The organism is Gottfriedia solisilvae (assembly GCF_002128405.1).
Classification (GTDB): Bacteria; Bacillota; Bacilli; order Bacillales; family Bacillaceae_G; genus Gottfriedia; species Gottfriedia solisilvae.
The window spans coordinates 403,700-461,150 of record NZ_NETJ01000002.1; the positions used below are offsets into that span (position 1 = coordinate 403,700).

Genomic DNA, 57,451 nt, shown 5'->3' on the forward strand with positions numbered 1-57,451 from the left:
ACTGCTAAAAAGAGTGAAGAGTTTGGAGTAGAAACTTCAGGAGTAACTTTAAACTTTAGTAAAGTGCAACAACGTAAAGATAATATAGTTGACCAACTTCATAAAGGTGTAGAACATTTAATGAAGCAAGGGAAAATTGATGTATATAATGGTTTAGGTCGTATTTTAGGACCTTCAATCTTTTCACCAATGCCAGGAACAATTTCTGTTGAAATGAATGATGGTAGTGAAAATGAAATGTTGATTCCTAAAAATGTGTTAATTGCAACTGGATCAAGACCAAGATCATTACCTGGTTTAACAATTGATGGTGAATTTGTAATGTCATCTGATGAAGCATTAAAAATGGAATCATTACCAAAGTCAATTATCATTGTTGGTGGCGGAGTTATTGGTATAGAGTGGGCATCTATGTTAGCTGATTTTGGTGTTGACGTAACGGTTATTGAATATAGCCCACGTGTTTTACCATTAGAAGACGATGAGATTTCAAAAGAAATGACAAGATTATTAAAGAAAAAAGGCATTAAACTTGTGACTGATGCTAAAGTATTAGCTGAATCATTAGTAATTGATAATGGTGTTACGATTTCTGCATTACACAAGGATAATGAAAAGTCATTTACTGCTGAAAAAATGTTAGTTTCAGTTGGTCGTCAAGCAAATGTTGAAGGGATCGGAATTGAGAATACTGACATCGTAATCGAAAACGGTTTTATTCAAACAAATGATTTCTATCAAACAAAAGAATCGCATATTTACGCTATTGGAGATGTAATCGGTGGATTACAACTTGCACATGTTGCTTCAAGAGAAGGAACGATTGCAGTTGAGCATATTGTCGGCAAAAATCCACACAAATTAGATCCAACAATGGTTAGTAAGTGTGTGTATAGTAATCCAGAAGTAGCTTCAGTCGGATTAACTGAACGTGAAGCAAAGGAACAAGGGTTTGCAGTTAAAACTGGTAAGTTCTCTTTCCGTGCAATCGGTAAAGCGCTTGTTTACGGTGAGCATGATGGATTTGTTAAATTAGTAGTTGATGAAAATACTAATGATCTATTGGGCGTTCATATGATTGGACCTCATGTGACAGACATGATTTCAGAAGCAGGTTTAGCAAGGGTATTAGATGCAACACCTTGGGAAATTTCTCATACAATTCACCCTCATCCTTCTTTATCAGAAGCGATTGGTGAAGCTGCACTTGCAGTTGAAGGCTTAGCAATACACTCATAATTTAACTTTCAAATGTGAAATGTAGGAAAAACTTCTGCATTTCACATTTTTAAACGATGAATAGGATTTATTGAATACATTTTTACAATCGCTTCCATTCGTGGGGCTAACAAAGCTAGGGGGATGTTTATGGAAAAGGTTACAGCTTCAAATCGTCATGATCAACTAGGTTTATCAAATGATGATGTGCTAAACATGTATGAAACAATGCTATTAGCGCGTCGTATTGATGAGCGTATGTGGTTATTAAATCGTGCTGGTAAAATTCCGTTTGTTATTTCTTGTCAAGGTCAAGAGGCAGCTCAAGTTGGAGCGGCTTATGCTTTAGATAATTCAAAGGACTATGTTCTTCCATATTACCGTGATATGGGTGTAGTTTTACAATTTGGTATGACTGCAAAAGAATTAATGTTATCAGGATTTGCAAAAGCAGAAGATCCAAACTCAGGTGGACGTCAAATGCCTGGACATTTTGGACAAAAGAAAAATCGTATTGTGACAGGTTCATCACCAGTTACTACTCAAGTTCCACATGCTGTTGGTGTTTCATTAGCTGCAAAAATGGAAGGTAAAGATATCGTATCTTGGGTTTCATTTGGTGAAGGTTCTTCTAACCAAGGTGATTTCCATGAAGGAGCTAACTTTGCTGGTGTACATAAGTTACCAGTCATTTTCATGTGTGAAAATAATAAATATGCAATTTCAGTACCAATCGAGAAACAATTAGCTTGTGAAAAGGTTTCTGATCGTGCAATTGGTTACGGTATGCCTGGATTTACTGTAGATGGAAACGATCCTTTAGAAGTATACCGCGTTACAAAAGAAGCAGCAGATCGCGCTCGTCGTGGTGAAGGACCTACATTAATTGAAGCAGTTTCTTATCGTTTAACTGCTCACTCAAGTGATGATGATGATCGAATTTATCGTTCTCGTGAAGAAGTAGAAGAGGCAAAAAGTAAGGATTGCTTATATACATTTGCTATTTATCTTCGTGAAGTTGGCGTACTAACTGAAGAAATCGAAAATGCGATGGATTCAAAAATTAGAGCTATTGTTGATGAAGCGACAGACTATGCAGAAAACGCTCCATATGCTGCAGCAGAGCACGCATTGAAGTATGTTTACGAAGAACAATAATAGGGGGTAGGACAATATGGCAGTAATTTCTTATATAGATGCAGTAACATTAGCGTTAAAAGAGGAAATGGAACGCGATCCAAAGGTATTTGTATTAGGGGAAGACGTTGGATTAAAAGGTGGAGTATTCAAAGCGACTCATGGTCTATATGATCAATTTGGTGAGGATCGTGTATTAGATACACCACTTGCAGAATCTGCAATCGCGGGTGTTGGTATTGGGGCGGCAATGTACGGCTTACGTCCAGTTGCAGAAATGCAATTTGCTGACTTCATTATGCCTGCAGTCAACCAAATTATTTCAGAAGCATCAAGAATCCGTTATCGTTCAAATAATGATTGGACTTGTCCAATCACAATTCGTGCACCATATGGTGGTGGAGTTCACGGTGCATTATATCATTCCCAATCAGTTGAAAAAGTATTTGCAGGTCAACCAGGTTTAAAAATCGTTATGCCTTCAACTCCTTATGATGTAAAAGGTTTATTGAAAGCTGCAATTCGCGATAATGATCCAGTTATCTTTTTTGAACATAAACGTGCATATCGCTTAATTAAAGGTGAAGTTCCTGAAACTGATTACGTTTTACCAATCGGTAAAGCTGATGTTAAACGTGAAGGTGATGATATCACAATCATTACTTACGGTTTATGTGTACATTTTGCACTTCAAGCAGCTGAAAAACTTGCACAAGATGGCATTTCAGTTCACGTTTTAGATTTAAGAACAATTTACCCATTAGATAAAGAATCAATTATCGAAGCTGCATCTAAAACAGGTAAAGTTTTATTAGTGACTGAAGATAATAAAGAAGGAAGCATCATGAGTGAAGTTGCAGCGATCATTGCTGAACATTGCTTATTTGACCTAGACGCGCCAATCGCACGACTTGCTGGTCCAGATGTTCCAGCTATGCCATATTCACCTACTATGGAAAAATTCTTTATGGTAAATCCAGATAAAGTTGAAAAAGCAGCAAGAGAGCTTGCAGCATTTTAACCACACTGCTTTGAAAAGGGGGACATGACCTATGATCGAAAATATTAAAATGCCTCAATTAGGTGAAAGTGTTACGGAAGGTACGATTAGTACTTGGTTAGTAAAAGTAGGAGATCGTGTAAATAAATACGATCCATTAGCTGAAGTAATGACTGATAAAGTAAATGCGGAAGTACCATCTTCATTTACTGGCGTAATCAAAGAGTTAATCGCAGGTGAAGGTGAAACCTTAGCTGTTGGTGAAATCATTTGTACAATCGAAGTTGAGGGGGCAACAAGTGAAGTTGCTGCTACAACAGTAGAAGAGGTAAAAACAGCTGAAGCACCGGCACCAGTAGTTGCACCAGTAGCACAAACTCCTGAAAAAGCACCAGTTAGAGAAATTGCTAAAACTGATGAGTCTGGAAAAGTTCGATTCTCTCCAGCTGTCCTTCGTTTAGCGCAAGAAAACGATTTAGATTTATCATTAATACCTGGAACAGGTACAAATGGGCGTGTAACACGTAAAGACGTTTTAAATGCAATTGCAAACGGAGTTCCAGCTGCGCCTGCTGCACCAGCTGTTTCAGTTGAAGTTGTTTCACAGCCGGCTGCACAACAAGCGACTGCTCCTTCAGTTGAAGTTGCAAAAACACCAGCTGCTCCTTCAGTTCCAGTTACTTCTGCAGTAGGAGATATCGAAATTCCTGTTACAGGCGTACGTAAAGCAATTGCTGCTAATATGCTTCGCAGTAAGCATGAGGCACCACATGCTTGGATGATGATTGAAGTTGATGTAACAAACTTAGTTAATTACCGTAATAGCTTGAAGGATTCATTTAAACAAAAAGAAGGCTTCCCATTAACTTTCTTTGCATTCTTCGTAAAAGCAGTTGCGCAAGCATTAAAAGAATATCCACAAATTAACTCAATGTGGGCTGGAGACAAAATCATTCAAAAGAAAGATATTAACTTATCGATCGCAGTAGCTACTGATGATGCATTATTTGTTCCAGTAATTAAAAATGCTGATGAGAAGACAATTAAAGGCATTGCTCGTGAAATTACTGAGCTTGCACAAAAAGTACGTACAGGTAAGTTGAAATCTGAAGAAATGCAAGGTGGAACGTTTACTGTAAATAATACTGGTTCATTTGGAAGTGTACAAAGTGCTGGTATTATTAACTATCCACAAGCAGCGATTCTTCAAATTGAAAGCATCGTAAAACGTCCTGCTGTTGTAAATGGCATGATTGGTGTACGTGATATGGTTAATTTATGCTTATCACTTGACCACAGAGTACTTGATGGATTTATTTGTGGTAAATTCTTAGGAAGAGTTAAAGAAATCCTAGAAAATACAACAAAAGAAAATACAAGCGTATATTAAGAGTAGACCTTACTTCTAATTAGAAGTAAGGTTTTTTTGTATGCAATGATTATTCTATATTTGATTCTAAATAATAGAATAATTTGTATAATTATATTATTCTGAATAAAAGGTTTTAAGAGGAGTGATACAAATGCTTGCTGAAAAAAATGGCTTTTATATATCTACTAATAAAGAATATTTAGACAAAGGTGTTATTCACCAATTTTTAGATCATGATTCATATTGGGCAAATGATATTCCATATGAATTTGTTGAAAGATTCATAGAGGGATCTTTTTGCTTTGGTATCTATGCTGGTGAGCCGAGTAGTACCAATTCACGCCAAGTCGGGTTTGCTCGAGTTATATCTGATGGCGTAACATTTGCCTATTTAGCGGATGTATTTGTATTACCAGATTATAGAAACTTAGGTTTATCAAAGTGGTTAATGGAAGAAATAATGAAGTATGAGAAGCTAACAACAGTGAGAGTATTTATGTTAGGGACAAAGGATGCGCATACTTTATACAATAAATATGGATTTGAAGTGATCGATAATAGTTCAAATCGTTTTATGGGGATCTTTAAAGACAATATGTATAGACAAATGAAGTTAAGTGAAAAAAATAATTCATAAAAGACACTAACTTATTTAGCAAAGTGTGATAAATAGAATAACATACATAATGGCAACTAATTAACGTTTAATTGGTTGCTATTTTTTATTGGCTTTCGATTCTTAAGATCTTTTTTATTCATCTCAATAGAGAGTAAATAGCGTGATGGGTTGATGGATTGTCCTTACAAGGGGTCAAATTTAAAAATGACTAATTAGTCTAAAAAACTTGATAAAACTTAACATTTGTAAGATAATTTTAAAATATGTGACATCTTAGGGATAGGGGGGAATAAGATGTTTAAAAATTTATCAGCGGTACATCCAGTTGCTTGGAATATCGTGATAGGAACATTATTTGTACGTTTTGCTAGTACAGTGAGTATGCCATTCTTGGCGATATACTTAACTTCAGAAAAGCATATTTCTCCAGCAATGGTTGGAATTATGTTAACGGTATCTGCATTTTTAGGCGTGTTTTTTAGCTTCATAGGAGGATCTCTTTCAGATAGAATAGGACGAAAGAAGATTCTACTTACCAGTATTTTTCTTTGGTCTCTGACCTTGATAGGATTTGGATTAGGAGATAGTTTTGGTTGGTTTTTTATCCTCAATTCAATTCTAAATATATGCTCATCTTTCTTTGAACCATCTTCAAGGGCCTTACTTTCAGATTTAACAGATGAAAAATCAAAGCTTCTAGTATTTAATTTAAGATATGCTGCTATTAATGTTGGTGTAGCAGTAGGACCTTTAGTTGGGTTATATCTTGGTAGTTCGCATAGCACATTACCATTTGTTTTATCAGGTATTGTTTATTTCTTCTATGGAATCACTTTATTTTACATGCTATCGAAATACAAGATTGGTGAAGATCAATCTTCTTCAAGTGGACAAAAGGTTTCTATGAAAGAATCTTTATCGATTTTACGTAAAGATGTTGTTTTTGCATTGACTATACTGACTATTTGTATTTACGGACTTGGATATTCACAAAGTTTCTCTACAATGTCTCAATACTTTGCAAATGCACCACAATTTCATGAAGGAATTAAGCTTTATGCTTACTTAACAACAATTAATGCTGTAACAGTCGTTTTATTACAGTTTCCAATTGTAAGTCGAATGAAAAATTTTCCACCAACTGTATCAATGATGATTGGGAATATCATCGTCAGTTTATCAGTCGCTGGATTTGGCATATTTACGAATTTTTACCTTTTAGCAATTGTCATGATTGTTTTTACAATCGGAGAAATATTTGCTTTTACCTTTACTGATGTATTTGTAGATCAACTTGCGCCAGAAGAATTAAAAGGAACTTACTTTGGTGCAATGGGCTTTTCGAAGTTTGGTTTCGTATTTGGTCCAGCATTAGGGGGAAGTTTATTATCCTATTTTGGATATGAAAAAGGTGGATATGCATTTATTTTAATTAGTATAATCGCATTTTTTAGCTTTCCTATGATGTTATTTGTGAATAGACTTTTTCAAAAAAGAAAAAAAGTCGAAATGCAAAGTGGTGCGAAATTAACAGTTAATTCTTAAAGCGATTTAAATAGAGTTTGTCTTAGTGTGAAAATAAATCGAGAAACTGATTGAAAACGTAAAAACGTTTCTCCTTCGTTGTTTGAAGCGTGATGATGAGTTACCTTAAACGGTAATGAACATCGTAAGTAGAAGATACAACGAAGAAGGCGAGCGTTTGTGACTAGTTTGAAACCGCTATTAATAGCGGTTTTTTTTATTTCAATTTTATCCTTTCTAGTCTGCTTTGGTGTGTACCTTCATACATATGGTAATAAACACTGTACTGGAGGGACTAAAGTGGACAAACTCCTATTAAATTCAAATTTATTTCAAGCTACTGCTTCTGACTGGATCAAGTCAATTCCAATGGACTTAGAATGTTATGTTAAGGAACTATATACTCAAATCACGATTAAGCCACTATATTATGAGAATCAACATAATATATTATCTATCATAAATGACACGAAAAAAGTTCAATTAATAGAAGAAAAAAATGATAATCAACATTTAGTATCTACGAAGGAATTTCATCAAAAAGGTGCAAGCTTGATTCAAGAAATTGGTTATACATTAGCACTATTATCAGATATTTTACATTCAAAAGAAAAGAATGAATTAGAAAAATTTATCAAGGAGTTACAATTAGAGGTTTATATTGATACAGATTTTTTCGGCTCTATTTCAAAATTACAAGTTTTCCGTTTGCTACTCCCAACTATCTTAAGAGAGTTTATTACTGAAGAGCATATGGAATTTGACATACCGATTAAAGCTGTGACTTCGACAAGAACGATTACGAAAGAAGAACCTCAATTAAATTTAATTAGAAAAACAGTAGAAGTGATTGCTGGTATGATTGGCGAGGCTAATTTCATAGAATTGATTCCGTATGAGAATACAGATGATGCTAAGAGATGGTCAGAAAATATTTTTCATTTATTGAACTATGAAAGTAAATTAAAAGAATTCGGTAATATTGTGAAGGGTTGCTATTATTTGGAGGAATTAACACATGAACTTTGTGTCGGTGCCTGGGATCTCTTTTTACAAGTCGAAAGCAATGGTGGCTATAAAGAATATATTGAAACTGGAGAACTAGATAAAGAGATTGCGGTCGAAAGGGAGAAATCGATTGAAAAAATGATGCTAGGTGATGTGAAACTTGTAGGTTTAAATTCGTACCGAAGACATGAACCGAATAAATATAATGAAAAAGATCAAGACGAATTGGATCATGAACCAGAAATCTATCATTTTAGTAATTGGATTGAAAAATGCCATCAACTAGCAAATGCAAGCTGGGATTGTTTGATTCTTGAAGGAGCAAGTGAACAGGAAGAAGACCTTATGAAAAATATTCTTTTTACGTTACACTCCATCGGATTAAAAAATAAAATTGATGCTGATGTATTATTTATCGCTGGTGATGAAAAGAAAGTGAATTTTTTTCAATTAATGAATCCAAAGAAGAAATTAGTAAGAGTAGTTGAAGAAGTTAGTGATGAGGATCAATATTCTATGTCTGAAATAACCCATTTACCAAATTTAATTAATGAATTAATGAAGATCGAGGTGCAAAAATGAGAAAGACCTTTAATAAGAAACCTTTTTCCATGGCGACACCTAATCTACATCTAGAAATGAATATTCCAAAATCCTATCCTGGTCAAGTTCCATTTGTAAGAGGACCTTATCCATTAATGTATGTTACACAACCTTGGACAATTAGACAATATGCAGGATTTTCAACAGCAAAAGAAAGTAATGCTTTTTATAAACAAAATTTAGCAAAAGGTCAAAAAGGTTTGTCAGTTGCTTTCGATTTACCAACTCATAGAGGATATGATTCTGATCACGATCGAGTTGTTGGTGATGTTGGTAAAGCAGGAGTGGCTATTGACTCAGTAGAGGATATGAAAATACTGTTTGACGGAATTCCATTACAAGATATTTCTGTATCAATGACAATGAATGGCGCAGTACTCCCAATTTTAGCGTTTTATATTGTTGCAGCAAATGAGCAAGGGGTAGATACAGCTAAACTAACTGGTACGATTCAAAATGACATACTCAAAGAATATATGGTAAGAAACACATATATATATGCTCCAAAAATGTCAATGCGAATAATCGGTGATATATTTTCGTATTGCTCAAAAAACATGCCAAAATTTAACCCAATTAGCATTTCTGGTTATCATATGCAAGAAGCAGGAGCGTCAACTGAAATAGAGCTGGCTTATACAATCTTAAACGGTATAGAGTATGTAAAAACTGGATTAGAAGCAGGTTTAACTGTTGATGAGTTTGCTCCACGATTATCATTTTTTTGGGGAATTGGAATGGATTTTGTAACAGAAATTGCTAAATTAAGAGCGGGGCGACTTCTTTGGGCACAAATGATGCTCCAATTTAATCCGAAAAATAAAAAGAGTTATATGCTTAGAGCACATTGCCAAACTTCTGGATGGAGTTTAACAAAACAAGATCCGATGAACAATATTGCAAGAACAACAATTGAAGCACTCGCTGCGGTATTCGGACAAACACAATCATTACATACAAATGCCTTTGATGAAGCAATTGCTCTTCCAACTCCGAATTCGGCTTCAATCGCAAGAAATACACAATTAATTTTACAACATGAATGTGGTCTGACTAATGTCGTTGACCCATTTGGCGGTTCAAATAAAATAGAAGAGTTAACATATGAATTAGTTCAAAAAGCATGGGTATATATGAAAGAGATAGAAGAATTGGGCGGTATGGTACAAGCGATCGAAAAAGGGATTCCGAAAATGAGAATAGAAGAAGCTGCGATCGCAAAACAAGCGAAAATAGATAGTGGAGAAGATGTCATTATCGGTGTGAACCGATTTAGTATAGATGAGGAAGAAATTGAAGATGTACTGTCGGTTAATGCCAATGAAGTAAGAGAACAGCAACTAGATCAATTAAAACAATTGAAAGAAAGCAGGAATACTAAAGAGGTTCAATACTGGCTAGAAACATTAGAAAACTGTGTAAAAACGGGAGAAGGAAATTTACTTGAAATCGCTATACAATGTGCAAAGGTACGTGCGACGCTAGGTGAAATATCTACTTCGATTGAAAAATATGCGCCAAGACATATTGCGAAGGTTGAGACTGTGACAGGGGTGTACTCGTCTGTGCATAAAAACGAAGATGAAGTAAAGCGTATTCAAAATTTAGTAAGGGACTTTACAGAAAAAGAAGGGCGCCGACCAAGGATATTTATGGCAAAGATTGGTCAGGATGGTCACGATCGTGGGATTAAAGTAGTAGCTTCTGCGTATGCCGATTTTGGATTTGATGTGGATGTTGGTCCACTTTTCCAAACGCCTGCAGAGGTGGCAAAAGCAGCCGTTTTATTTGACGTTCATTGTGTTGCGATGAGCTCTCTTGCTGGAGGGCATAAAGAATTATTGCCACTTTTAAGAGATGAATTAAAAAAATTAGGAAGAGATGATATGACGATTTTTGTAGGTGGAGTTGTTCCAGAAAAGGATTATGATTTCTTATTAAATAATGGCGCAAGTGCGATTTTTGGGCCAGGAACAGTATTAACCGAAGCTGCAGAAAAGATTCTACTCTGTTTATCTAAAGAGGATTAATCAAATGAATGGAAGGCGATTATCTATTCAAGAAACGATTAATCGGATTCTTTCTGGCGATCTGTCAACTCTTGCAAGAACGATTACTTTAGTTGAAAGTCAAAAGTCTGAAGATAAAATGTTTGTAAATGAATTGATTGGTAAAATTTTACCGTATACAGGAAATAGTTTTCGAATCGGTTTTACTGGAATACCTGGAGCCGGTAAAAGTTCATTTATAGAATATTTCGGTAAAGATTTATGTGAGTCTGGTAAAAAAGTTGCCGTTTTAGCAATTGATCCAAGTAGTCCAGTTACCGGTGGGAGCATACTTGGAGACTCGACTCGAATGACGGAATTATTACATCATCCACTTGCATTTATAAGACCTTCTGCATCGAACGGGACAATTGGTGGGGTACATGCTAATACGTATGAAACAATACTATTATGTGAAGCTGCTGGGTTTGATTATACATTAATTGAAACAGTAGGAATCGGTCAAAGCGAAGGAAATATTAGAGAGCACGTTGATTGTATGGTCTTATTAACATTGGCTAGAGGTGGCGATGATTTACAAGGCATTAAAAGAGGCATACTAGAACTTGTCGACTTTGTTATTATTAATAAATGTGATGGGGAGTTAATCGAACTTTCGAAGTATACAGCCTCATTAATGAAACAGACGATGAAACTTGTCTCTTCACCAACGCCTAACTGGAAACAGGTAGTTATGCCCACTTCGACGGAATCCGGTCTAGGCATGAGCGAATTTTTACAAAAGACCAATTTGTTTTTAGAATTGATGAATATAAATAGTTATCATTTTGATCTAAGAGGTCAACAAAATAGAAAATGGTTTCATCGTTCTGTAAAAGATCGAGTCATTCGATCATTTTTTAATAATGAAAATGTTAAAACAAAACTAATGGAATGTGAAGAAGAATTTATGAATAAAGGAATTGATATGCAAGATGCCGTTGTAAAGATCATTCATTCCTTTAACGAATAAATATTCGAGTTCAAAAGCTTGAATAAAGAGACGATCAATTGGTAAGATGAAGAAAAGGTATATAAGGGGTAGATAAATATGAATATGAATTTTAATTTTTTTATGAATGATGTTGTTCATACAGCGCGTCAAGAAATTTCAGCAGCTGGGTATACAGAATTAAAAACACCAGAAGAAGTAGATGAAGCTCTTGCTAAAAAGGGAACAACTTTGGTTATGGTAAACTCAGTTTGTGGTTGTGCTGGAGGGATTGCACGTCCTGCTGCTTCTCATGCTGTTCATTATGACGCAAGACCTGATCAACTTGTTACGGTATTTGCAGGGCAAGATAAAGAAGCAACAGCAAAAGCTCGTGAATATTTCACAGGTAAAGCGCCATCATCACCTTCATTTGCTTTATTAAAAGACGGTGAACTAGTTGCAATGGTAGAACGTCATGAAATTGAAGGACATGATCCAATGCAAGTTATTCAAAAACTTCAAAACTATTTTGATCAATACTGCGAACAAATCTAAAAAAAAAAAGTACAAAATGCTCAGCATTTTGTACTTTTTTATGTATTTTAGATTTTTTAATTGAAAAAATTGAAGATAATATAAAATATAAGAAAAAAAGAAATGATTCCAATTGAACATGTAACGATTAGAAGCATAAGTGCATCAATATGAACTGATTCATCATGTTCTGCTCGAAATGCAAAGGAGCCTATTCTGTGTTTGCGTAATTTTCGATATTGATTTAAATCAATTACATTTGATTGGTCCACTTATACCCCTCCAATTTCATTTATATAATAAATTTTAAAATATTCTAAATAATTAGTAAAGTTAATTTAGCTGACAAATTAATAGCAAATTATGCCATAATAAGTGGAAAAGAACCAAACTAATCATTGAAAGGCTCGTGTCAATTTTGAAATATACATTATGTTTTATACAGCGTAAATCGGAATTATTAATGTTAAATAGATTCAAAGCCCCAACAATGGGAATCTGGAATGGGGTTGGAGGGAAAATTGAAATAAATGAAACAATAGAAGAATCGGTACAAAGGGAGATATTAGAAGAAACTGGATTATTCATAGAATTAGATCAAATTACACATAAAGGATTAGTCACATGGCAGGAAAAAGATCATGTTTTTGGTGGGATGTATATTTTCAAAGCTGATGTTGCTGAAGATCTGTATTACAATACACCAATCAAAACAGATGAAGGTATATTAGACTGGAAGAGGATAGATTGGGTAACAGACAAGCAAAATGAAGGTGTTGGAGAGTGTATACCATATTTTCTTCCTATACTATTAAATGACGATAAAAAGTATCATCATGCTTTTTATTATGAAGGATCTAGAGTAGTAGATGTCGTTGTTAAAGAACAAATTAGTATGATGAAATAATTTATGAGTTGAATATTATACACATTTTGAAGTGGGTGCCATTTAAAAAATGGCGCTTTTTTTGTGTATATGAATGAAAACGCTTTATTTATAGGGTTTTTCTTGAATAATATTGATTCTCACTGGGAATTTGCAGTATTTGTCGAAAAAAAGTTATCAAATAAAATTAAGTGAGTTATATCGCGGTTATTCACTAGTTTTGTATAAATATATAAAAATAGTGAATGTGCAAATAAAATATTTTTATATAATTTCGTTGGTACATAAGTGTTTGTGAAGATATTTTGTCGAAAAATATAAAATTGTGTTTGCATAATTATTAGTATGTGTTAAAATTCATTTTATAAAATAATTATTCATCGAAAAAAACTAGTTGTTTAATCTAAATTTAATCATGATAATAAAGATTAGTAGTTAGAATTTTTCAAAAATTAAGGGGGAAACAGTAATGAAAAAATTAATCGGAGTCTTATCTGCAACAGTATTATCAATCGGAATGTTATCGGCATGTAATAGTAAATCTGATGACAAAACATTAATTTTAGGAACAAGTGCTGACTACAAGCCATATGAGTTTATCGATACAAAGAATGACGATATTATTGGTTTTGATATTGATTTAGCAAAAGAGTTAGGTAAAAAAACTGGATATGAAATTAAAGTGAAAGATATTGATTTTGGCTCACTTATTACTGCAATGAATGCTGATAAAGTAGACTTTATTATGGCTGGAATGAAAGAAACACCAAAACGTGCGAAAAAAGCAGATTTTACAGATTCATATTTTATTGACCAAAACCAAGTTGTAGTAAATAAAGATTCTAATATTAAGACTCTAGCAGATTTAAAAGGAAAAACAGTTGGTGTACAAGCTGCATCAATCCAAGAGACTAAAGCTATTGAAGTTTCAAAAACTGCTGGATTTAAAGTAGAAAATCGAAACAGAATTCCAGAAATGGTAGAAGAATTAAAAGCTGGTCGATTTGATGCAGTGATTATTGAACAAACAGTTGCAAAAGGTTATTTAGATAAACTTGATACGATGGAAGGCTTACTAATTGAAGATTTCTTTGAGCAATCTGGTTCAGCAGTTGCATTTCCAAAGGATTCTAAGTTAACAGCTAAATTTGATAAAGCATTAGCAGAATTAAAAGAAGATGGAACAGTAGATAAATTAATTAAAAAATGGTTTGGGGATCTTAAATAAACGTCTTAAGAAGGATTCGTTTAGATCAGGGGGAATGATTTGATGGAGAAAGATTGGAGTCACTTACTTGAAAAAATGCCTTTACGCTTAGCGCCTAGTATGGCGAAAGATCACCCAAATTTACCAGTTGTTAAAGAAGAAGGTTGTTACTACTACGGTGTTGATGGGAAGCAATATTTAGATTTTACTTCTGGTATTGCAACTACAAATGTTGGACACCGTCACCCAAAAGTAGTACAGGCTATAAAAGATGGAGCAGATTCATTAGCGCATGGACCATCAGGCGTTATAATCTATGAATCTATTTTAAAATTAGCTGATCAATTAGCAGAAATACTACCAGGAGACTTAGATACATTCTTCTTTGGTAATAGTGGTACAGAAGCAATTGAAGGAGCTATAAAATTAGCCAAACACGCGACAAAGCGCCCGTATGTCGTTTCATTTATTGGTTGTTTTCACGGTCGTTCAATGGGGGCATTAAGTGTCACGACTTCAAAAAGTAAATATCGTAAATTTCTAAATCCTTCTGGTTCATACCAGATTCCATATGCAAATGTTTCAGAATGTCCTGAAGGAATGGATGAAGAAATATTTGTTGTAGATCGTTTAGAAAAAGATTTTAAAAGACTATTTAATCATCAAGTAACACCAGAAGAAGTTGCAGCAGTAATTGTAGAACCTGTATTAGGAGAAGGCGGATATGTGGTTCCTCCTAAAGCATGGTTGAAAAAGATCCGTGAAATCTGTGATCAACACGATATTTTATTAATATTCGATGAAGTACAGACTGGATTTGGTCGTACAGGTAATTGGTTTGCAGCTCATACATTTGATGTAACACCTGATATTATGGCAATTGCTAAAGGGATTGCAAACGGGATCCCGTTAAGTGCGACTGTGGCATCTAATGAATTAATGAAACAGTGGCCACTAGGTAGTCATGGGACAACTTTTGGTGGAAATCCAATTGCATGCTCGGCTGCACTTGCTGTACTAGAAATTATTAAAGAAGAAAAATTATTAGAAAATACAAAAGAGGTTGGGGCTTATGCTGTTGAGAAATTGCATGAGTTAAAGAAAAAGCACCCAGTAATTGGAGATATTCGTTCAATCGGTTTAATGATCGGGATTGAAATCATCAATCCATCAACAAAAGAACCGAATGGGGATGGCTTATTTAAAATTCTTGATATCGCTTTAGAAAAAGGAGTTTTATTCTATTTCTGCGGAAATAACAGCGAAGTGATTAGAATGATCCCACCTTTAACAGTAACAAAAGGTCAAATTGATGATGGGCTAAACATCCTAGATGAAGCACTAACTGAATATGAGCAATCAATTGGCTATGAATTATTTGAAACAAAAGGCATTGGTTTCTAAACCAGTGCTTTTTATCTAAATTTACAAAAACGAACAGTAATAAAAGTCGAAAAAATAAAGGAGTACTAATATATGAACTTAGATTTCTCGCAAATCGTTCCTTCGATCCCGTATATCTTAGCTGGATTAAAATTAACCATACTAGTTGTTGTATGTTCAATTTTATTAGGTTTAGTTTTAGCAATTCTTCTTGCATTAATGAAAATTAGTCGTTCTAAATGGTTAGTATTAATTGCAGATTTTTATACATCAATCTTCCGTGGTACGCCAATGGTTTTACAATTAATGATTATATATTTTGGTCTTCCACAAATAATTGGTTTTGAAATAGAACAATTTCCAGCAGCAGTTTTAGCCTTTGGGTTGAATTCGGGTGCATATGTCTCGGAAGTAATCCGTGCTGGGATCCAAGCAGTTGATAAAGGTCAACAAGAAGCAGCTTCTGCTCTTGGAATTCCGTATCGCAAAATGATGTCAAAAATCATTTTACCGCAGGCATTTAAAAATATTTTACCAGCACTAATGAATGAATTTATAACGTTAACGAAAGAATCAGCAATGGTAACCGTAATTGGTGCGTCCGATTTAATGCGTAGAGCTTATTTAGTTGGTGGAGAATCGTATTCTTACATGGAACCATTAATCTTCGTAGCAGGGGTATACTATGTTTTAATTATGCTATTAACACTCCTAGGTAAAGCAGTTGAAAGGAGATTACGTACAAATGATTAAAATTAATGATTTATATAAAAGCTTTGGCAATGTGAATGTATTAAAAGGTATTACGACTACAATTGAAGAGGGGTCAGTTGTGGCTGTAATTGGACCCTCGGGTTCGGGTAAATCTACATTTTTAAGATGTATGAATTTATTAGAATCACCTACATCTGGTCAAATTTGGATGGATAATGTGGAAATTACAAACCCTAAAAGTAATATAATGAAAATTAGAGAAGATGTAGGAATGGTATTTCAACATTTCCACCTTTTCCCTCATATGACGGTTTTAGAAAATATTACGTATGCACCGATAAATGTTAAAGGCATCAGCAAAAGTAAAGCTGAAGAAATTGCGAAAGAATTACTTTTAAAAGTTGGTCTAAGTGAAAAGGCTGGGGTTTATCCACCGAAATTATCTGGTGGGCAAAAACAACGTGTTGCAATTGCTAGAGCACTTGCAATGGAACCGAAAGTAATGCTATTTGATGAACCAACATCAGCATTAGACCCTGAAATGGTTAAAGAAGTTCTAGAAGTAATGAAATCATTAGCTCATACTGGTATGACTATGGTGATCGTAACGCATGAGATGGGATTTGCGAAAGAAGTGGCAGACCGTATTCTTTTCTTAGATGAAGGAAAATTAGTGGAAGATGCTACACCAATTGAACTATTTACAAAACCAAAAACAGATCGAGCTAAGCTGTTTTTAGAAAAAATATTATAAGTTTAAGATAAAACTTAAAAAAACTTATGAAAAGGTAACTAATTAACTTATTAATTGGTTGCCTTTTTTTAATGAATTTATTATTTTTCAAACTTAAATAACTGTATAATAACATTTGGAATAATAGACTTTTAATAGAATGCGATTTATTTAAGAATTTATTAAAAACGGAATAGAAGAAACAAATATGAGTGAAAAAAGGAGTAAAAAGAATGACTGAAAATGTAAAACAGAGAAGAATCATTTTAGATTTAGCAGTTACATTAGATGGTTTTATTGAAGGGGAAAATGGTGAAATTGATTGGTGCATTATGGACCCAGAAATGGGTTTCACTGATTTTTTGAATGAAATAGATACGATTTTATATGGGAGAAAAAGCTATGATTTATGGGGACAATATACGCCACAACCGAAAGACTCAGATACTGAAAAAGAAATGTGGAAATTGGTTCATAGTAAGGAAAAGTATGTGTTTTCCAGATCAAAAAAAGAGGATCATCAAGCAAAATATATCACTGAAAATATTCTTGAAGAAATAATTAAATTGAAGAGTAAACCTGGTAAAGACATTTGGTTATATGGTGGCGCAAGTCTCATTACAACTTTTATTAATTTAGGGCTAGTAGATGAATTTAGATTATCTGTTCACCCTGTTATTTTGGGAGAAGGAAAACCGATGTTTATTGATATAAACAAAAGAGTGAATTTAAAAATGGTGAATACACGAACATTCTCTTCTGGTGTAGTGCAGCTAATCTATCATTTGGATCGAAATGAATAAATTAATCTATTCCAATGAAAACGTCAAAATAACTATGAATAGAAATTACTTAAGAAAGGGGAACCTAATTGGTTTTCCCTTTTATTTTTGGTTGCTTATATATCCGTTTTGAAATCATTCATGATAACAACTCGAAAGAATTCGAGTAATTTTTTTAGTTAAAATATACACTCTTAGAAGTATTTTCTTTCAATTACTCTATCTAAAAGAGAAATTTCATATTTTTTGTCATACGAAAACATTTTATTAATCTCTAACAAATGAAATACAATAAAAATAAGTTTCTGAATATTCTTTCGTTTTGTTAGGCTTTTCTAACTTTCTTCTTATTCTTTTTTGGACTTGTTTCTCTACTCATATTCAAGAAACAAAAAATTGAAGGGAGATATGTGAATGGAAATTGAAAAAAATAATGTAAAATCTGAAAGCGTTTACTCTGAAGTGGCGAAATCCCCAGAATTTAAAGAACTATTAAAAGCGAAAAGAAAATTTATTTTACCTATGTCAATTTTCTTTTTATGCTTTTACATCGCTTTACCGTTAATGACGTCTTATTCTAAAGTTCTAAATACGAAAGCGATTGGTGATATTACTTGGGCTTGGATTTTTGCTTTTGCGCAATTCATTATGACATGGGGATTGTGTATGATCTATCATAAAAAGGCAAAATCATTCGATGAAATGTCTGAAGGCATTGTAAAGAAGTTAAATAAGGGAGGAGAGTAATTTTGAATACGTATGCCTTTACGCTATTTTTAATCATTGTATTAGGGACACTCGTCATTACATATTACGCTTCTAAAAAAACGAAGGATGCAAAGGACTTTTACACTGCAGGTGGTGGTTTGACAGGCTGGCAAAATGGACTTGCAATTGCAGGTGACTATATGTCTGCTGCTTCATTTTTAGGTATAGCTGGTGCAATTGCTTTAACTGGATTTGATGGATTCTTCTATAGTATCGGCTTTTTAGTTGCTTATCTTGTCGTACTCTATTTGGTAGCAGAACCATTAAGGAATCTTGGTAAATACACTTTAGCGGATATGATTGCTGCAAGATTCGATCAAAGAAAAGTACGAGGTGTAGCAGCTTTAAATACAATGACAATTTCTATTTTCTATATGATTGCACAGCTAGTAGGTGCAGGCGCACTGATTAAATTATTATTAGGAATTGAGTATACAACTGCAGTATTAATTGTAGGTGTACTTATGACTGTGTATGTAATTTTTGGTGGTATGACAGCTACAAGTTGGGTGCAAATTGTAAAAGCTGTTCTCCTAATGCTTGGAACTTTAGTGATTTCAATTATCGTATTTGCAAAATTTGACTACAGTATTACAGAAATGTTTAGTCAAATGAAAACAGCAACTCCTCTTAAGGAAACTTTCTTAAATCCTGGTGTGAAATATACAAATGGCTTAGATACACTTTCGTTAAATTTAGCTCTTGTACTTGGTACTGCGGGCTTACCTCATATTCTTGTTAGATTCTTTACCGTACGAGATGCAAAAACAGCACGTAAATCGGTTGTATATGCTACGTGGTTGATTGGTGCTTTCTATATTATGACGATTTTCCTTGGTTTCGGAGCTGCAGCATTTGTAGGGAACGCAGAAATAATTAAAGCAAATCCAGCTGGAAACATGGCAGCACCATTATTAGCAGAAGTATTAGGCGGTAATTTCTTATTTGCCTTCGTTTCAGCAGTTGCATTCGCTACGATTTTAGCAGTAGTAGCAGGCTTAGTCTTAACAGCGGCATCTGCTTTTGCCCATGATTTCTATAATGAAATTCTAAGAAGAGGGAAGGCAACTGAAAAAGAACAAGTTTCAATGGCAAGATATGCATCTATTGGTGTTGCTATATTGTCAATCATTCTAGCGATTTTTGCACAATCATTAAACGTTGCGTTTTTAGTTTCATTAGCATTTGCAGTTGCTGCAAGTGCAAATCTACCAGTTATTTTATTTACAATTTATTGGAAACGGTTCAATACTACAGGAGCAATTGTGGGAATGTTAACAGGCTTGATTTCTGCGATTATTTTAGTAGCGATTAGCCCAAATATTTGGAGTCCTATTGAAGGAAAAGCTATTTTTGTTGGTGAACCTTTAATTAGTTTAACGAATCCAGGAATCATCTCTATTCCTTTAGGCTTTATTGCGGCATTTTTAGGTACAATCCTTTCTAGCAAAAAAGAAAGCGAAGCAAAGTTCGATGAGATTCTAGTTAAATCAAATACTGGTCACGGTGTTGAAGGTGTTTCATCTCATTAAACGATTAACAATTGATTCAGTCGTTAAAAAATTTAGTAGGAATATAAAAAGCTGAAGGAGTGGTTCCTTCAGCTTTTTATTTTATGTATTATTCCTCATTTTGTCTTAATTTTAATGGTTTTGTAGAAATAATACTTGCGATATTTTTACTAATCAGTTTGTTGTTTTTTCGATTTTCAATTCTAGCTTTTGCAATCTCAGCTAATTCTCTTTCTTCTTCAGTTTCTAAAATGATTGATGGAACTGGTACAGTTTTGTCATCTTTCATGCCTACAAATGTTAGGAATGAAGTAGCAGCAACTCGACGATCTCCAGTTAGAAGATTCTCTGCAATGGCTTTTACAAAGATAACCATTGATGATCTACCTGTTAAAACAATAAATGATTCATAAGATATACAATCTTGTTCAGTTACTGGATGTAAAAAGTCAACGTGATCGATTGACGCTGTTACACATTTTGTTCTTGCATGTCTAGAAGCAGTAATAGAAGCTGTCATATCCATATCAGCAAGAATTTTCCCCCCGAATAATGTACGGTGATTATTTAAATCAGTTGGGAATACGCGAATAATTAAAGTAGCACGAGATTCGTGGCAATATTTTGAACTCATAAGCTCACACCTTTTTTTAGATTATTTCTATTTTCACCAAACTAAAAAGCTGATAAGCATGGTTTTATAAAATAGAGTCATTGATAGAAATAGTTAATTCATAATAAAAGAGAATTAAAAACTGAAGAAAGTAAAATCATAGAACTAGGTGATTTTATGTATAGAATAGGTTCTCGAGTAGTGAAAACTGCATTAGGTAGCTCAGTGGCTATCTTTGTTGCTCAAACGCTTGGTTTAAGTTTCTACGCTTCAGCGGGCATATTAACAATACTTTGTATTCAACCAACTAAGAGACGATCTTTAGAAACAGTATTAAGACGATTCTTAGCATGCTTGTTAATTATAATGTTTTGTTTCATCATATTCCACTTAATAGGTTATAATCCCTTTGCCATTGGATTACTATTATTATTTTTTATCCCTACTTTGGTTTATTTAAAAATTCAAGAAGGGGTCATTTCCAGTGCTGTCATTATGCTCCATTTATATGGTTTAGAAAAAATGACATTATCAATCGTAGTCAATGAAATAAGCATTATTTTAGTTGGGATGGGTATTGCACTGTTATGTAATTTATATATGCCAAGTTTGGAGGACGAAATAAAAATATATAAAGAACAAATTGATTCGAAGTTTTGTTTTATATTCGAAAAGATTTCTATTTTTTTAAAAGATCCTTCCAGAAGCAGTCATTTAGTAGAATATGAAGAAACATGTGCTTTGCTAGAAAAAGCAAAAAAAGTGGCTAAACTCGAAATTGAAAACCATTATATACGAACGACAAACGATGAAGACTATGATTATTTTTTAATGAGAGAAAGACAGTTAGTCATTTTAAAAAGAATCATTAATACATTGTCAGTCATTCAAGTAAGTAACGAACAATCAGATATTTTAGCAAGTTTCTTCAAAGATTTATGCTATTCCTTAAATCCTAGAGTTACTGGTGTAATTTGTATTCATCAATTAGAAGAAATTTATAAAATGTTTCGATCAATGCCACTACCTCATACACCAGATGATTTGGAAACGAGGGCTGCCATATTGATGATCATTCATGAAATGGAAAGTTTTTTGGTTATGAAAGCTAAGTTTAAGGAAAAATACGCTAAAAGTGTTTAAGAGGGAGGGGTACTAATTGCTTAAGTTTGTTATTTCACTATTTCTTGTCATTAGTCCCGTTTGGCCACTTGGGCAAAACCCGAAGCTAGGCGATCCATTTATCATTATTAATAAAAAAGTAAATCAATTAGCTTTCATTGATGACGGGAAAATTCAAAAAGTATATAAAGTTGCAACAGGAAAAACAGCCGACTTGACACCTGAAGGCATGTTTAATGCTATATATAAAGCTAAGTTTCCTTATTGGAAGAAAAAAAATATTCCAGGAGGCGATCCCAAGAATCCATTGGGCTCGAGATGGATTGGGTTTGATGCATTAAACACTGACGGATCAATTTATGGAATACATGGTAATAATGATCCATCTTCTATTGGTAAATACATATCAAATGGTTGTGTAAGAATGCATACAAACGATGTAAATGAGCTTTATGACAAGACCCCATATGGAACTAAAGTATTTATTACAACTACCACTAAAACATTTGTTCAAATAGCGAAAGAAAAAGGAGCAATTAAATAAAGAAAAGGTTGCGTAAAACTAGAAAAATCCAGTTTCACGCAACCTTTTTTACTTGTTTATAGAAATGAAGAGATTCCTGCTAATAAAGTAGTCGCAAGCATTGAAATTAACATGATTATAACGACGATTTTTTGTGTTCTTTTTCTCATATGTTTATTACCACCTTACTAATTAAATAAACTTTCACTTTAAATTATTAAAAATTATACAAGTCTTGTCCCATTTTAGCATATGAATGATAGAAAAGCATTTGTTTTGAGGGAGAGGACAAGCAATGTTCACAAATATTGATCATATGGCAATTTGTGTAAAAGACTTAAATAATAGCATTTATAAATATGAAACTGAATTACAGCTAAATTGTTCTTATCGAGAAATTGTTGAAGAACAAGGTGTTGAAGTTGCATTCTTTGAAACGGAAAATGTAAATATTGAATTAATTCAGCCACTTTCTCCAAATAGCCCAGTTTATAAATATATTGAAAAAAAAGGCGAAGGATTGCACCATATTGCTTTTAGAGTTGAGAATATCGACGAAGCCATTACAGATTTAAAAAAACGTCAATTTCATTTGCTACAGGATACACCTCGAAAAGGTAGCCATGGTTCGAAAATATTTTTTATTCATCCGAAACAATTTGGAATGTTAATTGAAATTGTAGAAAAAGGAGAACTTTGAGATGAGTAAATATGATGCAATTTATGAATTGTATGAAAAAAAGTCTGAAGTTGAGCTTGGTGGAGGATATGAGCGGATTGAAAAACAACATGAACGAGGAAAATACACCGCTAGAGAACGGATCGAGCTGTTACTTGATGAGGATAGCTTTGTTGAGTTATATGGGTTTGTACAGCATCGTTGTACCGATTTTGGAATGGACGAACAAGGTGGTGCGTGTGATGGTGTCGTAACTGGATATGGGAAAATTAAAGGAAGAACAGTTTTTGTATTTTCACAGGATTTTACAGTGTTTGGTGGAGCACTAGGTGAAATGCATGCTAAAAAAATAAGTCAATTGATGGATATGGCAGTACAATGCAAGGCACCAATTATTGGATTAAATGATTCTGGTGGTGCACGGATACAAGAAGGGGTATTATCCTTAGATGGTTATGGTCACGTATTTTATCGCAATACGATTTATTCTGGAGTCGTCCCACAAATTTCCGTAATTATGGGACCATGTGCTGGAGGAGCAGTATATTCACCAGCAATTACTGATTTTGTCATCATGGTCAATGAAAGTAGTCAAATGTTTATAACAGGACCAAAGGTAATAGAGAGTGTGACTGGAGAAAAAATTTCTGCAGAAGATTTAGGTGGCGCAAAAGTTCACAATGAAATAAGTGGAAATGCACATTTTCAAGCGAAAACCGAAGAGGAAGCACTTCGTGTAGTTAGAAGTTTATTAGATTATTTACCTTCACATTGGGAAGAAAAAACACCTAGTTATTCAAAAAATGACAAAGATTTAGAAGATTTATTAGACTGTATTCCAGATGACAGTAGTCGCCCCTATGACGTGAAAAATATTGTTTCAATGATTGTAGATGATGATTCTTTCTTAGAAGTACAAAAAGATTTTGCTAAAAATTTAGTGATCGGATTTGCTAGGGTAGACGGAGAAGTTGTCGGGTTAGTTTGTAATCAACCGAAAGTAATGGCTGGGGGATTAGATATCCATTCAGCTGATAAGGGAGCGAGATTCATTCGTTTTTGTGATAGTTTTAATATTCCTCTTATTACATTTGTTGATGTTACTGGATTTTTTCCCGGTGTAAAACAAGAGCATGGAGGTATAATAAGACATGGTGCGAAGCTGTTATATGCATATTCTGAAGCGACGGTCCCAAAAATTACAGTTATAACTAGAAAAGCTTTTGGTGGTGCATATGTAGCTTTAAATAGTAAGTCAATTGGAGCGGATTTAGTTTTTGCTTGGCCAAATGCTGAAATTGCAGTGATGGGTGCTGCTGGAGCTGTTAATATACTTTATGGCAAGGAAATCAGTCAGAGTGAAAAACCTGAAGTACTACGAGCTGAATGGATGGACCAATACAAAGAAAAATTCTCTAATCCATATGTAGCAGCAAAATATGGTTTAGTAGACGATGTGATTGATCCTCGTGATACTCGTAAAAAGTTGATTCAGTCATTAGAAGTATTAAAAACGAAAAATGAAAAGCGCCCAGCCAAAAAACATGGTAATATACCCTTATAGACATTTTTCTACATACTTTTATTGGAGGCGTATCATATATGATTAATGAACAACGTATAGTTGACGAGTTTTTAGAATTAGTACAAGTTGACTCTGAAACTAAGTTTGAAGCTGAAATTGCAAAGGTTTTAAAACAAAAATTAGAAGCACTTGGAATGAATGTATTTGAAGATGACACAATGGGTGTGACTGGTCATGGTGCTGGTAACATTGTTGCAACTATTCCTGCTACTAAAGAAGGAGTAGATGGTATTTTCTTCTCATGTCATATGGATACAGTAACACCAGGTAAAGGCATCAAACCTTCAATCGTTGATGGTAAAGTAGTAACTGATGGCACAACAATTCTTGGTGCTGATGATAAAGCTGGAATCGCTGCATTTTTAGAAGCGGTTAAAGTAATCAAGGAACAAAATATCGAACATGGTGAAATTCAATTTATCATTTCAGTTGGTGAAGAATCAGGATTACATGGTGCAAAAGCTATGGATCCAAAATTAATCACAACTAAATTTGGCTATGCTTTAGATAGCGATGAAGAAGTAGGAAATATCATCGTTGCTGCTCCAACTCAAGCGAAAGTAATCGCTACGATTTACGGAAAAACTGCTCATGCTGGTGTAGCTCCTGAAAAAGGTGTTTCTGCAATTACAATCGCTTCAAAAGCTATTGCTAGAATGCCATTAGGTCGTATTGACGAAGAAACAACTGCTAATATTGGTCGTTTCGAGGGCGGAAGTGCAACAAACATCGTTTGTGATCAAGTGAATATTCTTGCAGAAGCTCGTTCATTAATTGGCGAGAAAATGGAAGCGCAAGTTGCTAAAATGAAGGCTGCATTTGAAGAAGCAGCATCTGAAATGGGTGGACGTGCGGAAGTTGAAGTTCAAATTATGTATCCAGGATTCAAATTTGGTGAAGGTGATCATGTTGTAGAAGTAGCAAAACGTGCTGCTGAAGCAATCGGTCGTACTCCAGCATTACAACAAAGTGGCGGTGGTTCTGATGCCAATGTATTTGCAGGACACGGCTTCCCAATTGTAAACTTAGCAATTGGTTATGAAGAAATCCACACAACAAATGAAAAAATGCCAATCAAAGAATTAGTTAAATCTGCTGAAATGGTTGTAGCAATTGTTAAAGAAGTAGCTAAATAATAATAAAAAAGACGAAACGTTTGTTTCGTCTTTTTTTATTGATTAAAAGATACAACTTTATATAAATCGTTTGTATATTCGAGAATGGTGATACTTGAGTTTTTAATTTCAACTTGAATATCTACATCTTCGGAAAATTTTTTAACAATATTTCTAATAATATTTCCATGTGTGACAAGTAGAATATTTTCAACTTGATTCAAGCTTTCAGAAACGACTTCATTTAAACCTTTTTCTAATCGTTCCCATAGTTCGTGATAATCTTCTGCATGATGATATGGATCAGACTTTTTGATGAAATTCGTTATTTCTTCAAGTGAATGATTACGAAACATTTCTTTAAAGCTGCCATAACCTTGGTCACTTGCTACCTTACCCAATGCAACCTCCGAAAATTCTCCCTCAAAACTACCGAAAAATGTTTCCCGGAATGCTTTTCTTTTTTGAACGACAGGAATATTGAATTGATTTTGTTTAAGTAGTATTTCAGCAGTTTCAACTGTACGACCAGAATCACTTGTATATACACGATCGAAATGGATAGTAGAAAGCTTTTTGCCAGCTTCAATGGCCACTAACTTACCTTCTTCCGTTAAAGGACTATCAGCCCAACCTTGCATTCTTTTGTATCGATTTAAATATGTTTCCCCATGTCTAATACAGTATAAATTTATTTTCTTTTCGATCGGAAACACCTCATTTATAAATGTTTAGTTTTATACATATTTTATAATTCTCAGTATTTTAAAACAAATCATTTGAAAAATGATTAAGAAAAATTCGAATCAAATAATGAATAAGCTTGCGTGGGACTACTTATGAATTTCAAAAGCGAAAAAGGAAACTATAAGATACCTACTTTAAAAAATAATTAGTAACAACAATACATATTTTAAATATTATACTAATAAAACGTTATGAATGTTTATTTAAAATCTGTTTTATGTTGATATAATTGTATTTTTGTTAAGAATTTTTTATAAAATGAATTTATTAACTACATTTTTGTTATTGTGATATAATGTCGTTATCTTACAAAACATGAATCCTTTTTCACTTATAAGTTAAAATAAAGTGAATGATGGGGGGGAGAGTAATGAAGCCTAATCTTACTCCTATTAAAAAGCAAAAAAATAGAAAATACTATTTTACAATCCAAAAGAAATTTTGGTTTAGTCACACGATGTCCTTCATGTGGTTAATACTTTCTATATATTTATCTTTACCATGGTTATATGATTTATCTGATATTGTGACGATGCCTGGTGCAATTTTTATTATCACTGGAATCGCTTATATCCCTGGATATATGAGTGCATTTTTAATCGTTAGTTTGATTTTAGATAGGCAACCTAATTTTAAGAATGAGTTTCCAACTGAATCAGTTACGTTACTAATTGCGGCTTATAATGAAGAGAAAGGCATTTATCAAACTTTAAAGTATGTTACAGACCAAGATTATACTGGTGAGATACAAGTGATTGTGATTAATAATAACTCCTCAGATAAAACGACTGAAGAAGTATTAAGAGCCAAAAAGGAATTAAAAGCTAACATCTCAATTTTACATGAACCAAATCCAGGAAAATTTAATGCTTTAAATACAGGTTTACAATATGTGCAAACGCCATATGTTATTACATTAGATGCTGACACTTTAATTCACCCATCGGCAGTTCGTTATTTAGTTTCAAGAATTAAAAGTAGTCCTGAAGATGTTTGTGCTGTAGCCGGATCAATGCTTGTACGAAATAGTCGTGAAACAATTTGGACGAAAATTCAGGAATGGGATTATTTTTTAGGAATTGCTTCAATCAAAAGATTGCAAGGGTTATATCAAGGAACATTAGTTGCACAGGGGGCATTTAGTTTATACAAAACCCCATGTGTACAAGAAGTCGGCGGTTGGCCAGATGCAATTGGTGAAGATATTGTTTTAACTTGGAGACTGTTACAAAAGGAATGGAAAGTATACTTTGAGCCTTTAGCAGTAGCATTTACAGATGCACCTACAACCCTTGCTCATTTCGCAAAACAACGCTCAAGATGGGCAAGAGGAATGGTTGAAGGATTAAAAGAAATAAAACCTTGGCAGCAACCACAAGTTTATACAAGATACCTTACTGGGATTAACTTACTAATGCTATATTTAGATTTAGTATATACATTATGTTGGCTACCAGGCTTAGTTTTAGCTTTTTTCGGTATACACTGGATTGTCGGACCAATGACCTTATTGGTTTTACCTCTTACATTTGTTAGCTATTCAATACTTTATTTATATCAAAAGCATTATGTTTTTAGACATTTAAATTTAAGAATAAGAATTAACAAGTTAGGTTTTATATTGTTTATTCTTTTTTATCAAATGATTATGTCTCCTGTTTCATTATATGGATATTTACAAGAATTCTTCAAATTAAGACGAGTTTGGAAGTAAAAGCATTTAACATAGTTAAATGCTTTTTTTAATTCATAAAAAAATAAAACCACTGTCAAAAGACAGTGGTTAGATGATGAGCTTAATTTGATTCTTTTTTAGAGTTATCTAATTTCATTTTTAATTGAATTTCTTGATCAGCGATAATATCGTCATCTTCCGCATTATCACGAACTACTTTTTGAGTTAGAATTGCACCAACAGCCACTAATAACATAACCGCGATATAATATCCTTTTTCATTAAGTTCCATGTCTGCATTATATAATCCGATACAAAATAAAAGTACACCTGCTACTAAAGTAAAGTAAGATAAAACTGTAAATGCTACTGTGTTGCGTCTTCGGTGTTTCTGCAAAATTAATCACTCTCCGTATAAATATAAATGCCTTTTCTTTGGACAGCTAACGTAAAAAAACGATAATTTCTAAAAATCAAAATAATATGGAAACTGTCCTTCTATTATTATATAAGATTTTGATATTAAATAGTAATAAAATTGTAATCTATTAACTTTTATTTTAATGTTTTTTTAATTTTAATGATTGTTTTAAAATAAAAATGGAAAAAGAAGGAATTTTATATTGAGAATTTAAATAATTAATAATAGACTGTTTTTTTTATCAAGTCTTAAAAATCAGATTTTATAAATTTTGGAGTGCATAATGGAAGATATTTTAATGTTTTTAAAAATCGTGATGTTTTTATTCCTTCTCATTTTTTTCATTTTCCTGTTTATTAATGTTGTTAGTTATTTTAAATCATTAAAAAAAATTCTATCAAATATTGAGGGAAAGCTTGATATGATCGCAAAAAAACAGAAAGATTCATGAGTGTTTTATTTAAAAAATAGCTCAATTAACGTTTAGTATGGATCGTGCAGACTATAGAGAAATTCAAAAGTAAAAGTAAGCAGAAAATACAGAGGAGAAATGTCCAAAATGAGTCATTCAAAATCTAGTATAGGTGGAATTGTCTTTGTTGGTTGTATGTTCTTAGGTGGGGGAATAGGATCTTTATTAGGAGAACCTCATTCTGGTTGGTTAATTGGTATGGGTGCAGGTTTTCTAGGTATGGCTTTGACAAGAGTTTGGATGAAATAAAGTAGCAACAAAGAAAAACCACTGTTCATTATTGAAAGTGGTTTGTTTTTTTTACACAAATTTTTATGATAAAAAACGATCTCGAATCTCTTTAGTAGGAATCATACATGTTTCACTTTTTCCAAAAAATCTATAACGATTAGATGCAAAAAGTTGATAAAAATAGTTGCGAATAGGTGCTGGAATTATGATAAAGATATAAAAAAATTTTGGCCAACCGTTTAACTTCTTTGAGATATGAAGTGCTGCGGTAGATTCCGTTTTGATGATACCATTTTGCAATAGAATGACTGAATCTATATCTTTCAGTGCGGGATTCGTTTCGATTAGTTCTTTTCCAATTGATGACTGGAGTGAAGCAAATTGAAATATGCCTTGTTTATCATGTTTAATGATAAATTGGACCGCGCTATTGCAGAAATTACATACTCCATCAAATAATATAATCGGTTTTTCTTCCACCTTAATGCTCCTATTATTTATTCTTGGTTTACCATGTGATAAGCAACATTTCTTAAATGTTGTAATAGTGGCTCTTTGATTTCTTCATCTAAATCTACATCGTCCATCGCTTTTGACATACAATCTAGCCAATCGTGTGCAAGTTCAATAGTGATTGGAAATGGTAAGTGTCTTGCTCTCATTCTAGGGTGACCACGTTCCATACTATAATATTGCGGTCCTCCTAAAAATTGTGTTAAAAATAGTTTTTGCTTACGTGCTGTTTCTTCCCAATCTCCCGGGAAAATTGGCGCAAGACGCTCGTGCTTTGATACATAAGAGTAAAAGGTATCAACAAGCTCCTCTAGTTTTTCTTTGCCTATATATTCGTACATCGTTTGATTTTGATTACTCAATGATTGATCCTCCAATAAAAACGTAATGTTTATATATTATATTTTAACGTTTTTTATTGTGTAAGAGAAGTAAAATAGATTATCTGGTGGATCTGTAAAATGAAAAGAAGAGTGTTGAATTCCACTTCAGGATGCTCGCTTTTCATGGGGTGGGCGCTCGGCCTCCTCGTCGCGTTCCCTCCTGTGGGGTCACAGCTGTCCCGCATCTCCCATAGGAGTCGAGCATCCTTCCGTTCCATTTAAATTAAGAACATAATTGCTTCTTAAATAAAAATATAATCTTATCTAAAGTCTTCCATTTAACCTCTTAAAAAAACACACTTGTATGCATTGGTTTACATTCATCACCCAAAACATAATTGTTTCTAAGGTCTTCAATTCAACTTCTTGAAATAAACACAATACTATCTAAATCCTCTAATACAGAACAATGTTGAATTCCATTTTAGAATGCTTGCTTTCCCATGCACAAATACATACTATTCTAGGAATTACAATTAATACTTTTTTGTTGTTTTATTGAATTCACTATATTTAATCTCTTTTCCTTAATGTGGTAGGATAATGAGTAGATATATTGTATTGGAGGTGTAGCAATGAATTCATGGGCCCCTAAGAGTGGAAAGGTTATTTTACATGTTGATATGAACTCTTTTTTTGCTTCAGTGGAAATTGCAAATGATCAATCATTAAAAGGTAAACCGGTTGTAGTAGCAGGTAATGAGAAGGAACGAAGAGGGATTATTGTAACGGCAAGTTATGAGGCGCGCGCTTTTGGGATTAGAGCTACAATGCCTTTATGGGAAGCTAGAAAAAAATGCCCTGAGATGATTGTTAAAACTCCAAATCATGAATTATATCGAAAAGTTTCAAGACAAATATTTGAAAAACTTGGTTCAATTAGTCCAAAAGTAGAAGTAGCTTCTATTGATGAAGGGTATATCGATATTACAGATTGTGAGGAGCTTGGACATCCGATTCAAATTGCTGAATCAATTCAAAAGATGCTACTACAAGAGTTAGATTTACCATGTAGTATCGGAATTGCTCCAAATAAATTTCTTGCGAAAACAGCATCTGATATGAAAAAACCACTTGGCATTACAGTTCTTCGTAAAAGAGATGTTCCTTTCATTTTATGGCCAAAAAATGTAGGAGAAATGAATGGCGTTGGACTAAAAACAGAAGAAAAATTACATTCGATTGGAATTTTTACTATTGAAGATTTAGCGAAATCTAATGAAGAGAAAATACATGAGTTACTTGGAATCAATGGAATTTCTTTAAGAAATAAAGCAAATGGAATTGATGATCGAGAGGTTGATCCAAGTCGTATGCTTTCTTATAAAACAATTGGACACTCAACAACATTTTCAACTGATATTATAGAAGAACCTACGATAGCTGAAAAATTCGAAAGCCTTTCAAATAGAGTTGGTGATAAATTAAAGAAAAAGGGATTAATTGCTGATACTTTAACAATCACTCTTCGATTTAGAGACCGTAAAACAATTAATAGAAGTAAAAAATTAATTTCACCTATTCAAGAGGGATCTGAAATCTTTAAGGAAGCTATGGATCTTTGGAAAAAACATTGGAATGGCGAACCATTACGATTAATAGGAGTAACTTTGTCGCAGTTAAACCCAGTAGATGAAGTCTCAAAACAATTAGACCTTTTCTCCTTTGAAAAAGATGCAAAACAAGAACCATTATTTGAAACACTACACAAATTACAGAGTAAATTTGGAGAACAAGTAATTGGACTTGGAAGACAAAAAAAGAAGAAAATTGATCGGAATAATATACTGGATATACTAAAGTCAACTGAATAGTTAAAGTTAGGATCTTTTTAAAAGATCCTTTTTTTTATGAGTAGGGTTTTGACCAAAATTGTCGAATGTATTAAAAGAATTCATTTGTTTGTTTATACATAATAATTCACACATTTTTAGTAGTATGGAGGAAAACGCATGTTATCAAAAATGAAAATTATGAATCAAATATACCCATCAAATCGTAATGTTGTTTACGCAAAGAATGGAATGGTAGCGACTTCCCAACCGTTAGCAGCACAGGCTGGTTTAGACATATTAAAAATGGGTGGAAATGCTGTAGATGCTGCAATTGCTACAGCTGCTTGCTTAACGGTAGTAGAGCCAACTTCAAATGGAATTGGTGGAGACAATTTCGCATTAGTTTGGATGAAGGACCGATTGTATGGTTTAGATTCAAGCGGACCTGCACCAAAGGATATTTCAATTGAAAAGTTAAAAGAATTAGGATACGATAAAATGCCTAAATTTGGTTGGATCCCAGTTACTGTACCTGGTGCTCCTGCAGGTTGGGCTGAACTTTCAAAACGCTTTGGTAATTTACCACTAAAAGAAGTTTTAAAGCCTGCAATAAACTACGCAAGAAATGGCTTCCCAGTTTCACCAACATTAGGAAAGTTTTGGAAAAGAGCTTTTGAAATATATAAAAAACAATGTACTTCTTTAGAATTTGAAACATGGTTTGAAACATTTGCACCTAATGGACTTGCTCCTGAAGTAGGAGAGATGTGGTCATCATTAGATCATGCAAATACATTAGAAAGTATTGGAAATACAAACGGTGCTTCGTTTTATAGTGGAGAACTTGCTGATAAAATTGTTGCTTCAAGTAAAGAGTATGGCGGATTTTTATCGAAGGAAGATTTAATGGCATTTAAACCTAAATGGGTAGAACCAATTAGTGTTCAATACAGGGGTTATGACGTGTGGGAAATTCCTCCTAGTGGTCAAGGAATCGTTGCACTAATGGCATTAAATATATTAAAAAATGAACAGTTTACCGAGAAAGAATCTATATCTACTTATCATAAACAATTAGAATCGATGAAATTAGCTTTCTCATGTGGAAAAGAATATATCACCGATCCAAATTTTATGAAGGTGACAATAGATGAGTTATTAAGTGAACAATATGGAAAAGCACGATATTCAGAAATAAATGAAACAGCAAGTCTGCCAATACCAGGGAAGCCTTCAAGTGGAGGTACGGTGTATTTAGCAACTGCTGATGGTGAGGGGAATATGGTTTCATTTATCCAAAGCAATTATATGGGATTTGGTTCTGGTATTGTTGTGCCTGGAACTGGTATCGCGCTTCAAAATAGGGGCCATGACTTTAGTTTAAATGAACTAGATGCAAATGCACTTCAAGGTGGAAAAAAGACATATCATACGATTATTCCTGGATTCTTAACAAAGAATAATAATGCGATAGGACCATTTGGTGTAATGGGTGGGTACATGCAACCGCAAGGCCATGTACAAGTAATCATGAATAGTATTGATTTTCATTTAAATCCTCAAGAGGCTCTAGATGCACCAAGATGGCAATGGATAGAGGGGAAACAGATAGAGGTTGAACCAAATTTCCCAACTGAAATTGTTAAACAGTTAATAGAAAAAGGACATGACATTAGAATTGCAAAAGATACAGGCAGTTTTGGACGTGGTCAAATCATTTGGAGAAACAACGAAACTGGTGTGTTAATGGGTGGTACTGAATCTAGAACGGATGGAAGTATTGCTAGTTGGTAAAAGGAAGTGGACTAGATTAGATGAAACAAAAAGATATATTCGTTGCTTTTTTTCGCAGTAGTATTCTTGGTTATGGCGGTGGACCTTCAACAATACCACTTATATATAAAGAAGTTGTTGAAACGTTTAAATGGATGAAGGATGAAGAGTTTTCAGATGTATTGGCGATTGGAAATATGCTTCCGGGACCAATTAATACGAAATTAGCGGGCTATATTGGTTATCGAATCGGAGGTATGATCGGAATGATTAACGCAGTTCTTGCTACCATTTTACCTACGATTATATTAATGATTTTGTTACTTACAACCTTAACGTCTTTTAAAGATATTAAATGGGTAAATGGGATGAAGGAATCAATCGTACCTGTTGTTGGGGTTATGCTTGGCGTATTAACATGGCAATTTTACAAGAGTTCAAAGAGTGGATTAAAAACACCAACGATTATGATTCATTTAATAGTTGGATTGATTCTTATCCAATTTTTACATATACATCCCGGTATCATAATAGCTTGTTTATTATTATTTGCTGTTTTTCAACCAGTTAAAACAACCTCCTCAAATAGTAAAACGGATAAGGGGGAGGCAACGTGATCATATATTGGAAGCTTTTTCTTTCTTTTCTAATTACTAATTTACTAGGATATGGTGGTGGGCCAGCTACGATTCCGTTAATCAAAAATGATGTTGTTAATCGACATCATTGGCTTACTTCACAAGATTTTCAAGAAGCATTTGCAATGGGGAATTCATTGCCAGGACCAATTGCAACCAAAATGGCTGGGTATATTGGCTATAAAGTTGGTGGACTAATTGGATCTTTTGTGGCTGTATTCGCAACTGTCATTCCTTCACTTTTTTTAATGATTTTAATGATGAGCATTCTTTATAAAAATCGTCATTCAATTCGAGTGAAACGAATGACTTCATACGTTAAACCTACAATCGTCGTTTTACTTGGACTACTCACTTATGAGTCATTTTCAGAATCAATACTGTCGATTGGAATTTTACAAGTAATCTTTATAGCGTTATGTACCTTTTTGTTAATGGAAAAATTAAAAATACACCCAGCCATAATTGTATTTGGGGCATTAGCATATGGTGCGATAAATTTATAGACCAAGATCTTTGATTTTGGTTTTTTTATTTTGATAAAAATGAATGTTTAAAAGAAAAGGTTCTCGATGAGAATGAATGTTTATAATAAGTTAATTACTTTTAGAAATTGAAAGTTTGATCCGTTTTTTAGTTTACATAACAATTTTATTGAATTAAAAAGGAAGTTGGATCAAAAGCAAAAGAGCAGTTAGTAAAAGCAGATTACCGAAGCTAATTTGTATAAAAAAACCAATTAATTCTAAGAATTAATTGGTTTCATCATCACCTTTATAATCTTTATCCCACCATAGTGGATCTGTGTTATCCATATCACCATTGTAATTAATTAATATTTCTTCGCCAGCTTTTATATCTTTATAAGCATAAAATTCAAAAGTATGATTATCAAAATTGATTTCATAATCTGCATTTGCATCATAGGAATGGTTAAATAACATTCCGTAACCTAATAAAATACAAGAATGATTCATTCCATATTCGAATGCATAATCTGCAAGTAAAGTTTTCTCAATATGTTCATGCTGGTCATTAGGGTAAGCTATTACTGGGGCTTCATGTAATAATTCTCCTTTAGAAATATCACGAGTAGCAAAGACGCCACGATTAAATTCTCCATCGCTTAGTGTGGAAGTTTTGATTTCTATCATTATTAACACCTATTCATCTCTCTTTGAAGTATTTATCATTAGTTTGCCATTAATTGTATGAGAATGCAATTTTATTATCTAATTTTTGATTGTAGTGAATGGAAATTTTTCTTTTAATATTAAGGCTCTGTTAAAAAAGATTTCCATTCCAGGTACTTCGCTTTCCATGGGGCGTGACGACTTGAGCCTCGGGTCCACACGATGTTGATCATGCATGCGTTACGACAGGACGTCGTGGCTTTAGCATGCCTACTTTGCTTGAACATACATAAAATTCTATGAATAAATTTTTGCATTTTATCAAAGTCTATATTGTGTTTAAAGAATTTATGATGGAGGTATGGGATGAAGAAATTAATAATTTTGATTGTAACTGCATTATTAATGATTTCAATAAAAATTCCTTCTCAAAACGAAGTGAAAGCAGAAATTGTTAGTGAGGGTGAAGAAGCAAGCACGATTGCAAGCAACCAATTGAAAAGACAGGTTCCTATGTTATCGGAATTATTTCAAGTGTCAACAAATCAATTATTAGTTACATTTGACCGACCTGCTGATTTGAATGCTGGTACGAAAGCTTCGAATTATTGGATCCAAAGTAGTGATATGAAACCAACTGGGATTGCTTCAATTGGTAAAAATGATACTGTTTATCCTAAAAATTCATTAACAGAGGATAAAGTAAAAATTACGAAAGTACAAGGAAATAATAATTCATTCCTATTAACTTTCAAAGAAAATATCCCTTCTAAAAAAACATTTAAGTTAATAATTTGTTATGTCACTGCCCCTGGTGGCGGTCAATATAATGGAGACAATGGTATGCAAGTATTTGTAGGTAAATAAAAATCCCCTAAATGGGGATTTTTTATTTTGAAACTGGATATACATTGTAATATTCCTCTAGCGTTATGTTTCGTTTTTTCATTTGCGTGGCTAATGGAACGCCAACATAACGTATATGCCAAGGTTCGTATTTATAACCTGTTATTGATTCTTTTCATTTTGGATAACGAATGATAAATCCATAATTCGTGCTTTTCGATTGTAGCCACTTTGCTTCTTTTGTATTTGCAAAACAACTTTGGGCAGCACATTTTCCGGTACTACTACTAACATCTATCGCTAAACCAGTTTGATGTTCACTTGAACCTGGTAATGCACTATATTTTCTTGCATTCTCATAACCATCCTCTTTTACATATCGATTAAAAACAGCTTTTTGTGTTACATAGGAACGATAGGCAGAAACACCACTTAAATAAATTTTATCTTTTTTTGCTCCGGTAAATAGTTTGTTCAAGGCCAGAGCAGCCTCTTTTCTCATTTTACGTTTTTCAATTTTCTCTTTAAAAATAAATGAAACAGTTGGATAAACCAAATCTTTAGGTACATAATTTTTAGGTAAAAAGTATTTTTTATTTACTAGTACATTAACGGCCGATGGTTGAGCAACAGTTTTAACAGCATTCCTATTTTTCGATACATTCATTTTCTCTATATTATGTAAGTCCTTTTGGGAAGACTGAGGGTTTTCATGAGTTTTTTGGTTTTGGCTTTTTTTCTGAAGTTGAGAGTGTGAATTAGGTTTTTCTTTTGTACATGCACTTACAAATAAAAGTGAAAATACAACGATAAATGTGAAGAAATATCTCATGAATGTAAGTTCCTCCTGATGTTACTTTTTCTTTTATTCTTTTCATTATTTTGACTTCAATCTTTAATAGCATGCAAAAATATGATTAAAAACTGAAAAAATGTTTAGAAAATCAATTGACTTTAACGTTGCGTAAAGGTGTAAAGTAAAGTTGTCAGGAGGTAGAAGCACTTGGAATATACTGTTCAAAAGCTTGGAAAATTAGCAGGGATTAGCACTAGAACTCTAAGATATTATGATGAAATTGGAATTCTTAAGCCGGCAAGAATCAATTCATCAGGATATCGAATATATGGTCAAACAGAAGTTGAGCGACTCCAGCAAATATTGTTTTATAGAGAGCTAGGAATTAGTTTAGAAAATATAAAAGAAATAGTTAGTTCACCTTCATTTGATGGTGCCAAAGCGCTTATTGAACATCGTGAACGACTTCTTGACAAGAGAAAACAATTAGATGCTTTAATCGAAAATGTAGAAAAATCGATTGCGTCCAACGAAGGGAGAATAACGATGTCAGATCAAGAAAAATTTGAAGGCTTTAAACAAAATTTAATAGATGAAAATGAAAAAAAATACGGTAAAGAAGTTCGTGAAAAATACGGAGACGAAGCTGTTAATAAATCGAATGAAAAATTATTAAATATGACAAAAGAGCAACATGAAGAAGTAACGAGACTTGCAAAAGAGATAGAAGTAACATTAGCAGAAGCGTTTAAAACAGGCGATCCAGCAGGGGATTTAGCTCAAAAAGCAGCGGATTTGCATAAAAAATGGTTATCTTTTTACTGGAATCAATACAGTAAAGAAGCACATGCAGGCCTTGCGCAAATGTATGTAGATGATGAACGATTTACAGCATACTACGATAAAGAACAGCCTGGAACAGCAGAATTTTTAAGAGATGCAGTTCATATTTACACAGGAACAAAAAAATAAAAGAAAATTAAAAAAGGTGTGACGTACATTTGTACGTCACATCCTTTTTAATTTTGTGGAGCGAAAAGTTTAGAGTGAAGTAAAATTTTGGTATAATTTGGATAAGATCAAACCGTATATAGATATTTTTAAGAATAAATATGTTGGAGGTGTTAAATTAGAGAACACAAAGTGTTAAGAAGAAAGTAAGAAAAATGTTAATACCGGAAACAGTTTGTATTAGTGTTTTTGTTATTTATTTAATTTGATTTTATTTTTTACTATATTTTACAAATATAATGGAAATAATATTGAAATATTTTAAATAGAAGCATTTTTAGGTAAAATAAAAGTATGTAAATAAATTTTTTATTAAGGAAGTACTCCAATGGATGAACATTTTATTCCGAGAAAAGAAAGACATAGAAAACAATTTTTTAAAAGACATTCTTATCAAGATCAAGAGAACATTCATTCTATCAATTATGTAAAAGCATTTATTTTGTACTTTTTGTTATTTTCGATGTTTGAATTAGTACATATATATTTAGATCAACATTTGTTACATCAGTCTTTAAAATCATTAACCAATAAAGAAATTTACAGGTGTATACTAGCAGGACTAATTTATATAGGCAGTTATTTATGTGTTGTAGATACATACTTCAGATTTGGTTTTCCATCAATTGCACTAAGAATTATTATTCCTGTATTAGCCTTTGTTTTGTCATTTATAAGCATGTTAACGATGCTTATTCCTCATTTATAAATTAATGCTAATGACATAAATTCTTCATAAAGCACTATTTCTGTAAAAGGAAGTAGTGTTTTTTTGTTGAACTAAAGAATATATAAAAGTTGCTTTTTAAAATATGAGGAGGGTCAGGTAATGTTGACATTAAACCTAATAAACGAAAAAGATTTCGATGAATATTTTAAGCAAGCAATCATTGGTTATGCGAAGGAGAAAGTTGCTTCAAGTAATTGGACTAAAGAAGAAGCGTTGGAGCGCGCTGAAAAAGAATTTACTTATTTATTACCAAATGGTGAAAAAACGGAAAATCATTATATTTATTCGATTCTTAAAGGTAATCAGAAGGTCGGAGTAATCTGGTTAGGGCAAGCGTCTCCTCAAAGAAAAACTGAAGGATATATTTATGATTTTGTTATTTTTGATGAGTTTCAAGGTAAAGGATATGGGAAAGAGGCAATGCGAGAAATAGATCAAAAAGCAAAAGAAATAGGGATGAATCGAATGGAATTACATGTTTTTGGTCATAACAAAATTGCTCGTTTGCTCTATGAGAAAATTGGATATGAAATTACAAATATTATTATGGCAAAATCAATTTAAAGGAAACGTTTCATAAAGTTCATAAAATGAGGAGAAAAATGGAAAATCAAATAAATATACAATATCGTTTTCTATCATTACAAGAATTGGATTTACAATTTTTAAAGACTTTTAATCGTTATCAAGTTACGAATAAAGTTTGGTATAGAGATGGCCAACAATACAATATAAAAGAAGATTATTTTGTGGAGGAATGGAATGAAGAAAAAAAGATACAAGTGATCCAAACTCTACAAAATTGTTTAAAAGTAGGAGGGGCAGTTATCGGTGCTTATCATCAAGATGATGTAGTAGGTTTCGCTAATATTGAAAATCAATTTTTCGGAAGTAATAGCCAATACCTAGAATTACCGTATATCCATGTTTCCAATGAATTTAGACAATACGGGATCGGTAAGAAACTGTTTCATTTATGCAAAGAAAAAGCGAAACAGATGGGTGCAAAAAAGCTATATATAGCAGCACACCCATCTATCGAAACTCAATATTTTTATCAATCAGTTGGTTGTACTTACGCTGATGAGATACATCAAAAAATTTATGAGAAAGAACCTTTAGATATTCAGCTAGAAATTTCTTTATAAAAAAATCAATTTATTTCTAGTAGACGCTTATGGATCCAAACAGCTGCTTGAGTACCTTCACCCATGGCAATGGTGACTTGTTGGGAATGTGCTACAAGATCACCAGCTGACCATACATTTGAGACATTCGTTTCCTTTGTTCGAGGATTTACAATGACATGTTTATTGTTTAACAATTCTACACCGAGTTGTTTTGCAAGTTCGTTATGTATTTTATTCCCACCGAAGCCAATAAAAGCGCGGTCTGCTAATAGAATATCACCATTTTTTAGAGTAATTCCTTTAAAATTTGAATCTTGGTCTTTCACGATTTCTATAATTTTTTCTTTTTGATAAATAATCCCTTTATGTCGAAGTTGATTTAAAACATCTGTTTCTAATTCTTCGCCATCATGGTTAATATAAGTAATTTTATTCGTCCAATAGTGTATTTCTAACGCCATGTTAGCACCAGCAATACCTGCTCCTAATACTAATACAGACTTATCTGAGATTTCATATCCGTCACAATCTGGACATACATAAATTGATGTGCCAAGACAATCAAAAATATGTTTAATATCAGGAATTCGATCTAGTAGACCCGTTGCTAATAAAATAGTCTTCGCATCAAAGGTGAGTCCTTTTTCTGTCACAATTTCAAAGGTTGTATCATTTTTTTGCACTGTAATCACTTTATCTTCTAAAAATGAAATACCATATTCAGTCGCTTGCTTTTTTCCTAGTTCTCTTAATTGTAATCCACTAATCCCACTTGGCCATCCTAAAATATTACGGTACCTTTTACAGTATGTGGAGCGTCCGTAGTTCGAGTCAATCACAAGTGTTTTGCGTTTATATCGTCCTAGTTGTATAGAAGCTTGTAGTCCTGCAAAACCGCCTCCAATGATGATGCATTCATAAATTTCCTTCATTTTTATATTTCTCCTAAATACGTCTTATACTGTTCAATTTTTCCATTACGAACAATTCTAATCAGAAAAAGGATAAATTCTTGCTCTTTTGTTCGATTTATATTTTCTGAATATTTAAAGTGTGTTACGATTCTTCTATTACATTCAAGTTAGTTAATCGTTAGAGGGGAGTTTATATGAGTTCTGACAAAATTGCATTATCATATTCAAGATCAAGAGGGATATTTCTTGTCTTAACTGCAGCGATTTTATGGGGAGTATCTGGAACGGTTGCCCAATTCTTATTTCAAAGAAGCGGATTTAGTCCTGAATGGTTAGTCGTTATTCGTTTACTGATTTCAGGAATAATTTTATTAATGCTTGCTAGATTGAAAGAAAAAAAGAACATAGTAGATATTTGGAAAAATAAAAAAGATATGTTGAGTTTACTATTGTTTAGTATATTAGGAATGCTAGCTGTACAATATACATACTTTGCGGCAATTAATAGCTCAAATGCAGCTACTGCTACGATATTGCAATATTTAGCTCCGGTTATGATTACATGCTATATCGCCATTCGCTTTAAAAAAATCCCTACATATAAAGAGTTACTTGCTGTCGCTTTAGCACTTGTAGGTACATTTCTTTTAGTAACTCATGGGAATATAAATGAACTATCCATTACTGGTTGGGCATTATTTTGGGGACTAGGCTCTGCATTTGCATTAGCTTTTTATACTTTACAACCTCAAAACCTACTTAAAAAATGGGGATCGACGTTGGTTGTAGGTTGGGGAATGTTAATAGGAGGCATTAGTTTTAGCTTTATAAATCCTCCTTGGGAATTTCAGGGACATTGGTCAATTAGTTCATATTTTGCAGTCATTTTCATTGTAATATTTGGTACATTAATTGCATTTTATTGTTATTTAGAAAGCTTAAAATATATTACCGCTTCTGAAACTAGTTTACTAGCAAGTGTTGAACCTTTATCAGCAGCTGTACTATCTGTTATTTGGCTGAAGGTAGAATTTGGCGTAGTTGATTGGATCGGATCCTTGTGCATTATATTTACGATTGTGATTTTATCAATTGCAAAAAATAAAGACGAATCTTTGTCATAGTTTGTGAAAATTAGCCAACAAAATCTTGTTGGCTATTCACTTGTACGGTTTCGTTCAAGAAAAAGGAAGAAGCGATTTTTAATAGAATAGAAAGAATAAACGAGAGACCTGTCAAATGAAAGCACAAAAAGACAGGATGACATTTAAATAAATTGATAGGATGTAGTTAAGGGAGTGAGTCACATGGCTTGGGTTGAATCATTACAAAAGGCAATTGATTTTATAGAGGAACATTTACTTGAGGATTTATCGATCGAAGACATATCAAGACAAGCGAATTCGTCTGTTTTTCATTTCCAACGGACATTTTCAATTTTGACCGATACGAATGTTGCAGAGTATATAAGACGAAGAAGAATGACATTAGCGGCAAAAGAACTAACAACTACTGATCATAAAATCATAGATATTGCCTTAAGGTATGGTTATGACTCTCCTGAAGCTTTTACAAAAGCATTTCGCAAACAGCATGGTGTGACACCAAGTGAAGCAAGAAAGTTTATCGGCAATTTAAAATCATATAACCGCCTAGTTATACAGGTGAGTTTGAAGGGAGCAGAACCAGTGCAATTTAATATTGTGGAAAAAGGGCGTTTTCAAATTATTGGTGTAAAAAAAGAATTTTCATGTTTAAATGACCAGCAACAACAAGAAATTCCAAAATTGTGGGATGAAGTGAACGCTAACGGTACAAGTGATCAATTATATGAGTTAAACAATGGTCAGATTAAAGGTGTATTAGGTGTTTGTACAATGAATCAAGATCAAAAAGAAAAAAATCTACTTGATTATTGGGTAGCTACTGAATATGAGGGGATCGTACCTGAGGGTTTCCAACATCATGAGATATCTGCTTCAAAATGGGCTGTCTTTGCGGTAAACGGAGCTATGCCTCATGCGATGCAGAAGGCTTGGAAACAAATTTTTTCAGAGTGGTTTCCAGGAAGTGGCTATGAACACGCAGGAATTCCAGAATTTGAAATGTATCCAGGAGGTAATCCGTTTAGTGATGATTACTATTCAGAAATCTGGATTCCAGTTAAGTAAATAAATTGAAAATAGTGCAACCAATTTGGCTGCACTATTTGTTATTTATAATTGTTTAGAAAGTATTCTACTTTCTTTGCTAAAAAAGGTTGAATGAGCGGATATGTTAGATTTTCTGGAATTTCATCAAAGTAATTAATTTCACCTATTTCTAAATTAGGTAAGTTTCCAATATGATTTACTTCAGCAAAGAATAACTGTCCAAATGTTTGAGTTTGTTGAACACTCACAGAGTAAATACAAATGGATTCGATTCGAAAGTTTATTGCGCCAGTTTCTTCACTTAATTCTCTTTTGGCTGCTTCAATTATTGTTTCATGTTTTTCGCGTTTTCCGCCAGGGATTTCCCAAGTAGATCTATTTTTATGTTTTACAAAAATCCATTTCTCATTATATCTTGCCATTATAACTGCGAATGACAGATCATTATCATCTATTTCATCTAATTCGTGAAAATTTACTTGTGTCATTGTTCCCCTCTTAAAGCTTCTAAGACAACTTGTGCTTCATAGCCTTTAGCAAAGTCAATAATGATTGCTTCTTCGCCTTTAAGGGCTTTTACAACATTATTAATTAATGAATCTTTTAAGGAATCATCTGTCTCAATCTTTTGAATAGGATCTCCGATTTTAGCACCTTCAACATCTGCCCAGTTCACTAAAGATAATGTACCTTCAGTTCCATACGCAGTGAACTTGATTTCTTCAATTCCTGCAATTTGACTTAGACCATTTATTAAAATTGGCGTTTTGTCACTTAATTCTAAATTTGCGATAATACCAATTTCTGAGGCTTTTGGATCCTCTGGGTACTGTATATTTTTATGTATTACTTTCATATCTCCAAAAATCTTTTGAATTTGTTGAATAAAATGTACGCCTACTTCAAGTACATAACCGCCTTGTTCTTTTGTTGCTACCCATTCATTTTGTTGCCAAGGTCTTGGCCAGTTTGGAAAATGCATTTTTAATTCAATTCTCCTTAACTTTCCTACATATCCATCTTTAATAAGAGCAGCGAATGTTTTACTACCACCGTTGTAGTTTAAAGGGAAATTCATCGCATGAAGTATTCCTTTTTCTTTCGCTTGATGATAAAGACTTAGTGCTTCTTCAGTAGAGTTTGCTAAAGGCTTCTCACATAAAACATTAATTCCCTTGTCAATAACATCAGAAACGACAGTATGGTGAAATTTTGGAGGAACAGTAACGTAAACCAAATCTAATTCAGAATCTGAAAGCATCTCTTTGTGATTAGTAAAAGTATGAACATTCTCTAGCTGATTAGCAATTTCATTTAGTCTTTCATTGAGCGAATCACAGATCGCAACGATTTTTATTTCTGGATGATTTAAAAATAGAGGGATTAATCGTTGACCGATTGCTCCAAGACCAATAATACCAACTTTAATCATATGTAAAAACACCTTTCAAAAATGGATTTATTTTCATTATAGTAAGAAAAATACATTTATTAAAGACGGGAGTTCTATTCGAAAAAATAAATGCTGATTTTCTTGAAGTTTATTTTGTTTATGCGACAAAAAGTATCGGAAAATTCAGAAATATAAAAGGGATAGTGCTTAAGGAGGGCGAATAAAAATAGTGAAAAAGTACTAGGGGTGAAGTAATGGGAATAAAAGCTTTCTATTATGATGGTAGTGGACATGGCTATTTCTTTTTTCAATCGGAATTATTAAAAAATCAATCATTGATGAGTGGTGAGACGAGAAAAGTTATAAGCGGAAATCCATACTTAATTGATTGGCATCAAGTGAGACAAAGTGTAGTAAGTGTAGACAATTATAAAAAATCAGATATTTAGACTGATTGAAAACGCTTGTCTTTCAAGTCACGCAGACTGATGAGGAGAGGAGTTACCTAAACGGTAATGAGCACCTTAGGACAGGCTAGTAACGAAGAAAGCGAGCGTTTGGCGGGCAGTAAAAAGAGGTGTAAATATACACCTCTTTAGCAGTTCCCATCAATATCACAGCTTAATGAAGACTGTTCAACTTGTTTTTGGTTATTTAAAGCTTGGATAAATGCTTCCTTACTTTGCACGCCTTGTAATACCGTGTCTCCGATAATAAAAGAAGGTACTGCATTGATAAATGATGGATTTTGAATTGAATGATCATAAGATGTACTTGAAACAGCGTCAATAAATAAATCGCGATCAAGTCCTAAATTTTCAGCTATATCAGCTAATACGTTTACATCCCCGATTTCCTTTCCTTTTGTCCAAAATCCAGCTAAAACAGCTTGTGCATATTCAGAACCTTTGTCATGTTCATTTGCAAATAAGAAACCACGATGAGCTTTTTTAGTAGAAGGATGTGGATCCATTGTAGGTAAGATCATTTCAACACCTAATTTTTCAGCAAGTGGTTGAACACCAAACTTCCATCCTTGTTGGATATATGAACTATTAGGACTCAGCGGCTCTGAGCCTTCAGGGCGTAATTGGAACGGCTTCCATTCTACCTCAACATTTTCAACTTCTTTTAGTGCTTCTTCTAATGGGTGTTTCCCTAAATAACAAAACGGACATACATAATCAGAATAAACGGTAACTTTCACTATACTAAACCTCCTAAATCTATTAATGAAAGTATAAACATATTTATTTAAAAATCACAATTTATATGTATTTTGAATGCAAACTTTCAAAAACCACAAAAAAGAAATAGAGTGCAAATGACTCTATTTCTTAATAATTGAATGGTCAATGGGATTACCGTTTATTGATTCTATTTTGATTGAAGACTCTTCATAATCATTTAGAAAAGTATTACGTCTTAAAAGTAGTACAAAAAAGAGTAAAAATCCGCATAATGATGTAAAAATCATGCCTGTTAGTAGGCCACCTAAATACATAAAGGTGTTCATTTTTGAGGTGAGCGCAATCCAAATTAAGATTGATATGATGCCATCAGCTAAAACGAATGCTAGTGAACTGACTAAATATGGTAAGAATTCACCGGTTTTTCTTGTTTTTATAGACACGTAACGATAGCCAATTGGTACGGAAATAAAAATCATGAAACAGTAAAATAGTAAGAAAAAATCATGTAATGTCATCGTATAACACCTAACCTTTATTTGCTGGTAATATACTATATGCACAATGACAAGATTTTTGGACAAAGAGTTTTGATAATCTTTGTATTTTGTTATTTCATGATTTTAATCTTTTTCTTAGTTGCTTCTTTTTCTGGTTTAACCGGAGAGAAATTATCGAATTCTTCTTTTGTAGTAGGCACAACAATTTTTCCGGATTTTATATTATCAGCATACAATGATACTTGTTCCTTAATATCTTTATTTAAGTTTTTCTTCTCATCTGATAGACGGACACTATGATCTTTTATGCTAAATCTTAAAATTCTTCCACCTTGGAAGTTACCTTTTATGGTTTTCGTGATTACTTCGTCAATTGCTTTATCTACATCTTTTATTGCTGATGTAAGTGTAACATTCTCTGGTAAACCTTCTTTATATTGGTCGCGATCCACACCAATAACCCAAACTTTTTTTCCATTTTTCTTCAACTTTTTCGCTTCTGAAAATACGCCTAAACCAGTAACGCCAGCTGCTTGATATATAACATCTGCACCTTCAGAGTAAATAGTTGAAGCTAATTTCGTTCCTTGTTCAGGTTGATCAAATGCATTTGCATATTTTGATATAACCTTTATTTTTGGGTCGATCGATTTTACGCCTGCTTTAAAACCGTACTCAAATTTTTCAATTAGTTTCCCTTTAGAGCCGCCAATAAAACCAACTTTCATAGACTTTGTGGACATCGCTGCTACGATTCCTGCCAAAAAGGATGATTGCTCTTCATGAAACGTAATACTGACTACATTTGGCTTATCAACAATTGCGTCTATTAATGCATAATTATTTTTTTCATCTTTACTGATTACTTTTTTAAGTGGTTCTTTAAATGGGTAACCGACAGCAAATATTAGATCATAGTCTTCTTTTGCAAATTTCTTTAAATACTTTTGATAATCGTCCTCTGACTTTGCATTTAAATACTTGTAATGCTCATTTTCCTTCCACCCATTTTTTTTACCCGTTTTCTCGATTGCTTCCCAAACCGCCTGATTCAATGAATGGTCTTTTATACCAGTTTTATTTGTGACGATCCCAATCTTTAAATCCTTATTTTTATTCAACTCATTTACATTATTGTTCTGATTACTACAGCCGACGAAGATTAGGCTTGCGATCATAGAACATGAAACTAGTTGGAAAAACTTTTTTCCCATCGGAATCCTCCATGAAATTATATTTAAAACTCTATTGTGTAAATTTCCCAATTTATGTATGAATCATTCTATAAAGTGTTGGCATTTTTAGGTAACAAATGGTACTGTAACTAGTAGAAATGATTTAGATGGAGGCATGATCGTGAAGCTTGTATTTTTAGGAACTGGAGCAGGAATGCCATCAAAAGGACGAAATGTAACGAGTATCGCATTACAACTTCTTGAAGAAAGAGGAACTACTTGGTTGTTTGATTGTGGGGAAGCCACTCAGCATCAAATATTACATACAAATATTCGCCCAAGAAGAATTGAGAAAATATTTATTACTCATCTTCATGGTGATCATATTTTTGGGTTACCAGGATTATTAAGTAGCAGAACATTTTTAGGTGGAGAAGATTTATTAACGATTTATGGACCAAAAGGAATTAAAGAATATGTAGAAACTAGCTTTAGAATAAGTGGAACATATTTAAAGTATCCAATTCAGTATCAGGAAATCATAGAGGGAATCATTTTTGAGGATGATACATTTTTAGTAAATGCAATCGAGCTAGAGCATGGTGTTCAGTCATTCGGTTATCAAATAATCGAAAAGGATTTACCAGGAGAATTAAATGTTTCTGAATTGAAAAAACAGGGAGTACAGCCGGGGCCGATTTATAAACTTCTAAAAGAAGGCAGAACGGTTTCCTTAGAGGATGGAAGAGTCCTTAATGGAAATGATTTCATTGGAGCATCAAAAAAAGGAAGAAAAATTGCTATTGCAGGTGATACAAGAATGACTGAAAAAAGTCAGTTACTTGCAAGAGGAATGGATGTAGTTGTACATGAATCTACATTTGCTGATGAAGAAACGAAGCACGCATTCGACTATTTTCATAGTACAAGCACACAAGTGGCAACTGTTGCTAAAGTGGAAAATATTCATACTTTGTTCTTAACACATATTAGTGCTAGATACCAAGGGGAATTATCAAATACATTATTAAACGAAGCACGTTCGATTTTTGAGAACACTTTTATAGCAAATGATTTTGATGAATTTGATATTTCCCGAGTTTAAATAAGATTGTATAAGACGCATAAAAGACCACTTTAGTGACATGATATAGTTATTATGTGTAAAGGGAAGGTCGGCGCTTTGAAACTGTTAAAAGTTATCCTTTTATTTTGTGTAATTATACTAAGTATTTCAAGTAATGTAAGTGCTGCAAGTAAAAATCGATATTATTATGAGAAGCAAGGTACAGCGATTTGGGAAGTGCCTGTTAAAGAAAAAGTGGTTGCAATTACTTTCGATGATGGCCCAAATGATTTATACACACCTCAAGTGCTAGATTTATTGAAAAAGTATAATGCAAAGGCAACATTTTTTTTAATTGGTGAGAGAGTTACTAGATATCCAGAGGTAGCACTTAGAGAGATTGAAGAAGGTCATGAAGTGGCAAATCATACATTTAGTCACGCTAGACTTCAATACTTATCTGACGAACAAATTAGAAATCAGCTTCAAAAAACACATGAAGCAATCATTAATGCTACACATGTGGAACCTGTATTATTTAGACCACCATTTGGATATTACAGTGAACGTTCAATAAACGCAGTACATGAGCTTGGCTATTTAACAGTCATGTGGTCATGGCATCAAGATACATTTGATTGGTCAAATCCAGGCGTATATAAAATCGTCTCGAATGTGTTAAAAGATACGAGAAAAGGGGATATCGTCTTATTTCATGATCATGGTGGTGATCGAACTCAAACGATTGACGCCCTAAAACAAATCTTACCTGCTTTACAAAAACAAGGATATCAATTTGTTACGGTATCACAATTGTTGGAATTAAAGGCAGGAGTCAAACTTCCAAAATTCTAATGTAAAACCAGTACTCTTTTAGATGATTCTAAATAGGTGCTGGTTTTTTGTTTGTTCTGTTTTAATATCCATTGTTGCTATTTAAGTATGCGTTAGTTGATGACAACTCTAGAAGATACCTCACATAAAAGGTGAAGAAAGTAGAAATGAGCTGAGAAAATGCCTATTTACGAGCAAAAAACCACTCTTCTACTTCTTAAGTCTGATATAAAACCATTCCTCAGGCCATTATTCATACGCAAAAACTTGTATAAGATAGGAGTATAAGTTGAAAGGAGGCGAACGAGGGAATGAAAAAATTTTTAATGTTTATCCTCGTACTAATATTAATTAGTGTTGCTTTAGCGAATTTAGGTGGATTAATTGCATTAGGACTTGGGTTACTGATTACGTATTACAGTTTTAAAAAGTTTATGAAAACAGATTCAATCTTTATGAAAATAGTTTGGGCGATTATTGGTTTAATCGGATTATCGATCGCAATTAGTGGTCTTCCTTCATTAATAGGAGTAGCAGCAGCTGTTTTGCTTTATTACCTATATAAAGATTATAAAAACCAAAAAAGCTTAAAAGATGATGAATACAAAATTTATGATGAAAATTTCAAACCATTAAACTAAGAGGAGTGTTGAAAATGAAAAACTTATTTACTCGTATTAAAGACCAAATATCTGCAGACTTACACGGAATTTTAGATGAAAAGGAACATAAAAATCCAATTTCTCAATTAAATTATTTCATCAAACAATCAGAAAATGAATTAAGTAAAGTAAGAGGTTTACTAGAAAGACATTATTCATTACGTACGAAGTTCCAAGTAGAACGTGAAGGCGCGCTTCAAATGGTAACAAAGCGTGAAGAACAATTACAAGTAGCAACTGAAGCTGGTGTTGAAGATCTAACGAAGCGTGCGAATGAGGACCTTGCTTTTTATAAAGAGCAGGCAGATAAATTTGCTGCACTAATCTCAAAAACAGAAGAAGAAATTAACTTTATGCATGAGCAAGTTGATCAAATTGAAAAAAAGTTAAAAGAGCTTCATACAAAAAAGTTTGATTTAATGTCACGTCAAAATATGGCACATGCAACAAAGAAAATCAATGAAACTCATCATTTACTAAACAGTAAAATGCCTTCAATTGATTTCAATTATTTTGAAAAGCAAATTCGTGATTTAGAACTTCGAGTTCGTTCAGAATTTGACCTTCAAACATTTGATTATAAAATTGAACAATTAAAAAAAGATTTAAAAAGTACCTTTAAACAGGAAGCTTAATAGCATATTTAAAAGAGAAGAGATGTAAATCTCTTCTTTTTTTTGCTTCTATTTACATACAATGCTGTATTATTTCAGTTTGTAAGAATCATTGAATAGTTAATTACAAACAGGGGAAAATAACTCTATCTTAGAATGTGAGGAATGATCTTAATGGAACAGACACTTTATGAAAAATTTGGTAAAGAGGAATCTATTTCGAAAGTAGTAGATTATTTTTACTCTGAATTAGTACTCAAAGACGAAACTGTAAATCATTTTTTTGAGCATACAGATATGGAAAAACAAAGAAAACATCAAGCAAAATTTTTAAGTTTTGCACTAGGTGGACCTAATCAATATTCAGGGAAATCTATGGCCAAGGCACATGAGGGTATGAACCTCCAACCAGAGCATTTTAATGCAATCGCAAATCATTTACATGCTGCATTAGCGCATTTTGGAGTAAGCGAAAGCGATATCGATCAGGCTTTAACGAAAGTTGCCTCATTGAAAGACGACATCTTATATAAATAATCATTCGAGAGAAAAAGAAATCACTTTTTATAAGTGATTTTTTTATTAGTTCTATAAAGTCATAGAAATGTCAATTCTCTAGAGGAATGGAAAATATTTAAAGTGATAAAATAAAATAAATGGTTTTTTCATGGAATAATATCCTTATTAAGTCAATATAATTTACATGTTGTGTGCTCTAATGTCTTTCTAATAAAAATTTTCATCCTAGTATCAGAAGATAGAGGTACTTTGACAGAAAGAGCGAATGTATTAATGGAACAAGGATTTCATTTGACTTGAGGTAGAATATTACTTTACTGTCTATGAAAATTCTTTGTAAAAATTAAACACCAAACAATATGAGAAAATAAATGAACGAAAGTAGGGATAAAGTGAGAATTAAAGGTAATATCGTAAAAAAACATGAAGTTGTACATTGCATGGTTTCAACAGAGGCACAATTTGCGTGGGAACTACTAAAGAAAACAAACTATCGTTGTATCCCAGTACTAAGTGAAGACGATAAGCAATATGTAGGTAACTTATACAGAGTAGATTTAGCAGAGTATTTAGTAGAAAATGACTCACTACAAGGAAAAACCGTAAATGATTTTGTGCGTAAAGAATGTGATCCGATTTCTGAGGATTCACCTTTCTTTAAAGTATTCTTTACGATTAAAAGATTTCCATATTTAGCAGTAGTAAATGATTTGAACGAGTTTGTTGGAATCTTAACACACAAAACAGTATTTGAACTGTTAGAGGAAGCTTGGGGTCTAAAAGATGGCGGTTACTCATTAACTGTTAGTACGATGGAGCATGTTGGTGCGTTATCTAGATTAGCAAATATCGTTAACAAATATGCAAATGTAAAAAGCTGTATTACTTTAGATAGTGATTCAGTTTATAGAAGAATTTTAATTACAATCCCTCCAACAATTAGTGAAGAACACTATAAAAAGTTAAAAGAAGCAATCTTGAAAAAAGAATTTCATATTATTCATGAGGAAGTATCCGTTAAAAGTTAAGAAATATGATAGTATGAAGCAGGGTATTTATTACTGTTTCTAGATTAAAATGTTTTTTAATGATTTTAATATTCTAGTAAAGATTTAATTTACCACTAATGCTAATTTATAGTTGCATTAGTGGTTTTTATTATGCCTTTAGAAGCTAAATCTTATCTAACGAAAACGGGATATTTAAGAAATATATTTTTTAGATTGTGAAGGATTACACTTAAACTAAATGGCAGTATAGTTTAAGTGAAAAGATTCACAAATAGGTGCATGTTTTAATAGTGCAAAACCTAAATTCATCCGCTTTAGGTCATATTTTAAAAGAATTTACTATAATGCTCATGACGTTGTTTTCCACTTAGTTCGGCATAAATACGTGTTGTTTCACTTTTTTCATGACCTAATAAACTTTGGATTACTTCAAGAGGAGCACCATTATCCATTAAATGAGTTGCATAACTGTGTCTTAGTTGATGTGGTGAAAAGTGTCCCGCCATTATAAAAAATGATTTAGGTTAACACAATCAAATAATCAATTCTTGAGAGGAATAGTTCAACAACAAGCAGAGGCTTATCCTAATATGATAAGCCTCTGCTTTGCTATCCTTGAAAAATAGCTACAAATTTTTTATCAAGATTAGCAAATTTGTGTAACTGATAAATTACTAAAATTGTAAGTAAAATTAGTGATTTAAGTTACACTTTTTTATTGTTTAAAAAATGGAGAGTTCTTTGTTACTCTTATTTGGTTTTTCAAAAATGTATAATGACACAAATTTTATAATGTAAAAGAGAGGATAGATGATCAGGATTAGATGCCTCTATTCATTTATCCTTTCTTGTACAACAAATGACCTCATCTACTACAACAACGATGTTGCTTGTGTTCAACTAATGCCACCTGTTAGTTTAAATATATTGGTTCTCAATTGTCTGCTATTTTAGACGAAAGCTACCTTTTAATATACGGATACACTATCCTAAAAATGAAATGTCACTCAACTTCTGCCCATTAATCTCCCCATAACTCCCTCACTAGAAAGCTCCGTTATTAGCACCATCAAGCTTTCGATTGATGGTGCTTTTTCTTGGTTGAACCAGTAGCTTAAGATTCCTATCATAGCTGATAAAGCATATTCCAGTGTGTAGTCTAGTTCAAAGCCGTCTTTCGCTCCTTTTGAAACTAGAATTTCTTTTATTATCGGCTTCATGCTGCCTTTGACTTTGCCTTGAAATGCTGGATCTCCGTGATCTCCAAGTAGTACCACTAGGTATTTGCTGTGGTGTGAATACATGCTAACAAGTGCTTCAAACGGGAATGGATCACCTGGAGAAGATAGTTGCTGCATAGGCAACTCTTGTAGCCTGGAAATCAATGTGTTTTCTATTTGCTCAAGGACATCATAAACATCTGTAAAGTACTCATAAAATGTAGATCGATTATATCCAGCTCTCGTTGTAATTTCCTTTATTGTTATTTTCTCTATTCGCTTAGTGCAATAAAGTTCCCAGAAGGCATCTATTATATTTTGTTTTGTTTGTGCGGTTATCGTTGGCTTCTTTTTCATCGTTCTTCCTCCCACGGTGTCTCAAAATCCGACAATCGATGAAAAATGTCGGTTGATATAGACATTAGTACATAATACACTTAAATTATACGACACGTTGTCGGATAAATAAAGAAGGAATGGCGTGGTGAAATTAAATGACAGTAATAAACATCCAACATCTTACAAAAGATTACGGAAACAATAAGGGTATTTTTGATATTTCATTTGGAATTGAAGAAGGTGAGGTATTTGGCTTTCTAGGTCCTAACGGTGCGGGAAAAACAACGACAATTCGCCATTTACTAGGATTTATTAAACCACAAAGCGGGAAGTCTACGATATTAAATTTAGATTGCTGGAATCAGTCCAAAGAAATTCAAAAGCATCTCGGTTATTTACCTGCAGAGATTGCTTTTCCAGAAAACATGACTGGTACAGAGCTCATTTCGCATGCTGCTAATATGCGTGGCCTCCGGGATATGACAAAAGCTCAACAGCTTATAGAGATGTTTGAATTAGATCCATCAGCACGAATAAAACGAATGTCTAAGGGAATGAAACAAAAGGTAGGGATTGTTTGTGCTTTTATGCATGATCCACATGTTCTCATTCTTGACGAACCCACAACTGGACTCGATCCTCTTATGCAATCGGTATTTGTTAAGCTAATTCACAAGGAAAAACAAAAAGGGAAATGTATCCTTATGTCTTCTCATCTATTTGAGGAAATTGAGGGGACCTGCGATAGTCTTGCCATGATAAAGCATGGTAGATTAATTTCAGTTATGAATGAACAGGATTTTAAGCAATTTGATAAGACAACATTTAAAATAAAGTTTCAAAAACTACATGATTTTCAATCTATTCAAGAAGAAGGGTTTATTATTAGCGAGATTCAAAAAGACAGTTTGCAGGTCATGGTGGAAATAGAAGACAATCAAATTAACGAACTAATACGCTCTCTTTCTAAAAGAGATGTAACATCGTTTCATGAAATGAAGAACTCTCTAGAAGAGTATTTTATGAATTTTTATAAAGGAGAGAAGCATGACCATGTTTAAAAAGTCTTTATTTATTCACTTAGTTAAATCAAATATAAAAATATTTACTATCATTGCAGGAGTATTATCCCTGTTAATCGGGATTGTGATGAGTGTATTCACTCCGGAAACCATGCATGAAATTGCACAAGCTAGCATCGATGCTCCTGTTAATCCTTTAGGTGATATAACAACCTTAATTGCTTTTATAGCGAATCAATATTTTGGGAATTTTGCCCTCATCTTTGCCATGATATATTCTGTTATTATTGGAAATAAGCTAATAGCCGATCAAGTAGATAAAGGTAGCATGGCCTTTCATCTGTCATCTCCTATCACAAGAACTCAATACACTTTTACAAGCATCATATTTTCTATTTCTACACTAGTGGTAATGTTTGGACTAATATTTGTTGTAGGATACGGTGTGTCAGAGTTAGTCCAGCCTGATGAGTTACCATTAGAGAAATTCTTCATTCTAACATTAGGGTCTTTGATATTGAATTTAGCAATTCACAGTATTATTTTTTTTGCATCTTGTTTATTCAACCGTTCAAGCCATTCCCTTGCCCTTGGTGCAGGATTAACGGTGTTTTTCTTTGCTACGAATATGCTTTCTGGTATGAATGAGAGTCTGGAAATCCTTAAAAATGTTACTATTATCACTCTCTACGATACTAATGCCATCATTCAAGGTGGAAGCTACGGTGCTCAATTAATCATACTTGTTGGGTTAGCACTTGTCCTATATTTAATTGGGATACTCGTCTTTAAACGAAAAGATCTACCATTGTAAATAACCTTTTAACCTTTGAAAAATATAGGGATTAAGAATTCTTTTGGCACTTAGGTGCCGAGCTAACTCGAAAATTTAAAACGCACAAAAAACCTTATCATACACCTAACAAATTAGCTTTTTGTCCTGCTGCAAAACTAGTACTTGTAAATAATTAAAGAATACAGATAAAGACAGTCAACTTTATGTTTGAAAAGATATTAGAAATGTTAAGATCAAATGGCTGAACAAAGATTAGGTGGGAATTCTTTTCTAATTATGTATAAATAATAATATAAATATAAATAAAAAAAACATTACTTTAATAAGTGAGTGCTTTTTTTAGAAATAATTAAATAATCAAAACAAATATTAGAGCCGAGAATAGTAAGAGGTGGTTAAAATGATTATTAAAAGTCTTGAGCACATAAATTTGCAAGAATTTACAACTTGCTTTAATGACGCTTTCTCTGATTATATAATTCCGTTTAAAGTATCTCCGCATTATTTAGCTGAAAGATTTACAGGTGCAGGGATTCATTATAATTTATCATTTGGTGTATTTAGTCAAGATAAGCAGGTAGCCTTCATTATGCACGGAATTGAAGAACACAATGGTGAAAAAATAGCTTTCGATATTGGTACAGGAGTTATTCCCCCATATAGAGGTAAGCGTCTTGTAGCACAAATCTACAATTATGCTATTCCTATCCTGAAACAACATAATGTTCAAAAATGCTTATTAGAAGTTATCCAGACGAATGAAAAAGCTATTAAGGTTTATAACAATTTAGGGTTTCAGATAAAGCGAGAACTTTCCTGTTTCAAAGGTAGTATTCGGATTGATCCCCCCCCCTCCACTACTCCTAAACATATATGTATAGCCACTGTTAGTCCAAACAAATTTGATTGGAGCATAGCGCATGCTTTTTGGAACTTTGAACCCTCTTGGGAACAATCTGTTCAGGCTATATTACGTAATCCACACTTATATGATGTGATTACGATAAGTGAACAAAATACTATATATGGATATGCTGTAATCGATTCTAAACAAGGGAGGATCCTCCAATTTGGTGTCCTTAAGGAAAAAAGAAACCAAGGCTTTGGTCACTCTTTATTTCAATGGATTGGGAAAAGACATTCAATAATCTCGATCAACAATGTAGACAAGTACGATATAGAGTCTATACGTTTCCTAAAAAAGATAGGTCTCAACATACACATCGAACAATATGAAATGGAGAAAACTTTATAAAGATAAAAAAAGCAGTTAGTAAAAAACAGTTTATGGCATGTAATACAATTTTCTCCCAAAGTAAATCTGATGATGTCTTGGAGATGAGTTACTTGAAACAACACCTTGTTTTATTATTACTGAAGAGCTAAAGAACTAAAGAACTAAAGAACTAAAGAACACAATACTACAGAGCAAACTGAATGGATTTGAAATGAAGGATGTAGAAGTATCAATTTCAGAAGAATTTAGTGACTGGCACCCTGATTTAGTACTTCCAAATTTCTATCGTTTAGTACCAAAAGGGAAAGTAACACTCGAAGGAAATCTATATTCTACTTGGACAGGTGACGATTTTTCAGTTTCCTAAACGCAATATTTAGTTGTATCACCTAATGCTCTAAAAGTTCTTAAAAATCATAAAATAAACAACTGCGATATTGCTGAATTAACAAAGACAATATAACTAACTGGCGCGTTAGTTGAAGATCACCGAAGGCTGTTTTGCAGCCTTTTTATATTGCTATTTGGCAGATTAGTCCAATTTAACTTTTTAAAGTGAGATACAACATTCCCCCAAATTACGCAAGGCATATGAAGTGTATAATTAACTAAAGGTTTACTAAATTATTGGAGGGGAATAAGTATTGGAAATGATTTTAAAAATAAGTTATTTATCAATTGGAATAGGTCCTCTTATTTACTACTTTTTTAAGGGGAAAAATAAAAAAACAAATTCAAAACCTAATCGGAAAATGCAAATTTTATTGTGTTCAATTAGTTTTCTTATCATATTACTAACTATTTATGGTACGTTTTCTAACTAAATAGTACATATGCAACTAACGAGAGCTTTAGTTGCATATGTTTTAAGGAAGAAAGTCGTCCTTAGGTGGTGTGGATATGTCTTTAAAACGT

At 33.1% G+C, this 57,451-nt stretch carries 63 protein-coding genes and 2 pseudogenes (2 of these 65 cut by a window edge); 48 read left to right on the forward strand and 17 right to left on the reverse strand.

The window, feature by feature from the left end:
* The 10 genes from lpdA to CAB05_RS06495 form a co-directional block, all read left to right on the forward strand.
* On the forward strand, window positions 1-1,239 hold the 3' portion of the coding sequence (gene lpdA, locus CAB05_RS06450; protein WP_087999001.1) for a dihydrolipoyl dehydrogenase. 183 nt of this gene lie to the left of the window's left edge; only the last 1,239 of its 1,422 coding nucleotides appear in the window; the start codon falls outside the window, past its left edge; its stop codon occupies window positions 1,237-1,239.
* Window positions 1,240-1,368: 129 nt separating this feature from the next.
* Window positions 1,369-2,376, forward strand: coding sequence for a thiamine pyrophosphate-dependent dehydrogenase E1 component subunit alpha (locus tag CAB05_RS06455; RefSeq protein WP_087999002.1), 1,008 nt, complete (start codon window positions 1,369-1,371; stop codon window positions 2,374-2,376).
* 16 nt (window positions 2,377-2,392) lie between these two features.
* The gene (locus CAB05_RS06460) at window positions 2,393-3,376 is read left to right on the forward strand and encodes an alpha-ketoacid dehydrogenase subunit beta (RefSeq protein WP_087999003.1); all 984 of its coding nucleotides are present in this window, start codon (window positions 2,393-2,395) and stop codon (window positions 3,374-3,376) included.
* 31 nt (window positions 3,377-3,407) lie between these two features.
* Window positions 3,408-4,745, forward strand: coding sequence for a dihydrolipoamide acetyltransferase family protein (locus tag CAB05_RS06465; protein ID WP_087999004.1), 1,338 nt, complete (start codon window positions 3,408-3,410; stop codon window positions 4,743-4,745).
* Window positions 4,746-4,878: 133 nt separating this feature from the next.
* On the forward strand, window positions 4,879-5,364 hold the full coding sequence (locus tag CAB05_RS06470) for a GNAT family N-acetyltransferase (RefSeq protein ID WP_087999005.1): 486 nt from the start codon (window positions 4,879-4,881) through the stop codon (window positions 5,362-5,364).
* 276 nt (window positions 5,365-5,640) lie between these two features.
* A complete protein-coding gene (locus CAB05_RS06475; RefSeq protein WP_087999006.1) occupies window positions 5,641-6,891 on the forward strand; it encodes an MDR family MFS transporter in 1,251 nt (416 codons plus the stop codon).
* A 279-nt stretch (window positions 6,892-7,170) separates the two neighbouring features.
* Window positions 7,171-8,460, forward strand: coding sequence for a methylmalonyl-CoA mutase family protein (locus CAB05_RS06480; RefSeq protein ID WP_087999007.1), 1,290 nt, complete (start codon window positions 7,171-7,173; stop codon window positions 8,458-8,460).
* 29 nt (window positions 8,461-8,489) lie between these two features.
* Window positions 8,490-10,511 (forward strand): methylmalonyl-CoA mutase, encoded by a 2,022-nt coding sequence (scpA, locus tag CAB05_RS06485; RefSeq protein ID WP_371870390.1) that lies wholly within the window; start codon window positions 8,490-8,492, stop codon window positions 10,509-10,511.
* A 4-nt stretch (window positions 10,512-10,515) separates the two neighbouring features.
* Window positions 10,516-11,502 carry a methylmalonyl Co-A mutase-associated GTPase MeaB gene (meaB, locus tag CAB05_RS06490; protein WP_087999009.1) on the forward strand — a complete coding sequence of 329 codons (987 nt, stop codon included), beginning with the start codon at window positions 10,516-10,518 and terminating at the stop codon, window positions 11,500-11,502.
* Between the two features lie 78 nt (window positions 11,503-11,580).
* Complete coding sequence (locus CAB05_RS06495; protein ID WP_087999010.1) at window positions 11,581-12,018, forward strand: BrxA/BrxB family bacilliredoxin; 438 nt, start codon at window positions 11,581-11,583, stop codon at window positions 12,016-12,018.
* 56 nt (window positions 12,019-12,074) lie between these two features.
* Here the strand turns inward: CAB05_RS06495 and CAB05_RS06500 are convergent, their stop codons facing one another.
* Complete coding sequence (locus CAB05_RS06500; RefSeq protein WP_087999011.1) at window positions 12,075-12,269, reverse strand: hypothetical protein; 195 nt, start codon at window positions 12,267-12,269, stop codon at window positions 12,075-12,077.
* 137 nt (window positions 12,270-12,406) lie between these two features.
* On the opposite strand from CAB05_RS06500, the gene CAB05_RS06505 reads away from it, so the two are divergent.
* From CAB05_RS06505 to CAB05_RS06540, 8 genes are all read left to right on the forward strand, one after another.
* Window positions 12,407-12,904 (forward strand): NUDIX hydrolase, encoded by a 498-nt coding sequence (locus CAB05_RS06505; RefSeq protein ID WP_268876386.1) that lies wholly within the window; start codon window positions 12,407-12,409, stop codon window positions 12,902-12,904.
* Between the two features lie 448 nt (window positions 12,905-13,352).
* Window positions 13,353-14,111 (forward strand): transporter substrate-binding domain-containing protein, encoded by a 759-nt coding sequence (locus CAB05_RS06510; protein WP_087999013.1) that lies wholly within the window; start codon window positions 13,353-13,355, stop codon window positions 14,109-14,111.
* A 42-nt stretch (window positions 14,112-14,153) separates the two neighbouring features.
* Window positions 14,154-15,494 (forward strand): aspartate aminotransferase family protein, encoded by a 1,341-nt coding sequence (locus CAB05_RS06515; protein ID WP_087999014.1) that lies wholly within the window; start codon window positions 14,154-14,156, stop codon window positions 15,492-15,494.
* A gap of 72 nt (window positions 15,495-15,566) precedes the next feature.
* Window positions 15,567-16,226 carry an amino acid ABC transporter permease gene (locus CAB05_RS06520; protein WP_087999015.1) on the forward strand — a complete coding sequence of 220 codons (660 nt, stop codon included), beginning with the start codon at window positions 15,567-15,569 and terminating at the stop codon, window positions 16,224-16,226.
* Window positions 16,219-16,941, forward strand: coding sequence for an amino acid ABC transporter ATP-binding protein (locus tag CAB05_RS06525; RefSeq protein WP_087999016.1), 723 nt, complete (start codon window positions 16,219-16,221; stop codon window positions 16,939-16,941). The genes CAB05_RS06520 and CAB05_RS06525 overlap by 8 nt, the downstream gene beginning before the upstream one ends.
* A gap of 212 nt (window positions 16,942-17,153) precedes the next feature.
* Window positions 17,154-17,723 (forward strand): dihydrofolate reductase family protein, encoded by a 570-nt coding sequence (locus CAB05_RS06530; RefSeq protein WP_087999017.1) that lies wholly within the window; start codon window positions 17,154-17,156, stop codon window positions 17,721-17,723.
* 393 nt (window positions 17,724-18,116) lie between these two features.
* Entirely contained in the window at window positions 18,117-18,449 is a 333-nt protein-coding gene (locus CAB05_RS06535; protein WP_087999018.1) for a DUF485 domain-containing protein, read from the forward strand.
* Window positions 18,450-18,451: 2 nt separating this feature from the next.
* Window positions 18,452-20,002, forward strand: a complete 1,551-nt coding sequence (locus tag CAB05_RS06540; RefSeq protein WP_087999019.1) for a solute symporter family protein — start codon at window positions 18,452-18,454, stop codon at window positions 20,000-20,002.
* An 88-nt stretch (window positions 20,003-20,090) separates the two neighbouring features.
* Here CAB05_RS06540 and CAB05_RS06545 read toward each other — a convergent pair whose 3' ends face one another.
* Complete coding sequence (locus CAB05_RS06545) at window positions 20,091-20,615, reverse strand: acyl-CoA thioesterase (protein WP_087999020.1); 525 nt, start codon at window positions 20,613-20,615, stop codon at window positions 20,091-20,093.
* Between the two features lie 156 nt (window positions 20,616-20,771).
* Here CAB05_RS06545 and CAB05_RS06550 point away from each other — a divergent pair, with 156 nt between their 5' ends.
* Together CAB05_RS06550 and CAB05_RS06555 are read left to right on the forward strand one after the other, a co-directional pair.
* Window positions 20,772-21,737 (forward strand): aromatic acid exporter family protein, encoded by a 966-nt coding sequence (locus CAB05_RS06550; RefSeq protein WP_087999021.1) that lies wholly within the window; start codon window positions 20,772-20,774, stop codon window positions 21,735-21,737.
* Window positions 21,738-21,753: 16 nt separating this feature from the next.
* Window positions 21,754-22,260 carry a L,D-transpeptidase gene (locus CAB05_RS06555; RefSeq protein WP_087999022.1) on the forward strand — a complete coding sequence of 169 codons (507 nt, stop codon included), beginning with the start codon at window positions 21,754-21,756 and terminating at the stop codon, window positions 22,258-22,260.
* Between the two features lie 56 nt (window positions 22,261-22,316).
* Here CAB05_RS06555 and prli42 read toward each other — a convergent pair whose 3' ends face one another.
* A complete protein-coding gene (prli42, locus tag CAB05_RS22055; protein ID WP_087999023.1) occupies window positions 22,317-22,409 on the reverse strand; it encodes a stressosome-associated protein Prli42 in 93 nt (30 codons plus the stop codon).
* A 125-nt stretch (window positions 22,410-22,534) separates the two neighbouring features.
* On the opposite strand from prli42, the gene mce reads away from it, so the two are divergent.
* From mce to CAB05_RS06575, 3 genes are read left to right on the forward strand one after another with little or no spacing between them, the layout of a single operon-like run.
* Window positions 22,535-22,939, forward strand: a complete 405-nt coding sequence (gene mce / locus CAB05_RS06565; RefSeq protein WP_087999024.1) for a methylmalonyl-CoA epimerase — start codon at window positions 22,535-22,537, stop codon at window positions 22,937-22,939.
* Between the two features lies 1 nt (window position 22,940).
* Entirely contained in the window at window positions 22,941-24,482 is a 1,542-nt protein-coding gene (locus CAB05_RS06570; protein WP_087999025.1) for an acyl-CoA carboxylase subunit beta, read from the forward strand.
* A 38-nt stretch (window positions 24,483-24,520) separates the two neighbouring features.
* Window positions 24,521-25,639, forward strand: a complete 1,119-nt coding sequence (locus CAB05_RS06575; protein ID WP_087999026.1) for a M20/M25/M40 family metallo-hydrolase — start codon at window positions 24,521-24,523, stop codon at window positions 25,637-25,639.
* A gap of 35 nt (window positions 25,640-25,674) precedes the next feature.
* Here CAB05_RS06575 and CAB05_RS06580 read toward each other — a convergent pair whose 3' ends face one another.
* Window positions 25,675-26,334 (reverse strand): histidine phosphatase family protein, encoded by a 660-nt coding sequence (locus CAB05_RS06580; protein WP_158093192.1) that lies wholly within the window; start codon window positions 26,332-26,334, stop codon window positions 25,675-25,677.
* A gap of 401 nt (window positions 26,335-26,735) precedes the next feature.
* Here CAB05_RS06580 and CAB05_RS06585 point away from each other — a divergent pair, with 401 nt between their 5' ends.
* Window positions 26,736-28,079, forward strand: coding sequence for a glycosyltransferase family 2 protein (locus tag CAB05_RS06585; protein ID WP_087999028.1), 1,344 nt, complete (start codon window positions 26,736-26,738; stop codon window positions 28,077-28,079).
* Window positions 28,080-28,161: 82 nt separating this feature from the next.
* On the opposite strand, the gene CAB05_RS06590 is transcribed toward CAB05_RS06585, so the two are convergent.
* Window positions 28,162-28,437 (reverse strand): YiaA/YiaB family inner membrane protein, encoded by a 276-nt coding sequence (locus CAB05_RS06590; RefSeq protein WP_087999029.1) that lies wholly within the window; start codon window positions 28,435-28,437, stop codon window positions 28,162-28,164.
* 583 nt (window positions 28,438-29,020) lie between these two features.
* Here CAB05_RS06590 and CAB05_RS22295 point away from each other — a divergent pair.
* The gene (locus CAB05_RS22295) at window positions 29,021-29,182 is read left to right on the forward strand and encodes a hypothetical protein (protein WP_167374461.1); all 162 of its coding nucleotides are present in this window, start codon (window positions 29,021-29,023) and stop codon (window positions 29,180-29,182) included.
* Window positions 29,183-29,245: 63 nt separating this feature from the next.
* On the opposite strand, the gene CAB05_RS06595 is transcribed toward CAB05_RS22295, so the two are convergent.
* Both CAB05_RS06595 and CAB05_RS06600 read right to left on the reverse strand, forming a co-directional pair.
* Window positions 29,246-29,644 (reverse strand): thiol-disulfide oxidoreductase DCC family protein, encoded by a 399-nt coding sequence (locus CAB05_RS06595; RefSeq protein ID WP_087999030.1) that lies wholly within the window; start codon window positions 29,642-29,644, stop codon window positions 29,246-29,248.
* Window positions 29,645-29,661: 17 nt separating this feature from the next.
* Window positions 29,662-30,018, reverse strand: a complete 357-nt coding sequence (locus CAB05_RS06600) for a globin domain-containing protein (RefSeq protein WP_087999556.1) — start codon at window positions 30,016-30,018, stop codon at window positions 29,662-29,664.
* A 617-nt stretch (window positions 30,019-30,635) separates the two neighbouring features.
* Between CAB05_RS06600 and CAB05_RS06605 the strand changes: the two genes are divergently transcribed.
* The 4 genes from CAB05_RS06605 (at window position 30,636) to CAB05_RS06620 (ending at window position 34,752) form a co-directional block, all read left to right on the forward strand.
* A complete protein-coding gene (locus tag CAB05_RS06605; protein ID WP_087999031.1) occupies window positions 30,636-31,874 on the forward strand; it encodes a DNA polymerase IV in 1,239 nt (412 codons plus the stop codon).
* Window positions 31,875-32,024: 150 nt separating this feature from the next.
* Entirely contained in the window at window positions 32,025-33,629 is a 1,605-nt protein-coding gene (ggt, locus tag CAB05_RS06610; protein WP_087999557.1) for a gamma-glutamyltransferase, read from the forward strand.
* A gap of 20 nt (window positions 33,630-33,649) precedes the next feature.
* Window positions 33,650-34,225, forward strand: coding sequence for a chromate transporter (locus tag CAB05_RS06615; RefSeq protein ID WP_087999032.1), 576 nt, complete (start codon window positions 33,650-33,652; stop codon window positions 34,223-34,225).
* Complete coding sequence (locus CAB05_RS06620) at window positions 34,225-34,752, forward strand: chromate transporter (protein WP_087999558.1); 528 nt, start codon at window positions 34,225-34,227, stop codon at window positions 34,750-34,752. Before CAB05_RS06615 ends, CAB05_RS06620 begins: the two co-directional genes overlap by 1 nt.
* A gap of 246 nt (window positions 34,753-34,998) precedes the next feature.
* Here the strand turns inward: CAB05_RS06620 and CAB05_RS06625 are convergent, their stop codons facing one another.
* Window positions 34,999-35,400 carry an SET domain-containing protein gene (locus tag CAB05_RS06625; RefSeq protein ID WP_087999033.1) on the reverse strand — a complete coding sequence of 134 codons (402 nt, stop codon included), beginning with the start codon at window positions 35,398-35,400 and terminating at the stop codon, window positions 34,999-35,001.
* A gap of 345 nt (window positions 35,401-35,745) precedes the next feature.
* Here CAB05_RS06625 and CAB05_RS06630 point away from each other — a divergent pair, with 345 nt between their 5' ends.
* A complete protein-coding gene (locus CAB05_RS06630) occupies window positions 35,746-36,246 on the forward strand; it encodes a hypothetical protein (RefSeq protein WP_087999034.1) in 501 nt (166 codons plus the stop codon).
* 22 nt (window positions 36,247-36,268) lie between these two features.
* Here the strand turns inward: CAB05_RS06630 and CAB05_RS06635 are convergent.
* Window positions 36,269-37,057 (reverse strand): annotated as a pseudogene (locus CAB05_RS06635) (M15 family metallopeptidase).
* A gap of 171 nt (window positions 37,058-37,228) precedes the next feature.
* On the opposite strand from CAB05_RS06635, the gene CAB05_RS06640 reads away from it, so the two are divergent.
* The 4 genes from CAB05_RS06640 (at window position 37,229) to CAB05_RS06655 (ending at window position 39,910) form a co-directional block, all read left to right on the forward strand.
* Complete coding sequence (locus CAB05_RS06640; protein WP_087999036.1) at window positions 37,229-37,993, forward strand: MerR family transcriptional regulator; 765 nt, start codon at window positions 37,229-37,231, stop codon at window positions 37,991-37,993.
* A gap of 367 nt (window positions 37,994-38,360) precedes the next feature.
* The gene (locus CAB05_RS06645; RefSeq protein WP_087999037.1) at window positions 38,361-38,741 is read left to right on the forward strand and encodes a hypothetical protein; all 381 of its coding nucleotides are present in this window, start codon (window positions 38,361-38,363) and stop codon (window positions 38,739-38,741) included.
* A gap of 120 nt (window positions 38,742-38,861) precedes the next feature.
* Window positions 38,862-39,326, forward strand: coding sequence for a GNAT family N-acetyltransferase (locus CAB05_RS06650; RefSeq protein WP_087999038.1), 465 nt, complete (start codon window positions 38,862-38,864; stop codon window positions 39,324-39,326).
* Between the two features lie 38 nt (window positions 39,327-39,364).
* A complete protein-coding gene (locus CAB05_RS06655) occupies window positions 39,365-39,910 on the forward strand; it encodes a GNAT family N-acetyltransferase (RefSeq protein WP_158093193.1) in 546 nt (181 codons plus the stop codon).
* Window positions 39,911-39,915: 5 nt separating this feature from the next.
* Here the strand turns inward: CAB05_RS06655 and CAB05_RS06660 are convergent, their stop codons facing one another.
* Window positions 39,916-40,824 carry an NAD(P)/FAD-dependent oxidoreductase gene (locus tag CAB05_RS06660; RefSeq protein ID WP_087999040.1) on the reverse strand — a complete coding sequence of 303 codons (909 nt, stop codon included), beginning with the start codon at window positions 40,822-40,824 and terminating at the stop codon, window positions 39,916-39,918.
* Between the two features lie 176 nt (window positions 40,825-41,000).
* Between CAB05_RS06660 and CAB05_RS06665 the strand changes: the two genes are divergently transcribed.
* Both CAB05_RS06665 and CAB05_RS06670 read left to right on the forward strand, forming a co-directional pair.
* Window positions 41,001-41,930, forward strand: a complete 930-nt coding sequence (locus CAB05_RS06665) for a DMT family transporter (protein WP_087999041.1) — start codon at window positions 41,001-41,003, stop codon at window positions 41,928-41,930.
* A 183-nt stretch (window positions 41,931-42,113) separates the two neighbouring features.
* Entirely contained in the window at window positions 42,114-42,977 is an 864-nt protein-coding gene (locus CAB05_RS06670; protein WP_087999042.1) for an AraC family transcriptional regulator, read from the forward strand.
* Between the two features lie 41 nt (window positions 42,978-43,018).
* Here CAB05_RS06670 and CAB05_RS06675 read toward each other — a convergent pair whose 3' ends face one another.
* Window positions 43,019-43,447: an NUDIX hydrolase gene (locus CAB05_RS06675; RefSeq protein ID WP_087999043.1), complete on the reverse strand. Its 429-nt coding sequence runs from the start codon at window positions 43,445-43,447 to the stop codon at window positions 43,019-43,021.
* Window positions 43,444-44,391 (reverse strand): Gfo/Idh/MocA family protein, encoded by a 948-nt coding sequence (locus CAB05_RS06680; protein ID WP_087999044.1) that lies wholly within the window; start codon window positions 44,389-44,391, stop codon window positions 43,444-43,446. The genes CAB05_RS06675 and CAB05_RS06680 overlap by 4 nt, the downstream gene beginning before the upstream one ends.
* Window positions 44,392-44,606: 215 nt before the next feature.
* Between CAB05_RS06680 and CAB05_RS06685 the strand changes: the two genes are divergently transcribed.
* On the forward strand, window positions 44,607-44,801 hold the full coding sequence (locus CAB05_RS06685) for a hypothetical protein (protein ID WP_087999045.1): 195 nt from the start codon (window positions 44,607-44,609) through the stop codon (window positions 44,799-44,801).
* Window positions 44,802-44,947: 146 nt separating this feature from the next.
* Here CAB05_RS06685 and CAB05_RS06690 read toward each other — a convergent pair whose 3' ends face one another.
* The 3 genes from CAB05_RS06690 to CAB05_RS06700 all read right to left on the reverse strand — a co-directional run bounded on the left by CAB05_RS06690 (window position 44,948) and on the right by CAB05_RS06700 (window position 47,256).
* Window positions 44,948-45,559, reverse strand: coding sequence for a DsbA family oxidoreductase (locus tag CAB05_RS06690; RefSeq protein ID WP_158093194.1), 612 nt, complete (start codon window positions 45,557-45,559; stop codon window positions 44,948-44,950).
* A gap of 123 nt (window positions 45,560-45,682) precedes the next feature.
* Entirely contained in the window at window positions 45,683-46,060 is a 378-nt protein-coding gene (locus CAB05_RS06695; RefSeq protein ID WP_087999047.1) for a hypothetical protein, read from the reverse strand.
* Window positions 46,061-46,152: 92 nt separating this feature from the next.
* Window positions 46,153-47,256: a BMP family lipoprotein gene (locus tag CAB05_RS06700; protein WP_087999048.1), complete on the reverse strand. Its 1,104-nt coding sequence runs from the start codon at window positions 47,254-47,256 to the stop codon at window positions 46,153-46,155.
* A 142-nt stretch (window positions 47,257-47,398) separates the two neighbouring features.
* Here CAB05_RS06700 and rnz point away from each other — a divergent pair, with 142 nt between their 5' ends.
* From rnz to cbpA, 6 genes are all read left to right on the forward strand, one after another.
* Window positions 47,399-48,322, forward strand: coding sequence for a ribonuclease Z (gene rnz, locus CAB05_RS06705; protein ID WP_087999049.1), 924 nt, complete (start codon window positions 47,399-47,401; stop codon window positions 48,320-48,322).
* Between the two features lie 78 nt (window positions 48,323-48,400).
* The gene (locus tag CAB05_RS06710) at window positions 48,401-49,138 is read left to right on the forward strand and encodes a polysaccharide deacetylase family protein (RefSeq protein WP_235821388.1); all 738 of its coding nucleotides are present in this window, start codon (window positions 48,401-48,403) and stop codon (window positions 49,136-49,138) included.
* 290 nt (window positions 49,139-49,428) lie between these two features.
* On the forward strand, window positions 49,429-49,758 hold the full coding sequence (locus CAB05_RS06715) for a lmo0954 family membrane protein (RefSeq protein WP_087999051.1): 330 nt from the start codon (window positions 49,429-49,431) through the stop codon (window positions 49,756-49,758).
* 14 nt (window positions 49,759-49,772) lie between these two features.
* Complete coding sequence (locus CAB05_RS06720) at window positions 49,773-50,414, forward strand: PspA/IM30 family protein (protein ID WP_087999052.1); 642 nt, start codon at window positions 49,773-49,775, stop codon at window positions 50,412-50,414.
* A gap of 153 nt (window positions 50,415-50,567) precedes the next feature.
* Window positions 50,568-50,930, forward strand: a complete 363-nt coding sequence (locus CAB05_RS06725) for a group I truncated hemoglobin (RefSeq protein ID WP_087999053.1) — start codon at window positions 50,568-50,570, stop codon at window positions 50,928-50,930.
* A gap of 353 nt (window positions 50,931-51,283) precedes the next feature.
* Window positions 51,284-51,940, forward strand: a complete 657-nt coding sequence (cbpA, locus tag CAB05_RS06730) for a cyclic di-AMP binding protein CbpA (protein ID WP_087999054.1) — start codon at window positions 51,284-51,286, stop codon at window positions 51,938-51,940.
* Between the two features lie 308 nt (window positions 51,941-52,248).
* Here cbpA and CAB05_RS06735 read toward each other — a convergent pair.
* Both CAB05_RS06735 and CAB05_RS06740 read right to left on the reverse strand, forming a co-directional pair.
* Window positions 52,249-52,410 (reverse strand): annotated as a pseudogene (locus CAB05_RS06735) (tyrosine-type recombinase/integrase); the annotation flags it as partial.
* A 519-nt stretch (window positions 52,411-52,929) separates the two neighbouring features.
* Window positions 52,930-53,499: a TetR/AcrR family transcriptional regulator gene (locus CAB05_RS06740; RefSeq protein ID WP_087999056.1), complete on the reverse strand. Its 570-nt coding sequence runs from the start codon at window positions 53,497-53,499 to the stop codon at window positions 52,930-52,932.
* Window positions 53,500-53,636: 137 nt separating this feature from the next.
* On the opposite strand from CAB05_RS06740, the gene CAB05_RS06745 reads away from it, so the two are divergent.
* The 5 genes from CAB05_RS06745 to CAB05_RS06765 all read left to right on the forward strand — a co-directional run.
* Window positions 53,637-54,542, forward strand: a complete 906-nt coding sequence (locus CAB05_RS06745) for an ABC transporter ATP-binding protein (RefSeq protein ID WP_087999057.1) — start codon at window positions 53,637-53,639, stop codon at window positions 54,540-54,542.
* Between the two features lie 112 nt (window positions 54,543-54,654).
* Entirely contained in the window at window positions 54,655-55,317 is a 663-nt protein-coding gene (locus CAB05_RS06750) for an ABC transporter permease subunit (protein ID WP_158093195.1), read from the forward strand.
* Window positions 55,318-55,699: 382 nt separating this feature from the next.
* Window positions 55,700-56,554, forward strand: coding sequence for a GNAT family N-acetyltransferase (locus tag CAB05_RS06755; RefSeq protein WP_087999059.1), 855 nt, complete (start codon window positions 55,700-55,702; stop codon window positions 56,552-56,554).
* Window positions 56,555-56,747: 193 nt separating this feature from the next.
* Window positions 56,748-56,903: a hypothetical protein gene (locus CAB05_RS22060; protein WP_158093196.1), complete on the forward strand. Its 156-nt coding sequence runs from the start codon at window positions 56,748-56,750 to the stop codon at window positions 56,901-56,903.
* Between the two features lie 533 nt (window positions 56,904-57,436).
* Window positions 57,437-57,451, forward strand: the start of a protein-coding gene (locus tag CAB05_RS06765; RefSeq protein WP_087999061.1) for a cold-shock protein. It continues 237 nt past the right edge of the window; 15 of the gene's 252 nt are visible here — the first part of the coding sequence; it begins with the start codon at window positions 57,437-57,439; the stop codon falls past the right edge of the window.

What these genes read in the sequence shown, in the direction of transcription:
- CAB05_RS06740 (WP_087999056.1), bottom strand. Translation starts at nt 53,499, where the DNA reads ATGAAAAAGAAGCCAACGATAACCGCACAAACAAAACAAAATATAATA.
- CAB05_RS06495 (WP_087999010.1), top strand. Translation starts at nt 11,581, where the DNA reads ATGAATATGAATTTTAATTTTTTTATGAATGATGTTGTTCATACAGCG.
- CAB05_RS22060 (WP_158093196.1), top strand. Translation starts at nt 56,748, where the DNA reads ATGAAGGATGTAGAAGTATCAATTTCAGAAGAATTTAGTGACTGGCAC.
- CAB05_RS06570 (WP_087999025.1), top strand. Translation starts at nt 22,941, where the DNA reads ATGAGTAAATATGATGCAATTTATGAATTGTATGAAAAAAAGTCTGAA.
- mce (WP_087999024.1), top strand. Translation starts at nt 22,535, where the DNA reads ATGTTCACAAATATTGATCATATGGCAATTTGTGTAAAAGACTTAAAT.
- CAB05_RS06525 (WP_087999016.1), top strand. Translation starts at nt 16,219, where the DNA reads ATGATTAAAATTAATGATTTATATAAAAGCTTTGGCAATGTGAATGTA.
- CAB05_RS06510 (WP_087999013.1), top strand. Translation starts at nt 13,353, where the DNA reads ATGAAAAAATTAATCGGAGTCTTATCTGCAACAGTATTATCAATCGGA.
- CAB05_RS06615 (WP_087999032.1), top strand. Translation starts at nt 33,650, where the DNA reads ATGAAACAAAAAGATATATTCGTTGCTTTTTTTCGCAGTAGTATTCTT.
- CAB05_RS06460 (WP_087999003.1), top strand. Translation starts at nt 2,393, where the DNA reads ATGGCAGTAATTTCTTATATAGATGCAGTAACATTAGCGTTAAAAGAG.
- CAB05_RS06605 (WP_087999031.1), top strand. Translation starts at nt 30,636, where the DNA reads ATGAATTCATGGGCCCCTAAGAGTGGAAAGGTTATTTTACATGTTGAT.
- CAB05_RS06700 (WP_087999048.1), bottom strand. Translation starts at nt 47,256, where the DNA reads ATGGGAAAAAAGTTTTTCCAACTAGTTTCATGTTCTATGATCGCAAGC.
- ggt (WP_087999557.1), top strand. Translation starts at nt 32,025, where the DNA reads ATGAAAATTATGAATCAAATATACCCATCAAATCGTAATGTTGTTTAC.
- CAB05_RS06675 (WP_087999043.1), bottom strand. Translation starts at nt 43,447, where the DNA reads ATGACACAAGTAAATTTTCACGAATTAGATGAAATAGATGATAATGAT.
- CAB05_RS06715 (WP_087999051.1), top strand. Translation starts at nt 49,429, where the DNA reads ATGAAAAAATTTTTAATGTTTATCCTCGTACTAATATTAATTAGTGTT.
- CAB05_RS06655 (WP_158093193.1), top strand. Translation starts at nt 39,365, where the DNA reads ATGGAAAATCAAATAAATATACAATATCGTTTTCTATCATTACAAGAA.
- CAB05_RS06665 (WP_087999041.1), top strand. Translation starts at nt 41,001, where the DNA reads ATGAGTTCTGACAAAATTGCATTATCATATTCAAGATCAAGAGGGATA.
- CAB05_RS06625 (WP_087999033.1), bottom strand. Translation starts at nt 35,400, where the DNA reads ATGATAGAAATCAAAACTTCCACACTAAGCGATGGAGAATTTAATCGT.
- scpA (WP_371870390.1), top strand. Translation starts at nt 8,490, where the DNA reads ATGGCGACACCTAATCTACATCTAGAAATGAATATTCCAAAATCCTAT.
- CAB05_RS06515 (WP_087999014.1), top strand. Translation starts at nt 14,154, where the DNA reads ATGGAGAAAGATTGGAGTCACTTACTTGAAAAAATGCCTTTACGCTTA.
- CAB05_RS06645 (WP_087999037.1), top strand. Translation starts at nt 38,361, where the DNA reads ATGGATGAACATTTTATTCCGAGAAAAGAAAGACATAGAAAACAATTT.
- CAB05_RS06530 (WP_087999017.1), top strand. Translation starts at nt 17,154, where the DNA reads ATGACTGAAAATGTAAAACAGAGAAGAATCATTTTAGATTTAGCAGTT.
- CAB05_RS06745 (WP_087999057.1), top strand. Translation starts at nt 53,637, where the DNA reads ATGACAGTAATAAACATCCAACATCTTACAAAAGATTACGGAAACAAT.
- CAB05_RS22295 (WP_167374461.1), top strand. Translation starts at nt 29,021, where the DNA reads ATGAGTCATTCAAAATCTAGTATAGGTGGAATTGTCTTTGTTGGTTGT.
- CAB05_RS06755 (WP_087999059.1), top strand. Translation starts at nt 55,700, where the DNA reads ATGATTATTAAAAGTCTTGAGCACATAAATTTGCAAGAATTTACAACT.
- CAB05_RS06680 (WP_087999044.1), bottom strand. Translation starts at nt 44,391, where the DNA reads ATGATTAAAGTTGGTATTATTGGTCTTGGAGCAATCGGTCAACGATTA.
- CAB05_RS06650 (WP_087999038.1), top strand. Translation starts at nt 38,862, where the DNA reads ATGTTGACATTAAACCTAATAAACGAAAAAGATTTCGATGAATATTTT.
- CAB05_RS06630 (WP_087999034.1), top strand. Translation starts at nt 35,746, where the DNA reads ATGAAGAAATTAATAATTTTGATTGTAACTGCATTATTAATGATTTCA.
- CAB05_RS06455 (WP_087999002.1), top strand. Translation starts at nt 1,369, where the DNA reads ATGGAAAAGGTTACAGCTTCAAATCGTCATGATCAACTAGGTTTATCA.
- CAB05_RS06535 (WP_087999018.1), top strand. Translation starts at nt 18,117, where the DNA reads ATGGAAATTGAAAAAAATAATGTAAAATCTGAAAGCGTTTACTCTGAA.
- CAB05_RS06550 (WP_087999021.1), top strand. Translation starts at nt 20,772, where the DNA reads ATGTATAGAATAGGTTCTCGAGTAGTGAAAACTGCATTAGGTAGCTCA.
- cbpA (WP_087999054.1), top strand. Translation starts at nt 51,284, where the DNA reads ATGAACGAAAGTAGGGATAAAGTGAGAATTAAAGGTAATATCGTAAAA.
- CAB05_RS06600 (WP_087999556.1), bottom strand. Translation starts at nt 30,018, where the DNA reads ATGTACGAATATATAGGCAAAGAAAAACTAGAGGAGCTTGTTGATACC.
- CAB05_RS06720 (WP_087999052.1), top strand. Translation starts at nt 49,773, where the DNA reads ATGAAAAACTTATTTACTCGTATTAAAGACCAAATATCTGCAGACTTA.
- CAB05_RS06575 (WP_087999026.1), top strand. Translation starts at nt 24,521, where the DNA reads ATGATTAATGAACAACGTATAGTTGACGAGTTTTTAGAATTAGTACAA.
- CAB05_RS06475 (WP_087999006.1), top strand. Translation starts at nt 5,641, where the DNA reads ATGTTTAAAAATTTATCAGCGGTACATCCAGTTGCTTGGAATATCGTG.
- CAB05_RS06520 (WP_087999015.1), top strand. Translation starts at nt 15,567, where the DNA reads ATGAACTTAGATTTCTCGCAAATCGTTCCTTCGATCCCGTATATCTTA.
- prli42 (WP_087999023.1), bottom strand. Translation starts at nt 22,409, where the DNA reads ATGAGAAAAAGAACACAAAAAATCGTCGTTATAATCATGTTAATTTCA.
- CAB05_RS06750 (WP_158093195.1), top strand. Translation starts at nt 54,655, where the DNA reads ATGCATGAAATTGCACAAGCTAGCATCGATGCTCCTGTTAATCCTTTA.
- CAB05_RS06670 (WP_087999042.1), top strand. Translation starts at nt 42,114, where the DNA reads ATGGCTTGGGTTGAATCATTACAAAAGGCAATTGATTTTATAGAGGAA.
- CAB05_RS06725 (WP_087999053.1), top strand. Translation starts at nt 50,568, where the DNA reads ATGGAACAGACACTTTATGAAAAATTTGGTAAAGAGGAATCTATTTCG.
- meaB (WP_087999009.1), top strand. Translation starts at nt 10,516, where the DNA reads ATGAATGGAAGGCGATTATCTATTCAAGAAACGATTAATCGGATTCTT.
- CAB05_RS06685 (WP_087999045.1), top strand. Translation starts at nt 44,607, where the DNA reads ATGGGAATAAAAGCTTTCTATTATGATGGTAGTGGACATGGCTATTTC.
- CAB05_RS06465 (WP_087999004.1), top strand. Translation starts at nt 3,408, where the DNA reads ATGATCGAAAATATTAAAATGCCTCAATTAGGTGAAAGTGTTACGGAA.
- CAB05_RS06695 (WP_087999047.1), bottom strand. Translation starts at nt 46,060, where the DNA reads ATGACATTACATGATTTTTTCTTACTATTTTACTGTTTCATGATTTTT.
- CAB05_RS06470 (WP_087999005.1), top strand. Translation starts at nt 4,879, where the DNA reads ATGCTTGCTGAAAAAAATGGCTTTTATATATCTACTAATAAAGAATAT.
- CAB05_RS06660 (WP_087999040.1), bottom strand. Translation starts at nt 40,824, where the DNA reads ATGAAGGAAATTTATGAATGCATCATCATTGGAGGCGGTTTTGCAGGA.
- CAB05_RS06545 (WP_087999020.1), bottom strand. Translation starts at nt 20,615, where the DNA reads ATGAGTTCAAAATATTGCCACGAATCTCGTGCTACTTTAATTATTCGC.
- CAB05_RS06585 (WP_087999028.1), top strand. Translation starts at nt 26,736, where the DNA reads ATGAAGCCTAATCTTACTCCTATTAAAAAGCAAAAAAATAGAAAATAC.